The 53,571-nt window shown below is 64.4% G+C and carries 58 protein-coding genes (2 of these 58 only partly in view); 37 read left to right on the top strand and 21 right to left on the bottom strand.

The window, feature by feature from the left end; translation table 11 throughout:
- The 8 genes from ACGYLO_RS06750 to ACGYLO_RS06715 all read left to right on the top strand — a co-directional run.
- Positions 1 to 547 carry the 3' portion of an ABC transporter permease gene (locus ACGYLO_RS06750; RefSeq protein ID WP_271688225.1) on the top strand. The gene continues 215 nt to the left of window position 1, outside the view, so the window shows 547 of its 762 coding nt (coding positions 216–762); its start codon lies beyond the left edge, outside the window; its stop codon occupies positions 545 to 547.
- Between the two features lie 59 nt (positions 548 to 606).
- Positions 607 to 1,404: a S49 family peptidase gene (locus ACGYLO_RS06745; protein ID WP_271689995.1), complete on the top strand. Its 798-nt coding sequence runs from the start codon at positions 607 to 609 to the stop codon at positions 1,402 to 1,404.
- Between the two features lie 167 nt (positions 1,405 to 1,571).
- Positions 1,572 to 2,531, top strand: a complete 960-nt coding sequence (locus ACGYLO_RS06740; RefSeq protein ID WP_276154277.1) for a calcium/sodium antiporter — start codon at positions 1,572 to 1,574, stop codon at positions 2,529 to 2,531.
- A gap of 12 nt (positions 2,532 to 2,543) precedes the next feature.
- Positions 2,544 to 3,323 (top strand): SDR family oxidoreductase, encoded by a 780-nt coding sequence (locus tag ACGYLO_RS06735; RefSeq protein WP_271688222.1) that lies wholly within the window; start codon positions 2,544 to 2,546, stop codon positions 3,321 to 3,323.
- Between the two features lie 285 nt (positions 3,324 to 3,608).
- Positions 3,609 to 5,477, top strand: a complete 1,869-nt coding sequence (uvrC, locus tag ACGYLO_RS06730; protein ID WP_271688221.1) for an excinuclease ABC subunit UvrC — start codon at positions 3,609 to 3,611, stop codon at positions 5,475 to 5,477.
- Between the two features lie 84 nt (positions 5,478 to 5,561).
- Positions 5,562 to 6,227, top strand: coding sequence for a CDP-diacylglycerol--glycerol-3-phosphate 3-phosphatidyltransferase (pgsA, locus tag ACGYLO_RS06725; RefSeq protein WP_271688220.1), 666 nt, complete (start codon positions 5,562 to 5,564; stop codon positions 6,225 to 6,227).
- A complete protein-coding gene (gene moaD / locus ACGYLO_RS06720; protein ID WP_209218317.1) occupies positions 6,227 to 6,472 on the top strand; it encodes a molybdopterin converting factor subunit 1 in 246 nt (81 codons plus the stop codon). Before pgsA ends, moaD begins: the two co-directional genes overlap by 1 nt.
- A gap of 3 nt (positions 6,473 to 6,475) precedes the next feature.
- Positions 6,476 to 6,919, top strand: coding sequence for a molybdenum cofactor biosynthesis protein MoaE (locus ACGYLO_RS06715; protein WP_271688218.1), 444 nt, complete (start codon positions 6,476 to 6,478; stop codon positions 6,917 to 6,919).
- Between the two features lie 9 nt (positions 6,920 to 6,928).
- Here ACGYLO_RS06715 and ACGYLO_RS06710 read toward each other — a convergent pair whose 3' ends face one another.
- Genes ACGYLO_RS06710 through ubiA form a run of 4 tightly spaced genes read right to left on the bottom strand, consistent with a single transcriptional unit; the run spans position 6,929 to position 10,617 of the window.
- Positions 6,929 to 7,324, bottom strand: a complete 396-nt coding sequence (locus tag ACGYLO_RS06710; RefSeq protein WP_271688217.1) for a VOC family protein — start codon at positions 7,322 to 7,324, stop codon at positions 6,929 to 6,931.
- 23 nt (positions 7,325 to 7,347) lie between these two features.
- Complete coding sequence (locus ACGYLO_RS06705) at positions 7,348 to 7,671, bottom strand: hypothetical protein (RefSeq protein ID WP_007118939.1); 324 nt, start codon at positions 7,669 to 7,671, stop codon at positions 7,348 to 7,350.
- Positions 7,658 to 9,583 (bottom strand): OmpA family protein, encoded by a 1,926-nt coding sequence (locus tag ACGYLO_RS06700; RefSeq protein WP_271688215.1) that lies wholly within the window; start codon positions 9,581 to 9,583, stop codon positions 7,658 to 7,660. The genes ACGYLO_RS06705 and ACGYLO_RS06700 overlap by 14 nt, the downstream gene beginning before the upstream one ends.
- Before the next feature lie 59 nt (positions 9,584 to 9,642).
- On the bottom strand, positions 9,643 to 10,617 hold the full coding sequence (ubiA, locus tag ACGYLO_RS06695) for a 4-hydroxybenzoate octaprenyltransferase (protein ID WP_271688214.1): 975 nt from the start codon (positions 10,615 to 10,617) through the stop codon (positions 9,643 to 9,645).
- Between the two features lie 12 nt (positions 10,618 to 10,629).
- On the opposite strand from ubiA, the gene ACGYLO_RS06690 reads away from it, so the two are divergent.
- The 3 genes from ACGYLO_RS06690 (at position 10,630) to ACGYLO_RS06680 (ending at position 13,363) form a co-directional block, all read left to right on the top strand.
- Positions 10,630 to 11,349 (top strand): 16S rRNA (uracil(1498)-N(3))-methyltransferase, encoded by a 720-nt coding sequence (locus ACGYLO_RS06690; RefSeq protein ID WP_271688213.1) that lies wholly within the window; start codon positions 10,630 to 10,632, stop codon positions 11,347 to 11,349.
- Between the two features lie 16 nt (positions 11,350 to 11,365).
- Entirely contained in the window at positions 11,366 to 11,896 is a 531-nt protein-coding gene (locus tag ACGYLO_RS06685; RefSeq protein ID WP_271688212.1) for a hypothetical protein, read from the top strand.
- A gap of 96 nt (positions 11,897 to 11,992) precedes the next feature.
- Positions 11,993 to 13,363 (top strand): glutamate--cysteine ligase, encoded by a 1,371-nt coding sequence (locus ACGYLO_RS06680; RefSeq protein WP_271688211.1) that lies wholly within the window; start codon positions 11,993 to 11,995, stop codon positions 13,361 to 13,363.
- Positions 13,364 to 13,397: 34 nt separating this feature from the next.
- Here ACGYLO_RS06680 and plsY read toward each other — a convergent pair whose 3' ends face one another.
- From plsY to ACGYLO_RS06660, 4 genes are all read right to left on the bottom strand, one after another.
- Positions 13,398 to 14,006 carry a glycerol-3-phosphate 1-O-acyltransferase PlsY gene (plsY, locus tag ACGYLO_RS06675; protein WP_271688210.1) on the bottom strand — a complete coding sequence of 203 codons (609 nt, stop codon included), beginning with the start codon at positions 14,004 to 14,006 and terminating at the stop codon, positions 13,398 to 13,400.
- Entirely contained in the window at positions 14,006 to 15,286 is a 1,281-nt protein-coding gene (gene pyrC, locus ACGYLO_RS06670) for a dihydroorotase (protein ID WP_394376368.1), read from the bottom strand. Before pyrC ends, plsY begins: the two co-directional genes overlap by 1 nt.
- A gap of 252 nt (positions 15,287 to 15,538) precedes the next feature.
- Positions 15,539 to 16,072 carry a hypothetical protein gene (locus ACGYLO_RS06665; protein ID WP_271688208.1) on the bottom strand — a complete coding sequence of 178 codons (534 nt, stop codon included), beginning with the start codon at positions 16,070 to 16,072 and terminating at the stop codon, positions 15,539 to 15,541.
- Between the two features lie 56 nt (positions 16,073 to 16,128).
- Complete coding sequence (locus tag ACGYLO_RS06660) at positions 16,129 to 17,076, bottom strand: aspartate carbamoyltransferase catalytic subunit (RefSeq protein WP_067265620.1); 948 nt, start codon at positions 17,074 to 17,076, stop codon at positions 16,129 to 16,131.
- Between the two features lie 109 nt (positions 17,077 to 17,185).
- Here ACGYLO_RS06660 and ACGYLO_RS06655 point away from each other — a divergent pair, with 109 nt between their 5' ends.
- Genes ACGYLO_RS06655 through moaB form a run of 3 tightly spaced genes read left to right on the top strand, consistent with a single transcriptional unit; the run spans position 17,186 to position 19,096 of the window.
- Positions 17,186 to 17,950, top strand: a complete 765-nt coding sequence (locus ACGYLO_RS06655) for a uracil-DNA glycosylase family protein (protein WP_271688207.1) — start codon at positions 17,186 to 17,188, stop codon at positions 17,948 to 17,950.
- The gene (locus ACGYLO_RS06650; protein ID WP_067265585.1) at positions 17,943 to 18,557 is read left to right on the top strand and encodes a LysE family translocator; all 615 of its coding nucleotides are present in this window, start codon (positions 17,943 to 17,945) and stop codon (positions 18,555 to 18,557) included. Before ACGYLO_RS06655 ends, ACGYLO_RS06650 begins: the two co-directional genes overlap by 8 nt.
- Positions 18,554 to 19,096: a molybdenum cofactor biosynthesis protein B gene (moaB, locus tag ACGYLO_RS06645; protein WP_271688206.1), complete on the top strand. Its 543-nt coding sequence runs from the start codon at positions 18,554 to 18,556 to the stop codon at positions 19,094 to 19,096. Before ACGYLO_RS06650 ends, moaB begins: the two co-directional genes overlap by 4 nt.
- Before the next feature lie 9 nt (positions 19,097 to 19,105).
- Here moaB and ACGYLO_RS06640 read toward each other — a convergent pair whose 3' ends face one another.
- A complete protein-coding gene (locus ACGYLO_RS06640) occupies positions 19,106 to 19,918 on the bottom strand; it encodes a protein-disulfide reductase DsbD domain-containing protein (RefSeq protein ID WP_271688205.1) in 813 nt (270 codons plus the stop codon).
- A 164-nt stretch (positions 19,919 to 20,082) separates the two neighbouring features.
- Between ACGYLO_RS06640 and ACGYLO_RS06635 the strand changes: the two genes are divergently transcribed.
- Positions 20,083 to 20,637 carry a YqgE/AlgH family protein gene (locus ACGYLO_RS06635; protein ID WP_067265595.1) on the top strand — a complete coding sequence of 185 codons (555 nt, stop codon included), beginning with the start codon at positions 20,083 to 20,085 and terminating at the stop codon, positions 20,635 to 20,637.
- Here ACGYLO_RS06635 and ACGYLO_RS06630 read toward each other — a convergent pair.
- Positions 20,634 to 21,575, bottom strand: a complete 942-nt coding sequence (locus ACGYLO_RS06630) for an L-threonylcarbamoyladenylate synthase (protein ID WP_271688204.1) — start codon at positions 21,573 to 21,575, stop codon at positions 20,634 to 20,636. The genes ACGYLO_RS06635 and ACGYLO_RS06630 overlap by 4 nt on opposite strands.
- A gap of 158 nt (positions 21,576 to 21,733) precedes the next feature.
- Between ACGYLO_RS06630 and ACGYLO_RS06625 the strand changes: the two genes are divergently transcribed.
- The 5 genes from ACGYLO_RS06625 to ACGYLO_RS06605 all read left to right on the top strand — a co-directional run bounded on the left by ACGYLO_RS06625 (position 21,734) and on the right by ACGYLO_RS06605 (position 25,932).
- The gene (locus ACGYLO_RS06625) at positions 21,734 to 23,464 is read left to right on the top strand and encodes an acyl-CoA dehydrogenase (protein ID WP_271688203.1); all 1,731 of its coding nucleotides are present in this window, start codon (positions 21,734 to 21,736) and stop codon (positions 23,462 to 23,464) included.
- On the top strand, positions 23,461 to 24,537 hold the full coding sequence (locus tag ACGYLO_RS06620; RefSeq protein WP_271688202.1) for an MBL fold metallo-hydrolase: 1,077 nt from the start codon (positions 23,461 to 23,463) through the stop codon (positions 24,535 to 24,537). The genes ACGYLO_RS06625 and ACGYLO_RS06620 overlap by 4 nt, the downstream gene beginning before the upstream one ends.
- A gap of 3 nt (positions 24,538 to 24,540) precedes the next feature.
- A complete protein-coding gene (locus ACGYLO_RS06615) occupies positions 24,541 to 25,005 on the top strand; it encodes a DUF6173 family protein (RefSeq protein ID WP_271688201.1) in 465 nt (154 codons plus the stop codon).
- 150 nt (positions 25,006 to 25,155) lie between these two features.
- On the top strand, positions 25,156 to 25,290 hold the full coding sequence (locus ACGYLO_RS06610) for an aa3-type cytochrome c oxidase subunit IV (protein WP_067265607.1): 135 nt from the start codon (positions 25,156 to 25,158) through the stop codon (positions 25,288 to 25,290).
- A gap of 33 nt (positions 25,291 to 25,323) precedes the next feature.
- Entirely contained in the window at positions 25,324 to 25,932 is a 609-nt protein-coding gene (locus ACGYLO_RS06605; RefSeq protein ID WP_271688200.1) for a hypothetical protein, read from the top strand.
- Positions 25,933 to 25,941: 9 nt separating this feature from the next.
- Here ACGYLO_RS06605 and ACGYLO_RS06600 read toward each other — a convergent pair whose 3' ends face one another.
- Together ACGYLO_RS06600 and ACGYLO_RS06595 are read right to left on the bottom strand one after the other, a co-directional pair.
- Positions 25,942 to 26,268, bottom strand: a complete 327-nt coding sequence (locus ACGYLO_RS06600) for an AzlD domain-containing protein (RefSeq protein ID WP_067265610.1) — start codon at positions 26,266 to 26,268, stop codon at positions 25,942 to 25,944.
- Positions 26,268 to 26,990 (bottom strand): AzlC family ABC transporter permease, encoded by a 723-nt coding sequence (locus tag ACGYLO_RS06595; RefSeq protein WP_271688199.1) that lies wholly within the window; start codon positions 26,988 to 26,990, stop codon positions 26,268 to 26,270. The genes ACGYLO_RS06600 and ACGYLO_RS06595 overlap by 1 nt, the downstream gene beginning before the upstream one ends.
- Before the next feature lie 49 nt (positions 26,991 to 27,039).
- Here ACGYLO_RS06595 and ACGYLO_RS06590 point away from each other — a divergent pair, with 49 nt between their 5' ends.
- Genes ACGYLO_RS06590 through ACGYLO_RS06580 form a run of 3 tightly spaced genes read left to right on the top strand, consistent with a single transcriptional unit; the run spans position 27,040 to position 30,297 of the window.
- Entirely contained in the window at positions 27,040 to 27,930 is an 891-nt protein-coding gene (locus ACGYLO_RS06590; protein WP_271689994.1) for a formate dehydrogenase accessory sulfurtransferase FdhD, read from the top strand.
- Between the two features lie 4 nt (positions 27,931 to 27,934).
- On the top strand, positions 27,935 to 28,537 hold the full coding sequence (gene mobA / locus ACGYLO_RS06585) for a molybdenum cofactor guanylyltransferase MobA (protein WP_271688198.1): 603 nt from the start codon (positions 27,935 to 27,937) through the stop codon (positions 28,535 to 28,537).
- The gene (locus ACGYLO_RS06580) at positions 28,534 to 30,297 is read left to right on the top strand and encodes a bifunctional molybdopterin-guanine dinucleotide biosynthesis adaptor protein MobB/molybdopterin molybdotransferase MoeA (RefSeq protein ID WP_271688197.1); all 1,764 of its coding nucleotides are present in this window, start codon (positions 28,534 to 28,536) and stop codon (positions 30,295 to 30,297) included. Before mobA ends, ACGYLO_RS06580 begins: the two co-directional genes overlap by 4 nt.
- 9 nt (positions 30,298 to 30,306) lie before the next feature.
- On the opposite strand, the gene ACGYLO_RS06575 is transcribed toward ACGYLO_RS06580, so the two are convergent.
- Both ACGYLO_RS06575 and greA read right to left on the bottom strand, forming a co-directional pair.
- Positions 30,307 to 31,374: a hypothetical protein gene (locus ACGYLO_RS06575; RefSeq protein WP_276154278.1), complete on the bottom strand. Its 1,068-nt coding sequence runs from the start codon at positions 31,372 to 31,374 to the stop codon at positions 30,307 to 30,309.
- Positions 31,375 to 31,388: 14 nt separating this feature from the next.
- Positions 31,389 to 31,859, bottom strand: coding sequence for a transcription elongation factor GreA (gene greA / locus ACGYLO_RS06570; RefSeq protein ID WP_067624274.1), 471 nt, complete (start codon positions 31,857 to 31,859; stop codon positions 31,389 to 31,391).
- A 365-nt stretch (positions 31,860 to 32,224) separates the two neighbouring features.
- On the opposite strand from greA, the gene ACGYLO_RS06565 reads away from it, so the two are divergent.
- The 3 genes from ACGYLO_RS06565 to ACGYLO_RS06555 all read left to right on the top strand — a co-directional run bounded on the left by ACGYLO_RS06565 (position 32,225) and on the right by ACGYLO_RS06555 (position 36,619).
- The gene (locus ACGYLO_RS06565) at positions 32,225 to 33,877 is read left to right on the top strand and encodes an electron transfer flavoprotein-ubiquinone oxidoreductase (protein WP_271688195.1); all 1,653 of its coding nucleotides are present in this window, start codon (positions 32,225 to 32,227) and stop codon (positions 33,875 to 33,877) included.
- A 163-nt stretch (positions 33,878 to 34,040) separates the two neighbouring features.
- On the top strand, positions 34,041 to 35,750 hold the full coding sequence (locus tag ACGYLO_RS06560; protein ID WP_271688194.1) for a tetratricopeptide repeat protein: 1,710 nt from the start codon (positions 34,041 to 34,043) through the stop codon (positions 35,748 to 35,750).
- Positions 35,747 to 36,619 (top strand): 4-(cytidine 5'-diphospho)-2-C-methyl-D-erythritol kinase, encoded by an 873-nt coding sequence (locus tag ACGYLO_RS06555; protein ID WP_271688193.1) that lies wholly within the window; start codon positions 35,747 to 35,749, stop codon positions 36,617 to 36,619. The genes ACGYLO_RS06560 and ACGYLO_RS06555 overlap by 4 nt, the downstream gene beginning before the upstream one ends.
- On the opposite strand, the gene ACGYLO_RS06550 is transcribed toward ACGYLO_RS06555, so the two are convergent.
- Positions 36,616 to 37,620, bottom strand: coding sequence for a polyprenyl synthetase family protein (locus ACGYLO_RS06550; RefSeq protein ID WP_394374271.1), 1,005 nt, complete (start codon positions 37,618 to 37,620; stop codon positions 36,616 to 36,618). The two genes, ACGYLO_RS06555 and ACGYLO_RS06550, sit on opposite strands and share 4 nt — an antisense overlap.
- Before the next feature lie 49 nt (positions 37,621 to 37,669).
- On the opposite strand from ACGYLO_RS06550, the gene ACGYLO_RS06545 reads away from it, so the two are divergent.
- The 3 genes from ACGYLO_RS06545 to ACGYLO_RS06535 all read left to right on the top strand — a co-directional run bounded on the left by ACGYLO_RS06545 (position 37,670) and on the right by ACGYLO_RS06535 (position 38,914).
- Positions 37,670 to 37,885, top strand: coding sequence for a DUF2007 domain-containing protein (locus ACGYLO_RS06545; RefSeq protein WP_040700850.1), 216 nt, complete (start codon positions 37,670 to 37,672; stop codon positions 37,883 to 37,885).
- Positions 37,882 to 38,649 (top strand): tRNA1(Val) (adenine(37)-N6)-methyltransferase, encoded by a 768-nt coding sequence (locus ACGYLO_RS06540; RefSeq protein WP_276154279.1) that lies wholly within the window; start codon positions 37,882 to 37,884, stop codon positions 38,647 to 38,649. The genes ACGYLO_RS06545 and ACGYLO_RS06540 overlap by 4 nt, the downstream gene beginning before the upstream one ends.
- Before the next feature lie 100 nt (positions 38,650 to 38,749).
- Positions 38,750 to 38,914 (top strand): YdcH family protein, encoded by a 165-nt coding sequence (locus ACGYLO_RS06535; protein ID WP_082852182.1) that lies wholly within the window; start codon positions 38,750 to 38,752, stop codon positions 38,912 to 38,914.
- Between the two features lie 159 nt (positions 38,915 to 39,073).
- Here ACGYLO_RS06535 and phbB read toward each other — a convergent pair whose 3' ends face one another.
- The 3 genes from phbB to ACGYLO_RS06520 all read right to left on the bottom strand — a co-directional run bounded on the left by phbB (position 39,074) and on the right by ACGYLO_RS06520 (position 42,053).
- Positions 39,074 to 39,796 (bottom strand): acetoacetyl-CoA reductase, encoded by a 723-nt coding sequence (gene phbB / locus ACGYLO_RS06530; protein ID WP_209218289.1) that lies wholly within the window; start codon positions 39,794 to 39,796, stop codon positions 39,074 to 39,076.
- Positions 39,797 to 39,871: 75 nt separating this feature from the next.
- Entirely contained in the window at positions 39,872 to 41,047 is a 1,176-nt protein-coding gene (locus tag ACGYLO_RS06525; protein WP_209218288.1) for an acetyl-CoA C-acetyltransferase, read from the bottom strand.
- 163 nt (positions 41,048 to 41,210) lie between these two features.
- The gene (locus ACGYLO_RS06520; protein WP_271688191.1) at positions 41,211 to 42,053 is read right to left on the bottom strand and encodes an EAL domain-containing protein; all 843 of its coding nucleotides are present in this window, start codon (positions 42,051 to 42,053) and stop codon (positions 41,211 to 41,213) included.
- A 106-nt stretch (positions 42,054 to 42,159) separates the two neighbouring features.
- On the opposite strand from ACGYLO_RS06520, the gene ACGYLO_RS06515 reads away from it, so the two are divergent.
- The 5 genes from ACGYLO_RS06515 (at position 42,160) to ACGYLO_RS06495 (ending at position 46,501) form a co-directional block, all read left to right on the top strand.
- The gene (locus ACGYLO_RS06515) at positions 42,160 to 42,729 is read left to right on the top strand and encodes a DNA-3-methyladenine glycosylase I (protein ID WP_271688190.1); all 570 of its coding nucleotides are present in this window, start codon (positions 42,160 to 42,162) and stop codon (positions 42,727 to 42,729) included.
- Positions 42,730 to 42,899: 170 nt separating this feature from the next.
- Positions 42,900 to 43,520, top strand: a complete 621-nt coding sequence (rpsD, locus tag ACGYLO_RS06510) for a 30S ribosomal protein S4 (protein ID WP_067262232.1) — start codon at positions 42,900 to 42,902, stop codon at positions 43,518 to 43,520.
- A gap of 187 nt (positions 43,521 to 43,707) precedes the next feature.
- Positions 43,708 to 44,790: a histidinol-phosphate transaminase gene (hisC, locus tag ACGYLO_RS06505; RefSeq protein ID WP_067262230.1), complete on the top strand. Its 1,083-nt coding sequence runs from the start codon at positions 43,708 to 43,710 to the stop codon at positions 44,788 to 44,790.
- Entirely contained in the window at positions 44,790 to 45,710 is a 921-nt protein-coding gene (locus tag ACGYLO_RS06500; RefSeq protein WP_271688189.1) for a prephenate/arogenate dehydrogenase family protein, read from the top strand. The genes hisC and ACGYLO_RS06500 overlap by 1 nt, the downstream gene beginning before the upstream one ends.
- A complete protein-coding gene (locus tag ACGYLO_RS06495; RefSeq protein WP_271688188.1) occupies positions 45,707 to 46,501 on the top strand; it encodes an extensin family protein in 795 nt (264 codons plus the stop codon). Before ACGYLO_RS06500 ends, ACGYLO_RS06495 begins: the two co-directional genes overlap by 4 nt.
- Before the next feature lie 7 nt (positions 46,502 to 46,508).
- Here the strand turns inward: ACGYLO_RS06495 and ACGYLO_RS06490 are convergent, their stop codons facing one another.
- A complete protein-coding gene (locus ACGYLO_RS06490) occupies positions 46,509 to 47,516 on the bottom strand; it encodes a DUF2125 domain-containing protein (RefSeq protein ID WP_271688187.1) in 1,008 nt (335 codons plus the stop codon).
- A gap of 66 nt (positions 47,517 to 47,582) precedes the next feature.
- Between ACGYLO_RS06490 and ACGYLO_RS06485 the strand changes: the two genes are divergently transcribed.
- From ACGYLO_RS06485 to ACGYLO_RS06475, 3 genes are all read left to right on the top strand, one after another.
- Positions 47,583 to 48,113 (top strand): gamma-glutamylcyclotransferase, encoded by a 531-nt coding sequence (locus ACGYLO_RS06485; RefSeq protein WP_271688186.1) that lies wholly within the window; start codon positions 47,583 to 47,585, stop codon positions 48,111 to 48,113.
- A 71-nt stretch (positions 48,114 to 48,184) separates the two neighbouring features.
- Entirely contained in the window at positions 48,185 to 49,384 is a 1,200-nt protein-coding gene (locus tag ACGYLO_RS06480) for a biopolymer transporter ExbB (RefSeq protein WP_271688184.1), read from the top strand.
- On the top strand, positions 49,384 to 51,321 hold the full coding sequence (locus ACGYLO_RS06475; RefSeq protein ID WP_271688182.1) for a peptidoglycan -binding protein: 1,938 nt from the start codon (positions 49,384 to 49,386) through the stop codon (positions 51,319 to 51,321). Before ACGYLO_RS06480 ends, ACGYLO_RS06475 begins: the two co-directional genes overlap by 1 nt.
- Positions 51,322 to 51,336: 15 nt before the next feature.
- Here ACGYLO_RS06475 and ACGYLO_RS06470 read toward each other — a convergent pair whose 3' ends face one another.
- Both ACGYLO_RS06470 and clpA read right to left on the bottom strand, forming a co-directional pair.
- Positions 51,337 to 52,290 carry a M23 family metallopeptidase gene (locus ACGYLO_RS06470; RefSeq protein ID WP_271688180.1) on the bottom strand — a complete coding sequence of 318 codons (954 nt, stop codon included), beginning with the start codon at positions 52,288 to 52,290 and terminating at the stop codon, positions 51,337 to 51,339.
- On the bottom strand, positions 52,287 to 53,571 hold the 3' portion of the coding sequence (gene clpA, locus ACGYLO_RS06465) for an ATP-dependent Clp protease ATP-binding subunit ClpA (RefSeq protein ID WP_067262217.1). Its footprint extends 1,037 nt past the window's final position; 1,285 of the gene's 2,322 nt are visible here — the last part of the coding sequence; the start codon falls outside the window, past its right edge; it ends in the stop codon at positions 52,287 to 52,289. Before clpA ends, ACGYLO_RS06470 begins: the two co-directional genes overlap by 4 nt.

Below are 53,571 nucleotides of genomic sequence, written 5' to 3'. Positions count from 1 at the left end.
GATCTCCAACGCCTCTTTCGGGATTTATTTCCCGAAGTTCATCGGCACGGTTTACGAGTTGCTTTCGGCGCCGATCAACTTCTTCGAGATCGTCATCGGCTATGTCGGCGCGGCGGCGACCAAGGCGCTCTTTATCGGCACGATCATCCTGATCACGGCCTTCTTCTTTGTCGACATCACGATCCAGCACCCCATCGCCATGGTGGCCTTGCTGATCCTGACTTGCATCAGCTTTGCGCTGATGGGCTTTATCATCGGCATCTGGGCGGGCAATTTCGAGCAGTTGCAACTGGTGCCGCTGTTGATCGTCACGCCGTTGGTCTTCCTTGGCGGGTCTTTCTACTCGATCTCGATGCTGCCGCCGGTCTGGCAGGTGATCTCGCATTTCAACCCGGTGGTCTATCTGATCTCGGGCTTTCGCTGGGCGTTTTTCGGCGCGGCGGATGTGCCGATCATCACCAGCCTTGCCGCCATCGCGCTGTTTACGGCGCTTTGCCTCGGCGTGATCTGGTGGATTTTCCGCACCGGCTGGCGTCTGCGGGCCTGAGCCTACGAAACTTGGGCGTCCGCCTTGTTTGCGCGGGGTGGGCGTTCTACATGAAGGGCATGAGAATTCGGCTGCCCTTCCTGAAATCCCCGCCCAGCGTTTCCGTAATCCGGCTTTCCGGCATGATCGGCGCGCAGGGCCGCGCGGTGTTGAACGATGCCACCATGGGTCCGGTCATCGAAAAGGCTTTTGCCAAGGGCAAGCCCGCCGCTGTCGCCTTGGAAATCAACTCCCCCGGTGGCAGCCCGGTGCAATCGTCGTTGATCGGCGCGCGCATCCGGCGCCTGTCCGAAGAAAAGAACATTCCCGTCATCGCCTTCGTCGAAGATGTGGCCGCCTCGGGCGGCTATTGGCTGGCGGCGGCAGCAGACGAGATCTACGCGGACCCAAGCTCAGTCGTCGGCTCCATCGGGGTGATCTCGGCCTCCTTCGGGGTGCATGAGTTCATCCGCGAGCATGGGGTCGAGCGGCGCGTTTATACGGCAGGGCAGAGCAAATCGATGCTCGACCCGTTCCGCCCGGAAAATCCTGAGGATGTCGCGCGGCTGAAGGTGCTTCTCGAAGACATCCATGAGAATTTCATCGACCATGTGAAGACCCGCCGCGCGGGCAAGCTGCCCGAGGGGCAAGACCTCTTCACCGGGGAAATCTGGCTGGCGAAACGCGCTGCCGAACTGGGGTTGATCGACGGGATCGGCCATCTGAAACCACTGCTGAAAGACCGCTTTGGCGACAAGGTCAGGATGCGCCGCTATGGCGTGAAACGCGGGCTGTTGTCGCGTTTTGGCGTGCAGATGATGCAGGACGCGGTGCAGGGCATAGAGGAACGCGCGGCCTTCGCGCGGTTTGGACTCTAGCCCATGGTTTTCAAGATCGTTTTGCTGTTTCTGGTGGCCATGGGCCTCATGGCTTGGTTTGGAAAAATGCATTGGCTGGGGGGCAAACGTCTGTCCCGGTCTAAATGCAGTGACTGCGGACGTTACCGCATTGGCAAAGGCGATTGTGCCTGTAAGGGAGGGCGTTGATGCTGATGCCATGGCTACTTTCGGGGCTTGGCCTCGTGATCCTGCTGTTTGCGGGGGATGCGCTGGTGAAAGGGGCGGTGAACCTGTCGCTGCGCCTTGGCGTGCCTGCGTTGATCGTCAGCCTGACCATCGTGGCCTTTGGCACTTCGGCGCCGGAGTTGCTGATCTCGGTCAAGGCGATTTTGGACGGGGTGCCGGGGCTGGCGCTTGGTAATGTCGTGGGGTCGAATACGGCCAATATCCTGATGGTGCTGGGCATTCCGGCGCTTTTGGCGACGATGCACACCTCGGAATGCAGCACCCGCAAGACCTATAACCAGATGATTGCGGCCTCGCTGTTGTTCATCGCACTGGCCTTCCGCGGCGTCTTTGACTGGATCGCCGGGCTGATCCTGCTCGCCGGTCTGGTCTATATGCTTTACGACGCTTTCCGCGATGCAAAGGATCACCGCCACGCCTGCCGCAGCGGTGCGGCAGAGGAAGAGGAGGAGCCCGAAGGCGCGGACCCCGATATGGCGGGCTGGCAGATTGCGATGTTCCTGATCCTCGGGCTGATCGGCCTGCCCTTGGGGGCGAGCCTTTTGGTGGATAACGCCACGATTATCGCCCAGACCTATGGGGTCAGTGACACGGTGATCGGCCTGACGCTGGTGGCCGTGGGCACGTCGCTGCCTGAGCTTGCGACCACGGTGATGGCGGCACTGCGCCGTCAGGCGGATGTGGCGCTTGGCAATGTGATCGGCTCCAACATGTTCAACCTGCTGGCGATCATCGGCATTGCGAGCCTTGTCGGTCCGATCTCGGTCGACGAAGCCTTCTTGCGGATCGACCTTTGGGTGATGTTGGGCGCGTCGCTCTTGCTGATCCCCTTCGTCTATCTGGGGCGCGATATCACCCGGCTTTGGGGCGTGGTGCTGAGCGCGCTTTACGGGCTTTATTTGTTTATCATCCTGATCTGAGGAGGGCAGCAGATGCGGCGGGCATTGGTGACCGGAGCCGGGCAACGTCTGGGCCGCGCCATGGCGCTCTACCTCGGGCAGCGCGGCTTTGATGTGGCGGTGCATTTTGCCACCTCGGAAAGCGGAGCCAAGGCGACCGTCGGCGAGATTGCGGCCATGGGCCGCCGCGCCGTGGCCCTGCAAGCTGACCTTCTCGACGACACCGCAGCCGCGGCGCTTTTGCCCCGCGCGGCGGATGCGCTCGGCGGACCGATCACCTGCCTTGTGAACAACGCTTCGATTTTCGAGCAGGACGATATCACCAGCGCCACGCGCGAAAGTTGGGATCGCCATATGGGCAGCAACCTGCGCGCGCCCTTCGTCTTGACGCAGGCGATGGCGGGGCAGGGGCTGACCTCGGATACCGACGCCGGGGGAGAGCCGCGTGCCAGCGGTTTGATCGTCAATATGCTCGACCAGCGGGTGCGCAATCTGACGCCGGAATTCACCACCTATACGATCGCCAAGATGGGCCTATGGGCGATGACGCGCACCAGTGCGCAGGCGCTGGCCCCCGCGATCCGCGTGAATGGCATCGGGCCCGGCCCGACCCTGCAAGGCCCGCATCAAGACCCCGATGACTTTGCCGCGCAGCGCCGCGGCACGGTTCTGGGTCGCGGCGCGAACCCCGAGGATATCACGGCGGCACTGGGGTATTTTATCGATTCGCCGGGGGTCACGGGACAGCTTATCTGCGCAGATGGCGGAGAGCATTTGCAATGGGAAACAAGCCCTAAAAGCCCCCGAAACTGACGCGCATGCGGGAAGTTTTGCACGTCCTTAACCTATGTAACCAAAGTGTTACCGAAACCCTTTTGTTTTCAGGGGCTTGTTTCATGGTAAACAAAAGAATGAGGAAAATCAGGATATTATGGGCGCGCCTAAAAAATAGGCAAATCAGCGAACCATGTTAAAAACAAAGAGAAATCCAAGATGCCCAGAAGTTATCGGCAGAGTTATCCACATGTTTGGTGGACATGTTAAAGCTTGCCCCCATTGCCGTCCTATTGCAGCGAAGCACGAGAATCAGCGCCTGAGATGAACACGCCCAACGACAGCCCTCCGCCGCAAGGCCGCAAGGTGATTCAAGCCTATCTGAAGTCGCTCGATTCCTCGCCGGGCGTCTATCGGATGCTCGATTCGGAAAGCCGCGTGCTTTACGTCGGCAAGGCGCGGAACCTGCGGGCGCGGGTGTCATCCTACGCACGGCCAACGGGGCATTCGGCGCGGATCTCGCGGATGATCGCGAATACCGCCTCGATGATGTTTCTGACGACCAAGACCGAGACCGAGGCGCTGCTGCTCGAACAGAACCTGATCAAGCAGCTCAAGCCCAAGTTCAACGTGCTGCTGCGCGACGACAAAAGCTTTCCCAATATCCTTGTCACCGCCGATCACGACTACCCGCAGATCAAGAAACACCGCGGCGCGAAGAAGGAGAAGGGCAGCTACTACGGCCCCTTCGCCAGCGCGGGCGCGGTGAACCGGACGCTGAACCAGTTGCAACGGGTGTTCCTGTTGCGGGACTGCTCCAACGCGATGTTCGACAGCCGCACGCGGCCCTGTTTGCAGCATCAGATTAAACGCTGCTCCGCCCCCTGCGTCGGCAAAATCTCGGCCGAGGATTATCGCGAGACCGTGCGCGATGCGGAGCGGTTTCTCAGTGGCAAATCGACGGATATTCAGGGCCGTTTGGCGCGGGACATGGAAGAGGCGTCAGAGGCGATGGAGTTCGAACGCGCAGCCGCCCTGCGCGACCGGATCAAGGCGCTGACGCAGGTTCAGACCGCCCAAGGCATCAACCCGCAGGGGGTGAACGAGGCCGACATTATCGCGCTGCATATGGAAAGCGGTCAGGCCTGCGTGCAGGTCTTCTTCATCCGCGCCAACCAGAACTGGGGCAACCACGACTATTACCCCCGGATCGGGAGCGAGATCGACGCCGCCGAGGTGCTAGAGGCCTTCATCGGCCAGTTCTACGACACCCGCGAGCCGCCGCGGCAGTTGATCCTCAGCAATGAGATCGAGGACCCCGATCTGATGGCCGAGGCGCTGAGCGGCAAGCTGGGCCGTAAGGTCGAACTCCTGGTGCCGAAACGGGGTGAGAAGGCCGAACTGGTCGACGGGGCCCTGCGCAATGCGCGCGAAAGCCTTGCCCGCAAGATGGCCGAGACGGCGACCCAGACCAAGCTCTTGCAGGGGCTGGCCGATGCTTTTGACCTGCCCAAGCCGCCCGAGCGGATCGAGGTTTACGACAACTCGCATATCCAAGGCACCAATGCCGTCGGCGCGATGATCGTGGCGGGGCCGGAAGGCATGATGAAAAACCAGTACCGCAAGTTCAACATCCGCGGCGATGACCTGACCCCGGGCGATGACTTCGGCATGATGAAAGAGGTGCTGCACCGCCGCTTCAAACGGCTTATCAAAGAAGACCCGGACCGCAGCCGGGGCCTTTGGCCTGATCTGCTGCTGATCGACGGCGGCGCGGGGCAGGTGAGCGCCGTGGCCTCTATCATGGCGCAGCATGGGGTCGAGGATATCCCCATGGTCGGCGTCGCCAAGGGCATCGACCGCGACGCGGGCAAGGAAGAGTTCCACCGCGTCGGCAAGCGCCCCATGGCGCTGCGCCACAACGATCCGGTGCTCTATTTCGTGCAGCGCCTGCGGGATGAGGCGCACCGTTTCGCCATCGGCACCCACCGTGCCAAACGGGCCAAGGGGGTCAGCGCCACGCCGCTCGACGACGTGCCGGGCGTCGGCGCTGCGCGCAAGCGTGCGCTGCTCGCGCATTTCGGTTCGGCCAAGGCGGTAAGCCGCGCGAACCTTAGCGATCTCAAGGCGGTCGAGGGCGTATCGGATGCGCTGGCTGAGACGATCTACGGCTATTTCCATGAAAAAGGCTAGGGGGGCGGCCCCGTGGTGGCGACGGCTCGCAGGCGGGGCGGTTTCGTCCTTTCAGCCACGAACGGCGCAAGATAGGATAACGTCATGAAATGGAATTTGCCCAATATCCTGACACTGCTCAGGCTGGTCGCGGCCCCCGGTGTGGCGGTCATGTTTCTCTATTTTACGCGCCCCTATGCCGATTGGTTCGCCCTGCTGCTCTTTGTCGGGGCGGCGGTGACGGATTGGTTTGATGGCTACCTTGCCCGCGCTTGGGCGCAGGAAACCAAACTCGGCGCCATGCTCGACCCGATTGCCGACAAGGCGATGGTGGTGATCGCGCTGATGGTGATCGTCGCCTTCTCAAGCTGGTCGCCGTGGTTGGTGTTGCCCGCCACGCTGATCTTGTTTCGCGAGGTCTTTGTCTCGGGCCTGCGGGAGTATCTGGGCGATGTCGCCGGCACGTTGAAGGTGACTCAACTGGCCAAGTGGAAGACGACATTGCAGATGATCGCCATCGCCGTGCTGTTTTCGCAAGGCGTGTTCGAGCATTACCTCGGGATGAGCGTTTTCGGGATGGACCAGCAGATGATCGAAGCGATCCTTGATGGCGAGGTCGAAGATCATCTCGGGCTGGGCTGGAAACTCGCCGGGATGGAATGGGCCGGGCTGCTGGGGCTGGCGCTTTTGTGGGTCGCCGCCGTGCTGACCGCCATCACCGGCTTTGACTATCTGCGCAAGGCGCAGCCGCATCTGAAGGAGCCACGCTAATGGATGTTTTGTATTTCGCATGGGTCCGCGAACGCATCGGCTTGCCCCGTGAACGGGTCGAGAGCCAAGCTGCCACGGTGGCCGAATTGGTCGAAGAATTGCGGGGTCGGGAGGAGCGCTACGAAGTGGCCTTTTCCGACCTTTCCGCGCTGCGGGTTGCCGTGGATCAGGAACTGACCGATTTCGACGCCCCGCTGCAAGGCGCGCGCGAGGTGGCCTTCTTCCCCCCGATGACCGGGGGCTGAGCGATGCGCGTTTTGGTGCAGGAAGCGCCCTTTGATCTGGGTGAGGAAGCCGCGCGCTTTGCCAAGGGCGAGGGGAGCAGCGGCGCGATCGTGACCTTTACAGGCGTGGTGCGCGACAATGATGCGGGCACGTTGAGCGCGATGGAAATCGAGCATTACCCCGGGATGACCGAAAAGGCCCTGCGCGAGATTGCCGAGCAGGCGATGGCACGGTTCGATCTGCAGGATGCGCTGGTGATCCACCGCTATGGGCGTCTGGTGCCGGGGGAGCAGATCATGATGGTCGCCACCGCCGCGCGGCACCGCCGGCATGCGTTTGAGGCGGCGGAGTTCCTGATGGATTACCTCAAATCCCGTGCGCCCTTTTGGAAGCGCGAGATCACGGCAGAGGGGGACACTTGGGTCGCCGCGAAAGACGAAGACGAGGCGGCGTTGAAGCGTTGGTGAGCCTTCGGCTCAGGCGAAACGCCCGCCTTTTTCGATGACTTCGATCTGGTAGCCATCGGGGTCTGCCACGAAAAAGAACTTCGCCACGGTCTCTCCGGCGGGGCGGAAGTCAACGATCTCGCGTGGGGTAGCACCGCCCTTGATCGCGGTCTCGCGCGCCGCTTCGAGGTCGTCGACCACGAAGGCCAGATGGCCATAGCCGTCGCCCAGATCGTAAGCGGTCTCGCGGTCCTTGTTGACGGTCAATTCCAGCTCGAATGCGCCCGTGGCGTCGCGCAGGTAGATCAGGGTGAAACTGTCGAAATCCAGACGGTCCGCGATTTTCAGCCCGAACACGTCTTCGTAGAATTTCACCGATGCCGCCTCATCAAAGACACGGATCATGGAGTGGGCGAGATTGGCCATGGCAGGGCTCCGAAGGTCTGGGGTTAGGCTTTCTGACGTTCGATATAGGCGCGCATCTCTTCGGCCTCATGGCGGGCGTCGCGCAGCCCGTCCATCGCGGCGCGCAGCTCGGCCTCGGTCTGGGCCAGTTGGTTGGTCAACTCGGCCTCGCGCTGTTGCAGATAGGTGATCGCCTGATCACGGGTTTCCTCGGCCTCGTGCAGCTCTTGGCTCATCCGGTCCAGCTGGGCCACGTCATCGGCGGCCACGCGGGTAAAGCGGTTCAGCAGCCAATTGGCGAACCATCCCATGCAGAAGGCCACGAAAAGAATGATGGCTGTTGCCAGGACAAACTCAGTTCTGCTCATCACCGCTGCCTTCTTCGGTTTCGTCGGATTCCCCGATCTCTTCTGCCGTGGTATCGCCCGTTTCTTCAGCAGATTCCAGCGCTGTTTCGTCCTCGGGGGTCTCGGCCTCGGGCTGGATCAGGCGGAATTCGATGCGGCGGTTGGCTTCGCGGCCCTCTTCGGTCTTGTTGTCTGCGATGGGGTTTTCCTCGCCATAGCCCTTGGCCACGAAGGAGGAAGTCAGCACCCGGCGCGCGCGCAATTCGTTCAGCACCGATTCCGCGCGGCTTTGCGACAGCGACAGGTTCATCGATTCGCGGCCCTGACTGTCGGTGTAGCCCTGAATCTCCAGCCGGATGTCGCCGCAGTTTTTCAGCACCTCGGCGATATCGTCCATCGTCCCAAGCGCGGAGGCGTCAATCGTGGCGCTGCCCGGCTCAAAGGTGATCTTGCCGATTTTCAGGATTTCGCGAATTTCGGCTTCGCATTCTTCCGGTGTCGGCAGGCCCGCGATCGGGTCGAGCTTTTCTTGATAGGTGATGTCGATGCTGTAATCCGCCCCTTCGCCCAGCTTGTCGGCCAAGAGCGAGGCGACGGTGGTGTTGGCCTCCTTGTTGCCGGTATTGCCCATCACCTCAAGCCGGTCAGGCGTGACTTTGACAGAGCCATTGGCGAGGGAGGCCATGGCCTCAAGCCCGGTCAGGACGCGGGTGGCCCAATCGCCCGGCAGGGTCTCGTCCAGCCGCGCGGCGGTATAGACGTTGTCCGAGCCGAAATGCGATTTCGCGTAGCTGTCGGCCAGATCGCGCAGCCCCTCGGTCGAGAGCCGCCCGCGCAGTTGCACCTGCCCCTCGGGCGAGAGGGTCGCGGTAAACTCGGGCGGGCCTGCATCGGGGTCTTCGACTTTCGGCAGTTTCGCGGTTAGGGCGAAAACATCCGGAAGGGCGTTTTCCAACTCCCCCACGACGCGGTCGAATGTGGTGGCCTCGGTGCCCGGCGCGGCCAGCAGGGTGATGTCCGCATCGGCGAAGGAAATGCTGCCTTGGCCTACGCGGCGCAGCGCGTCGATGGTCAGCGCCACGGCGCGGCCCCAGTTCGGGCTGGGCACGCCCAGACCGATGGTGCAATCGGCATTCTCAGGCGCGCCGGCGGTGATGCCCGCTTTCAAGATACGGTCGGCGGCGGCTTCCGTATCGGCAGAGCAGGCATCGAAACGCGCGCCTTCCGCGTCGATCTCAAACCGCAAGGTAAAGGGGGTGATCACCGGGCGCGGGGCCGCGATGTCCAGCCGCAGCCGCAGGCTGGGCGGGGCGGCGCGTTGCAGTTTACGTTCCATCTGCGCCTTGGCGGCGGCGCTGTCGGCGATGGCGGTGATGGTCACCCGCCCCGCATCAACCGAGGCTTTGGCCCGGGGCAGGTCGGCCATCGCCTGCACGGCAAAGCTCAGCGCGTCTTCCCAGCCTTCGGGCGCGGGATAATCCGCGGATTCCAGAAGGTCGGTGACCGAGGCGTCGCCTGCCATGTCGCCAAAGGCGTCGATCACCGCCTCGCGGTCGGTGCTGGTGGGGATCAGGCCGATGATCGAGATGCCCGCGTCATTGCGCAGCACCTCGGCAGAGAAACGGGGCGGGGCGATGCCGGATTGGGCCTCGACCTCCATCTCGTCGATGACGCGGGCGGCGTCGACCACGGTGCCTGCGGTCGACAGGGCGCGAAAGCGCACGGCCTCGGTCGGCGCGATCCCGGCGAGGGTGACCTGCAAGCCATCGGCCTGCACTTCGGCCCATGTCATGCCCTGCGCGTCCAGCGCGTCACGCACGCCGATTTCCGAGGTGTCTTCGATCAGTTGTACCGAAAAGCTCGCCGCCACCAGAGAGACCACCGCTGCGGCTGCAAAGGTCAGGGCGATCGTGAAAATGGCGGAGAGGCGCATGGGCGGACTTCTGATTGTTAAGCTTGCGACTTGATACGCGCGTCCTGCCGGGGGTGCAATCAGGCCAGCAGGCTTGCCGCGAAAAACAACAGCGGGATCATGCCGGTATCGCGGTTGGCCCGGAAGAGCTGCAATAGCTTGGCATTGTCCTTGGTATCCAGCCCGCGCAGCTGCCATGCCATATGCCATCCCATCGCCCAAGGCCCGCCAAGGGCCAGCGCCAGCGCCAGCACCGAGGCTTGGGGCAGCCCGGCATAGATCACGGCAATGCCCATCAGCCCCACCGTGGCCATCAGGAAGCGCCGCAGCCATTTGCCGGAATTCTCACCAAAAAGCCGGGCGGTGGATTTCACGCCGATCAGCGCGTCATCCTCAGCATCCTGATGGGCATAGATCGTGTCATAAAACAGCGTCCAAGCGATGCCCGCGAGGTAGAGCACCACGGCAGGCGCATGCAGCGTGCCCGCATGGGCCGTCCAAGCCAGCATGGCGCCCCAGTTAAAGGCGAGGCCCAGAAAGACCTGCGGCCACCAAGTGAAACGTTTGGCAAAGGGGTAGACCGCCACCGGCAAGAGCGCCAGCACGCCCATGGCGATGGCCGCTTGGTTGAAGGACAGCAGGATCAGCAGTGCCAGCAGCATCTGCCCCACCATCCACGCCAGCGCCTGTTTCACCGAGACCGCACCCGAGGGGATGGGCCGCAGCCGAGTGCGGGCGACCTTGCCGTCGATATGCCGGTCGGTGATGTCGTTCCATGTGCAGCCTGCGCCGCGCATCAGGAAAGCGCCGATGCCGCAGCCCGCGAAGATCCACAGATCCTCCCACCGCGGCGACTGGTCGAAGAGGATCGCAAGGCTCAGCCCCCACCAGCAGGGCAGCAGCAACAGCCATGTGCCGATGGGCCGATCCGCGCGGCTCAGCCGCAGGTAGGGGCGCAGCCCCGCCGGGGCGTGACGGTCGACCCAATTGTCGGCCACCGCATCGGCAACAGGCGCATCGGGCGTAGCATCTGGCGAAGGCGGCTGGTTGTGCATATATCTGGCCCTATGAACGCGAAAATCAGATTGTATGTAGATCAGCCCTTGGGGCAGGGGCAAACGGTTCCTTTGGCGCGCGAGCAGGCGCATTACCTCTTTGGGGTGATGCGGCTCACGGTCGGGGCCGGGGTGCTTTTGTTCAACGGGCGCGATGGCGAATGGCTGGCCGAGGTCGCCGAGGCGGGCAAGCGCGGCGGGGTGCTGACCTGTGTCGAACAGACCCGGCCGTTGCAAATGCCGCCGGACCTGTGGCTGCTCTTTGCCCCGATCAAAAAGACCCGCACCGACTTCATCGTCGAAAAAGCGGCAGAGATGGGGGCCGCGCGGATCGTGCCGGTGATGACCGAATTTACCAATGCAGGCCGCGTGCAGCAGCCGCGCCTACAGGCCCATGCGGTTGAGGCGGCAGAGCAATGCGGCGGCACCTATGTGCCGGAAGTGGCCGAGGCTGAGAAGCTGGGGCGGTTGCTGGATCAGTGGGACAGCAGCCGTCAGATCATGTTCTGCGATGAGGCTTTGGCCGGGGAAAGCGGCGCACTGCCGCCGGATGCGCAGGGGCCATGGGCCATCCTGATCGGCCCCGAGGGCGGCTTTTCCGAGAGCGAGCGCAAACGGCTGCATGGTTTCGATCACGCCCATGCGGTCACGCTCGGCCCGCGCATCCTGCGGGCCGATACGGCGGCCGTGGCGGCGATGACCATGTGGCAGCAGGCTTTGGGAGATTGGTGATGCAAAGGGTGGCCCGATGAGTTTCCTGCGCCAAGGCGCTCGCGATCAGCTTTGGCGCTGGCGCGAGGCGATCGTCGGCGGCGGGCTGATGGCCCTCGGTCTCTGGCTGGTCGCGGGGCCGGGTTTCTTGCTGGCGGTACCGGGCTATGCGGCGCTGGCGGGCGGTGCCGCGCTGATCTGGCTTGGCGTGCAACGCGCGCGTTTTCGCGGGCAGGGCGATGGTGCGGGCGCGGTGCAGGTCGTCGAAGGGCAGATCACCTACTTTGGCCCGCTGACCGGCGGCACGGTCGCCCTGCGCGAGTTGCAGCGGCTGAGCCTCGACCGGCAGATGTTTCCAGCCCATTGGCGGCTTGAGCCGCGCGATGATGAGACGCCCCTGTTGATCCCGGTGAACGCCGCAGGATCCGAGGCGCTGTTTGACGCTTTCGCCGCCCTGCCGGGCCTGCGCACCGAGAGGATGCTCTTTGAGCTACGCAAGACCCGCCATGACGCCGTTGTGATCTGGGAGCGCGCGCCGCTGCGCCCGGCGCATGTCTTGCTGCATTGACAGCCCCGGCAAATCCGCCCATCCCTGCTAGACGCGACGCCACGTCGACAACTTAGAAGACACTCAAGACGACCCTTCAAAACGGAGCCCTCGCATATGTCCATTCCTCAATCCGGCGGCGGCCCGATCGAACATCACGACCAAATGGCGCAGTATCTGGCGGATGGCTGCAAGCCCCGCGAGCAGTGGCGCATCGGCACCGAGCATGAGAAGTTCGGCTATTGCAAGGACACGCTCAAACCGCTCCCCTATGAGGGGGAACGCTCGATCCGGGTGATGCTGGAAGGGCTGCGCGACCGCCACAATTGGTCCCCTGTCGAAGAGGGTGGCAAGCTGATCGGGCTTGAGAAAGACGGGGCCAACATCAGCCTTGAGCCGGGCGGCCAGTTGGAACTCTCGGGCGCCCCTGTCGAGACCATTCACGAGACCTGCGATGAGGTGAACACCCACCTGCGCGAGGTGAAAGACGTGGCGGATGAGATCGGCGTCGGTTTCATCGGTCTGGGGGCCGCGCCCGAGTGGTCGCATGAGCAGATGGATCTGATGCCCAAGGGCCGTTACAAGCTGATGGACGGCTATATGCAAAAGGTCGGCACCATGGGCACCACCATGATGCGCCGCACCTGTACCGTTCAGGTCAACCTCGACTTCGCGAGCGAGGCCGACATGGTGCAGAAGATGCGCGTCGCCGTGGCGATGCAGCCCATCGCCAATGCGCTTTTCGCCAATTCGCCCTTCCTTGACGGCAAGCCCAACGGCGTGAAATCCACCCGCGGTCTGGTCTGGCGGCATCTGGATGACGCGCGTACGGGCATGATCCCCTTCGTTTTCGATGAGGGCTTCGGCTTTGAGGCTTGGGTGCAATACGCGCTCGATGTGCCGATGTATTTCGTCTACCGCGACGGCAAGTATATCGACGCGCTCGGCCAATCCTTCCGCGACTTTTTGAAAGGCGAGTTGCCCGCTCTGCCCGGCGAGAAGCCGACGCTGAGCGATTGGGCCGATCACCTCACCACGCTCTTCCCCGAAGCGCGGGTCAAGAAGTTTATCGAGATGCGCGGCGCTGATGGCGGCCCGTGGCGGCGGCTCTGTGCCCTGCCGGCCTTCTGGGTCGGGTTGATGTATGACCAAAGCGCCTTGGATGGGGCATGGGATTTGGTCAAAGGCTGGGATGCCGAGACACGGGAAGAATTGCGCATCGCCGCCTCCACCCACGGCCTTCAGGCCGAGGTGGGCGGGCTTAAGATGCATGATCTGGCGCGCGAGGCCGTGGCCCTGTCAGAGGCGGGGCTGAAAGCCCGCGCCCGTCCCGGCGCCGGTGGGCTGGTGCCGGATGAGACGCATTTCCTCAACGCCCTGCGCGACAGCATCGAGACGGGCCGCGTGCCTGCCGACGATCTGCTGGCGGATTACCACGGCCCATGGAACGGCGATCTGAGCCGTATCTACGCGGAATATTCCTACTGAACGGGAAAGGGGCTGATGCCGCCCTCGAGCGGTGTCAGCCTTTCTGGCCGATGCGCGATTCCGTGCCTGCGCGGATCCGGCGAATATTGTCGCGGTGCCGCCAAAAGATCAGCAAAGTCAGGGCGATGCCCAACAGCAGCATTTCCCCGTAGCCGAGGAAAATCAGCAAAAAGGTCGAGCTTGCCGCCGCCGCCAGTGCGGACAGCGACGAGATGCGCGAGAGTGCCGCCGTCGCCAGCCAGACCACACAGCAGGCCAGCCCGACAGGCCAAGCCAGCGCCAGCATGAGGCCCAGAAAGGTCGCCACACCCTTGCCGCCGCGAAAGCCCAGCCAGACCGGGTAGCAATGGCCGATCATCGCACCAAGCGCCGCCGCCTGCGCCGCATCTTCGCCCGCAAAGGCACGGGCCAGCAAAACGGCCACGGCCCCTTTGGCCCCGTCCAGCACCAGCGTCAGCGCCGCCGCTTTTTTGTTGCCGGTGCGCAGCACGTTAGTCGCGCCGATGTTGCCCGATCCGATATCGCGCAGGTTGCCCAGCCCCATCAGCCGCGCCAGCAACATGCCAAAGGCGATAGAGCCGATGACATAGCCTGCCAGCGCCCAGAAAAGGATCAATTCAACGGAAGTCTCGATTGGGGGCATCAATTCGCCTCGTAAACGCAGGAACCTGCTACATAAGTTGCCACGACCTTACCCTGCATCCGCATCCCGTCAAAGGGCGTGTTGCGGGATTTCGACCGCAGCGTCGCGCGGTCCAGCACGAAGGGCGCGTCGGGGTTGAACAGCACCATATCCGCAGGCGCCCCCACGGCAATCCGCCCGCCAGGCAGGCCGAGGCGTTTGGCCGGGTTCAGCGACAGCGCGCGCCAGAGCGTGGGCAGGTCCATCATCTCGGCATGGACCAGACGCATCGCGGCGGGCAGCAGCGTCTCCAGCCCTACCGCGCCGCTGGCGGCCTCCTCGAAGGGCAGGCGTTTGCTTTCTTCGTCCTGCGGGGTGTGCATGGAGCAGATGATGTCGATCAGACCGCTGGCCACGGCTTCGACCACGGCAAGGCGGTCTTCCTCATCGCGCAGCGGCGGCTTTACTTTGAAGAAGGTGCGGTAGTCGGCCACGTCGAGCGCGTTCAGCGTCAGGTGGTGAATGCCGACACCAGCGGTGATGTCGAGCCCGTTGCGCTTGGCGCGTTCCAGCGCGGGCAGGGCACGGGCGGTGGTGATCTGGTCGGCGTGGTAGCGCGCGCCGGTCATCTCAATGAGGGCGATATCGCGGTCCAACCCCATCCGCTCGGCCATGGGCGAGACGGCAGGCAAGCCGCGCAATGAGGCGAATTTGCCAGAGGTGACGGTTGCCCCCTTGCTCAGCCCCGGATCCTGCGGGTGGGCGATGACCAGCGCGCCGAGGCTGCGGGCATAAGTGAGCGCGCGGGAGAAGACCTTGGTATCCGTCACCACGCGGTCGCAATCGGTAAAGGCAGCGGCACCTGCGTCCATCAGAAAGCCGATCTCGGTCATCTCGCGCCCCTCGCGGCCCTTGGTCAGCGCGGCCATGGGCACGACGTTCACCGGTGCCGCCTCATTGGCGCGGCGGGTGACGAATTCGAGCGTCTCGGGGCTGTCGATGGCCGGATCGGTGTCGGGGCGCGTGACCATGGTGGTCACCCCGCCCGCCGCCGCGGCAAGGCCCGCGGAGCGGTAGCTTTCCTTGTGCCGCTCGCCCGGTTCGCAAACTTTGACGCCGATGTCGACGATACCGGGGGCGAGAATATGGCCGCCGCAATCGACCAGTTCCGCGCCCTCGGGCGCTGTGGCCCCATCGGCCAGCACCTCGGCAATCACCTTGTTGCGGACCAGAACCGCAGCAGGCTCAAGCGTGCCAGCCTGAGGGTCGAGAAGGCGCAGATTGGTGAGGAACTGAGTCATGGGCGGGCCTTTGGTGCGATAGCGGATGCGCCGCTGTCATGCCCCAAATTGCCCCCCAAACCAAGCGGTCTTTTGGGCGCGGGCGTGGCGCGCGCGCCGCTAGCCGCCAATCCAAATCATCAGCCCGACCACACCAAAGGCCACCAAAAGGGCGACCATGGCGATACGGCCAGACATTTTCGGATCGTGTTCAGGTTCTTGCATAGGCCAGATGTAGCCCGCTGGCCCCAAGGGCGCCAGCGGTTTTCGCGCTTAGGCCAGCAGCCACCAGATGATGAGCAGGATCAGCACGGCCACTGCGACGATCACCATGGTCTTGCCGCCGCCGCCCTTGGCGGGCTCGGACGGGGCGACGCGGGGGATGCCGGTATAGGGCTGGGCGGCTTCGGCCTCCATCGCCTGCACCGGTGTGTCGGGGCCGCCTTCGGTATAGGTGCCGATATGGGTCAGCGCCGGGATCGGAGCCAGTTGCAGCGACTGCCCGGCGAAGGCGCGGGAGTAGACGATCATTACCCAACCGTCGAGCGCGGCAAGCTTGCTGCGGTCCGTCTCAATCTGGTCGGGGTTCACGCCATTGCCGTCGCGCAGATAGCCCGCAAGCCCCAGTTGATCGAGGTCAGCCACCCGGAAGACCTCCGTATAGGCCGCGTCGATCCGATCGACCCCGAGGGCCGCGGCCTGTGCGGTCTCATCATCGCGCATCGCCCGCGCCTCGGCATCCGAGAGCGAGAGGGCATAGACGCGGACCTTGCCAGCTTCTTGGGGGGCGACTTCTGTATGGGGCATGACGGCTTCCTTTGACTGTTCTCAGGAAAACGCCGCTTGGCCCGTCGGGGTTCCGGTCAGGCCGCGCCGGGTTGGGCGGCGATGTGGTTGCGCGCCAGCAGGTCCATCGCGGCCATGCGCACGGCGACGCCCATCTCGACCTGGTCTTGAATGACGGAACGGTTGATGTCGTCGGCCAAGGTGCCGTCGATCTCGACCCCGCGGTTCATCGGGCCGGGGTGCATGACGATGGCGTCGGGGCTGGCATGGGCCAGCTTTTCGGCGTCGAGCCCGTAGCGGTGGTAATACTCGCGCTCCGACGGGATAAAGCCGCCATCCATCCGCTCTTTCTGAAGTCGCAGCATCATCACCACGTCGACACCTTCGAGGCCCTTTTTCATGTCGTCGAAGACCTCGACCCCAAACTGGTCGATCTGGCTGGGCATTAGGGTCGGCGGGCCGACAAGGCGGATGCGGTTTTCCATCTTGCCCAAAAGCAGGATGTTCGACCGTGCCACGCGGCTGTGAGCGATGTCACCGCAGATCGCGATGCTGAGCCGGTGCAGCCGCCCCTTGGCGCGGCGGATCGTCAGTGCGTCCAAGAGCGCCTGCGTGGGGTGCTCGTGCCGCCCGTCGCCCGCGTTCAGCACGGCGCAGTTCACCTTTTGGGCCAGCAGGTCCACCGCGCCCGATTGCGGGTGGCGCACGACCAGCAGATCGGGGTGCATGGCATTCAGCGTCATCGCCGTGTCGATCAGCGTCTCACCCTTTTTGATCGAACTGGCCTGCATCGCCATATTCATCACATCCGCGCCAAGGCGTTTGCCCGCGATCTCGAAACTCGCCTGCGTGCGGGTGGAGTTCTCAAAGAACATGTTGATCTGGGTCAGCCCGCGCAGCGCGTCGGAATGTTTGTTCGGCTGGCGGTTCCGGTCGGCATAGGTGTCGGCCAAGTCCAGAAGGGTGGTAATGTCGGATTGCGAGAGCTGCTCGATGCCAAGCAGGTGGCGATGGGCGAATGACATGGTGGCGATCCCTTCTGCTGTTGCCGCCTTATAGGCGCGGGGGGCTTGGCGCGTAAAGCGCGGCGATAGGGCATTTCGCCCCCCGTCCTCAGGGCGTAAGCTGCGGGTCATGGAATCATTCGATTATCATCAGGCGGCAGAGATGCTGGCGTGGCAGGTCGAGCTTGGCGCGACCGAGGCGATCTGCGACGCGCCGGTCAACCGCTATGAAGTGCCCGCAAGCCCGCCCAAGGCCAGCGCCAAGCTGGCCAAAGGGCCGCAGCCCCTGCAAGCCTCTGAGCAACCCGACCCGGTGGCACTGGCCCGCCGCGCCGCGCAGTCCGCGCAGACATTGGAAGAGCTGCGCGCCGCGATCCAAGGGTTCGAGCATTGCGAGCTGCACAAGGGCGCGCGCAATCTGGTTTTCGCCGATGGGGTGCCCGGCGCGCCATTGATGATCTTGGGCGAATCCCCCGACCGGGACGAAGACCGCGCGGGCAAGCCCTTCGTGGGGCGGGCGGGTCAGATGCTCGATCGGATGCTGGCGGCGATCGACATGGGGCGGGACCGCAATGTCTATCTGTCGAACATCTTGCCGTGGCGCACGCCGCAGGGGCGCGACCCGAAGCCAGATGAGATCGCGATGATGCGCCCCTTTGTGCAGCGTCATATCGAATTGGCCAAGCCCAAGGTGCTGGTGCTCTTTGGCAATTGGTCTTGCCAATCGCTTTTGGAGAAACGCAGCATCATGCGCCTGCGCGGCAATTGGACCAAGGCCGCTGATCTTTCTTGCATGCCGATGGTGCATCCCGGCTACCTGCTGCGCAATCCCGAGGCCAAGCGCGAGGCTTGGGCCGATCTGCTCAGCGTTCAGGCAAAGCTGCGCGATGGTTGATGCGCTGACCCTTCTGGCCTTCGTGCCCGCCGCCTTGGCGCTGAACCTCACGCCGGGGGCGGATATGATGTTCTGCCTTGGGCAGGGGCTGCGCTCGGGCCCGCGGGCTGCATTGGCGGCGAGCGCGGGGATTTCGGCGGGCGTGCTGGTGCATGTGGCTTTGGCCGGGTTGGGGCTGGGCGCGGTCGTCGCGGCGCTGCCTTGGGCGCTGGACATGATCCGCTGGCTCGGCGTGGCCTATCTGCTCTGGCTTGCGGTGCAAACGCTGCGGCAGGCTGGAAAGCCGCGCGATACGACGCCCGGCATGGGCGGTTGGCGCGCTTTCAACACCGGTTTCGCCGTCAATCTGACAAACCCCAAGGTGATTCTTTTCGTGCTGGCCTTCTTGCCGCAATTCGTGGTGCCCGAGGCCGGGCCGGTCTTGGCGCAGTTCCTGACCTTTGGTGCGGTGCTGGCACTGGGCGGTTTCGTCATCAACGGCGCGGTGGGGGTCTTTGCCGCCGGGATCGGGCGACGACTGGCCGGGGGCGGACGGCTGCTGGGCTGGATCAGCAGCGGTATTTTCGTGGCTTTGGCCGCGCGTTTGGCAATGATGGAGCGGACATGAGCAGGATCGACGACAGCCGGGCGTTCATCCCCGTAAGAATTGCTGTGCTGACCGTCTCGGACAGCCGCAGCTTGGCCGAGGATCGGTCGGGCGACGTGTTGGTCGCGCGGATCGAAGCGGCGGGCCATGTGCTGGCCGCGCGCAAGATCGTGACCGACGACCGCCCCGCCATCGCGGCGCTTCTGCGCGACTGGTGCGCGGACCCTGAGATTGACGTGGTAATCAGCACCGGCGGCACTGGCCTCACGGGGCGCGACGTGACGGTCGAGGCGCACCGCGATGTCTATGAGAAAGAGATTGACGCCTTCGGCACGGTCTTCACCATGATCTCAATGGAGAAGATCGGCACCAGCGCGGTGCAAAGCCGTGCGACGGGCGGCGTGGCGCAGGGGACATATCTATTTGCGCTGCCGGGCAGCCCGGGGGCATGTAAAGACGCATGGGATGGCATCTTGCTCAAACAGTTGGACTACCGCCACATGCCCTGCAACTTCGTTGAGATCATGCCGCGGCTGGACGAGCATCAGCGCCGCAAGTAGCGCGCGGGTTTAGCCCGTGGTGCAGCCCGTCACCTCCACCGCGTGGTTCTTGCCGATCACCGTGATCCGAATGGCGGAACGGTCGAGCGCCAGTGCGGTGCCATTCTCGGCGATCATCTCGCCGCTGGCGACAAGCGTATTTCCCGACCGCTGGCCCACGGTCTCGCTCATCCACATGTTGGGATTGCCGGGTTCGATCACCACGGTCTCCTTACCCCCGGCAGAGGGCAGGGCCAGCCGGGTTTCGATCTCCAGCCCCCGCGCGGTGGGGCGCAGGCTGCATTGGGCGCTTTTCAAACCGGCCTCAGCGCCGGAATAGGGCCGCGCGGCAAAGGCGGCGGCGATGGCCGGGGTGGGCTTGCTGTCGCGGGTGTCAAGCAGGGCGCGCAGGTGGATGGTCTGTGGCAGGCAGATGTCGCTGCACACGCCAAGGTCGATGCTGGTGTCCAATGTGACCGGCGCACCGGGGCGGTGCGGGGTGATGGTCAGCGGCAGGATCACCTCGCGGGCATAGCCGATGGAGTTCACCCCGCCTTGGTCAAAGACCTTGGGCGCGGGCCATGTGATCTGCACGTCGCGCAGGTTGTCCGAGCCGGACCAGTCGAACTCCGGCGGGATGCCTGCATCGCCGGGGCTGCGCCAATAGGTCTTCCAACCCGGTGCCATGCGCAGCCGGATCGCCGCCACGCGCCGCCCGTCAGACTGTTGCCAACCAGTGAGCAGATCGCCCTGCAAAGGCGTGCCGACAGCATCCTGCGCCGCGGCGGGCAGGGCGAGGGTGAGACAGGAGAGAAGGGCGGAAAAGAAGCGCGATATGGTCATGCGGACTTGATGCGGTATCCTTCCGCGCCTGCCAAGTCACATTTGCATCATCCATGTTTCGCTGATGCGGCGAGCGGTGGGGCGCCTCTCTTGTTTTGTGGGGCGCAAGCGGCCATGTTCAAAGAAAGGTTACCTTCAGGAGGTGGGCGTTGACGGGGCAGACGATGGAACTGACGGGCAAGCTGCTGGTCGCGATGCCGGGCATGGGCGATCCGCGTTTCGCGCATTCGGTGATCTACCTTTCCGCGCATTCCGAACAGGGGGCGATGGGGTTGATCGTCAACAAACCCGCCCCGGAACTGCGCCTGTCGGATGTGCTGGATCAACTGGTCGAAGACACGCCGCCGCAGGCCAAATCGCTGGCCGTGCATTTCGGCGGGCCGGTCGAGACCGGGCGCGGCTTTGTGTTGCATTCCGACGAATACCGCTCGGCCATTGAGACGCTGCGCGTGGGCGATGGCATCGCCCTGACCACCACCCGCGACATCCTCGAAGACATCGCCACCGGCAAGGGCCCGGCGCAGGCGCAGTTGATGCTGGGCTATGCAGGCTGGGGGCCGGGGCAGTTGGAGGGTGAGATCGCCCAGAACGGATGGCTGACCTGCGAAGCCTCGCCCGAGGTGATTTTCGATCTGCCGGATCCCGAGAAATGGGGCGCGGCGCTCAAGACGCTGGGGATCGATCCCTTGGGGCTGTCGGCCTCAGCCGGGCACGCCTAACGCGGTGCTGCTGCGCGGGCCAATCGGTCGTTGATCGCGCGGCCCAGCCCGTGATCGGGGATCGGCGCCACGGCGATGGTCTGACCGGTGGCGTCCAACTGGTGCAGGTGGTCGAACAGTTTCGCCGCAGCCTCGGTCAGATCGCCGGAGGGGGAGAGGTTGAGATCGCAGATCATCTCGCCAAACCCAAGCAGCACTTCACCCGGCCCCGCCGTTCGCGCATTCAGCCGCACCGCCGCGCCGGGCGCGTAATGCGAGGCGAGCTGCCCCGGCGCGATGATCTCGGCCCCATCGACAACCTCCAGCCCTTGGCCAAGCGCGGCCTCAATCGCCTCGCTCGGCAGACCGCCTGCGCGCAGCAGGGCGGGGCGGGGGCCGGTCAGGCCGATGATCGTGCTTTCCAACCCAACGGGGCAGGCGCCGTCGTCCAGCACCGCTGCGATCTTACCGTCGAGGCCCGCCAGCACATGATCCGCCGTGGTCGCGCTGATCTTGCCCGAGGGGTTGGCCGAGGGCGCGGCGACCGGCCCACCGAGCGTCTGTAAGACCTGCCGCATGGCGGGATGGGCGGGCACCCGCACCGCAAGGCTCGGCAGTCCCGCCGTGACCAGCGACGACAGCCCGCTGTCGGGCTTCAGCGGCAGGACCAGCGTGAGCGCGCCGGGCCAGAAGGCCTGCGCCAGCCGGTCGGCCTCCTCGGTCCAGTCGACATAGCGTTTGGCGGTGTCGATATCCGGCAGATGCACAATCAGCGGGTTGAAACTGGGCCGGCCCTTGGCGGCGTAAATACCCGCGACAGCCTCACCATTACGGGCATCTGCGCCCAGGCCGTAAACCGTCTCCGTCGGCAAGGCGACCAGCGCGCCGTCTTGCAGCAGGCGTGCCGCGCGGGCGATCCCTTGGGGCGTGGCGGTCAGGGTCTCGGTCGGCTGGGTCATCGGGTGTTTCGGCCTGTCGGATCATGCAGCATCCCGTGACGCCGCGTTTGGGTTGCGGGGGGCGGCCGGGCATTTCATGCTGGCGGCAACATAAACCAGCCTTTATCAGGGCCATGTCAGGCTTGCCAGAACAAGCGCGCCTTTCAGGAGGATATGATATGCCGTACCGCGCCGCCGTGGATGACTACCGTTTTCTGATCGAGGACGTGTTGGATTTCGCAACGCTTCGCAGCACCGACCGTTTCGCTGAGGCCAGTGAAGACGTCACCGGCGCGATCCTGTCAGAGGCCGGACGGCTTTGCGATGACGTGCTGGCGCCGCTGCAACGGGGCGGGGATTTGCACCCTGCCAAGCTGGAAAACGGCGTCGTGCGCACTTCTCCCGGATTTGCCGAAGGTTTCGCCGCGATTGCCGAGGGCGGCTGGATCGGCATGTCGGCGGACCCGGAGTTTGGCGGCATGGGCTTGCCGATGACCCTGACCAGCGCGGTCAACGAGATGATGAGCGGCGCTTGCCTGTCGCTGCAACTCGCCCCCCTGATGAGCCAAGGGCAGATCGAAGCATTGGAGCACCACGCGAGCGACGCGATCAAGGAATTGTACCTGCCCAAGCTGATCTCGGGCGAATGGACCGGCACGATGAACCTGACCGAGCCGCAGGCAGGGTCGGACGTGGGCGCGCTGAGCAGCCGGGCCGAAGACAATGGCGACGGGACCTATGCCGTCTCTGGTCAGAAGATCTACATCTCTTGGGGTGACAATGATTTCGCAGGCAATGTCTGCCATCTGGTTCTTGCGCGCCTGCCGGGGGCACCGGCGGGGACCAAGGGGATCAGCCTTTTTCTCGTGCCGAAGTTCATCCCCGATGAGAATGGTGCGCCGGGCCAGCGCAATGGCGTGAATGTGGTCAGCCTTGAGCATAAAATGGGCCTGCACGGCTCGCCCACCGCGGTGATGCAATATGACAAGGCCACCGGCTGGCTGGTGGGCCGCGAGGGCGGCGGCATGGCGGCGATGTTCACCATGATGAACAACGCACGGCTTGGTGTCGGCGAACAGGGCATCGGCGCGGCCGAAGGGGCCTATCAACTGGCGCTGGACTATGCGTTGGAGCGCAAGCAGGGCCGTTCCCCCGTCGAAGGCGGCACCGGTACCATCGTGGATCACGCCGACGTGCGCCGGATGCTCTTGAGCATGAAGGCCGATATCTTTGCCTCTCGCGCCATCGCGCTGAGCTGTGCCTATGCCAGTGACATGGCGCGCGCCGGGCAGGGGGATGAATGGGCCGCCCGGGCCGCGTTCCTCACCCCGATCACCAAGGCATTCGGCACCGATGTGGGCATCAGCGTTGCTGAAATGGGCGTGCAGGTGCATGGCGGCATGGGCTTTATCGAAGAAACCGGCGCGGCGCAGTTCAGCCGCGATGTGCGCGTGACCGCGATCTACGAGGGCACCAACGGCATTCAGGCGATGGACCTTGTGGGCCGCAAGATGATGGATGGCGGCGAGGCGGCGAACCGGCTCTTGGATGAGATCGAAGCCCATGCCGAATCCGCACGCGGCCCTTTCCCGCGCATGGCCGATGCGGTCTGGCAGGCCAGCGAGACCCTGCGCGAGGCGACCGAGTGGATGACCGCGCAGAAGGACATGAACGCCCGTTTCGCCGGTGCCGTCCCCTATCTGCGCGCCTTCGCCCGCGTGATGGGCGGGCATCTGCATCTGCAAGCCGCCATGGCCGAGAAGGCCGCCGGCGCAGGCGATGCGCGGGCCAAGCTGGCGCGGTTCTATATCCAACGTCTCTTGCCCGAGCATCAGGGCCTGTTGGCCCATGCGCAGGCCGGGGCGGAAGACCTCTATGCGCTTGATGTTGAAGACCTGAAAAGCAGATGACAGAGCAGGCCACCCTCTCCGCCGCCGAGCCGAAAACGCCCAAGGGGCTGCGCTATCCTTGGGAGGTGCCGCCCGCCGAGGGGGAGGCGATCGAGGTGGCGCCGGGGGTGCTTTGGTTCCGCCTGCCGCTGCCGATGAAGCTCGATCACGTCAACGTCTATGCCTTGGACGAGGGCGATAGCTGGACGGTGATCGACACGGGCTTTGCCTCGCGCCGGGCCAAGGAAATTTGGCGCGGGCTGATGGCAGGGCCGCTTGGCGGCAAGCCGATCTCGCGTGTGGTCGTCACCCATCATCACCCCGATCACATCGGCCTTGCCGGATGGTTGCAGAGCGAGTTCGGGGCGGAACTGGTCACCACGCGCACCGCATGGTTGACCGCGCGGATGCTGACGCTGGATGTCCAAGAGGTGCCGGTCGCCGAAGCCCTTGCGTTCTACCGCAAGGCGGGGATGGCGTCGGCGCTCTATGACAAACGCGCCAATGAGCGGCCCTTCAATTTCGCCGATGTGGTGGCCCCGCTGCCGCTGGGGTTCACTCGCATCCGGCAGGGCGATGTGATCCGCATGGGTGGCCGCGATTGGGAAGTGCATATCGGCAATGGCCACGCCCCCGAACACGCGACCTTTTGGAGCCGGGACGACAATCTGGTGATCGCGGGGGATCAGATTCTGCCCTCCATCAGCCCCAACATCGGCGTCTACCCGACTGAGCCGATGGCCGACCCCATCGGCGAATGGTTGGAGGCTTGTGAGCATTTCGTCCCCTTGGCGCGGGAGGATCATCTAGTGCTTGGCGGGCACAAGCTGCCCTTCACCGGCCTGCCGACGCGGCTGAAGCAGTTGATTGAGAACCACCACAGCGCCCTGCGCCGCCTGCTGGCTTATATCGACACGCCGAAATCGGCCTCGGAATGTTTCGCGCCGCTGTTCAAACGCAACATCGGTGAGGCGGAATATGGCCTCGCGCTGGTTGAAGCCGTCGCCCATCTGAGCCACCTTTACCAAGCCGGAGAGGCCACGCGCAGCTTGCGCGCGGCGGATGGCGCATGGGTGTATCAGCGCAAGGGGTGAGCGATGGGCGATGAGGTGAAAACGGCAGCCGAGGCCTATGAGGCTGCGGCATTACCGCGCATGCATGAGGTGCATACGGGCACCGATCAGCCCAAGTCGGGCGATCAACCCCTGCCCAAATCCGTCACCGACAAGCCGGTGAAGCAGAAATCCCCCGCCCAATGGGCCTATGAGCGGGTGGTGCTTTATCTCAAGAATTTCGAGGAAAAGCTCGACAACGATCATGAGGCGGCGATCGGCTTTGCCGGGGGCGACGCCGGGGTGCTGCGGATCGAAGGTATGGGGTATTTCGACCCCGATATCATCACCTTTTACGGCGTCGATCCCGCAGGGGCGCGGGCGCAATTGGTGCAGCATGTGGGGCAGTTGAACGTGATGCTGCGGGCCTTGCCAAAAAAGGTGCCCGATGCCGCCCCGCAACGGATCGGCTTTCGACTGGTTGCCGATCTGGAAGACGACGAAACCTGAAAGAGTCTATAACGTGCGGGGAAGTGTAAGATTCCCCTATAGCGCGTGGTTCTGCGCAAAGCTAGTATGGTTTTCTGCGCATCATCCCCCCGTGACAGGGTGATGCGAATAGGTTAATCAGCGCCAACAAATTGTCTTAGGGAGACGAAAATGGCTGAACATGAACACGGCAGCATGAATTACGAAGAGCAGCAAAAGACCTTTGACGGATTCATGTCCTTCGTGACACGCGGCACCGTCGTCATCCTTGTGATTCTTGTTCTGCTGGCGATCTTTGCCGGTTGATCACGTCCTATCCCTAGGCGCGAGGGTAACGGTTTGAGAACTCTCTTAGCGTCGATTGCACTTGTTGGCGTTCTGGCAGGCTGTTCGGTGGATCAAAGCCCCGATAGCCCGCCCGACGTTGTGGCGCGTGCAGCCTACCGCGCGCCCGAGCCGCCCTCCCTGACATTGATGACCATGGTGAACAACCGCACCGGCAGCGGCGGCCATAGCGCGCTGATGGTGAATGGCTCGCAACGGGTGATCTTTGACCCCGCGGGGTCGTTTCGGGATGCGCGGATGGCCGAGCGGGGCGATGTGCTCTACGGGGTGACGCCCGCGTGGTTGCAGGCCTATAAATCGGCCCATGCGCGCAGCACCTTTCATGTGGTCAGCCAGGAAATCCCCGTCAGCCCCGAGGTGGCCGAACGCGCGCTTGAACTGGTGACTGCGAATGGCGCGGTGCCCGGTGCCTTTTGCGCCAATGCCACCAGCGGCATTCTCAGCCAGTTGCCGGGGTTTCGAAGCGTCGGGTCGACCTACTATCCCGTCAAGTTGCAAGAGCGGTTCGAGGCCCTGCCGGGTGTCACCACGACGAAATATTACGAAGACGATGAGGGCGATGTGATCGACGCCCTGCGCGCGGCGCAACTGGCCCAGCAGTAGCGCCCGCGCTTACCCCACCAGATAGAGCATCCCATAAAGCGCCGCGGCCCCCGACAGGATCGCGGCGAGGACGTTCTTGGTCACCAGCCCCACGCCCAATGTCACCGCCGCCGCGGTGACGCGCGGCAGGTCGAATTGCCCCCCGGTGGCCGAGGGCCAGATCACCTGCGGGGCCACCAGCGCGGGCAGAATCGCCACGGCGGTATAGCGCAGATGCCGCAACAGCCACGCGGGCATCTGTTTGTTGCCGACCAATCCGGTAAAGACAAAGCGCAGGAAAAAGCTGCCCAGCCCGAGGCCGATGATCACGACCCAAAGTGCGGTTCTATCGATCATCATGCCGTGCTCCTCGGTTTGCGCCGTTCCATCCATGCCTCGACCTGTGCGCCGGTGATCATGCCCGCGAGCCCTGCGATGATCAGCCCAAGCGCATAGGGCACCTCGACGGCGAAAAGGCTCACGACCACCGCAACGACCGCCGCCGCCACATGGGCCAGCGTGCGGAACATCGGCGCGATCATGGCCAGAAAGGTGATCGGAATGGCGAAGTCCAGCGCCCAGCTATCCGGCACGCTGGAGCCGACCATCGCGCCGATCAGCGTGAAGATATACCAAAGCGGCACCACCGGCGTCACGGTCCCAAAGAAATAGGCCATGCGCTGCGGCACCGTCATCTCAGGGTCGCGCTCATATTGCGTCATGGCGGCGACATAGGATTGATCGACCGTCATATAGGCCGCCAGCGCCCGCTGCCACAGCGGCGCGCCGCCGATCCACGGGGTGAGAGAGGCCGAATACATCGCCATACGCAGGTTCACCGCCAGTGCAGAGGCGAGGATGATCGCCGTGGGTACGTCTTCTTGCAGCAGTTGCAGCGCCGTGAACTGCGCGGCCCCGGCGATCACCACGATCGAAAAGGTCAGCGTTTCGAACACGTTCAGCCCGGCCTCGGTCGCCAATAGGCCAAAGAGCGAGGCGAAGGGGATGATCACCAGCACGAAGGGCAGTGCGTCGACGATCCCTTTGCGATAGGCGGATTTGGTGGTGGTGATGGCCATGGCGAACTCTTAAATATAATGTCAAAGGCTTAGACCTAACCGCAGGGGGATACAATTGGCCCGAGACAATGAACTTAGCAATTATCTGATCGCCCCGGATCCGACTGCTGTTCGGCTGACGCGCAGCGTCTCTGGCGTGGATCACACCGGGGCCGAGGTGGCGATCAATGTGGTCGAAGAGCGCCCCCTGACAATATTCCTCAACCGGCAAGAGATCGTGACCGCCATGACCATTGGCGATTACCCAGCCTATCTGGCGCTTGGGTTTCTGCGCAATCAGGGGATGCTGCGCCCAGACGAAGAGATCACCGGTGTCGATTACGACGAAGAGCTTGAGACTGTCGTCGTCCGCACCAAACGGGCCACCGATTACGAAGACAAGATGCAGCGCAAGACCCGCACCAGCGGCTGCGCCGTGGGCACGGTCTTTGGCGATATGATGGAGGGGCTGGCGGAGGTGAGCCTACCCGAGACGTCGGTGCGCACATCCGACCTCTATGCGCTGGCGGCCAAGATCAACCGCACGCCGAGCCTCTATCTGGAGGCCGGTGCGATCCACGGCACAGTGCTTTGCCAAGGCGATCGGCCATTGGTCTATATGGAGGATGTGGGCCGCCACAACGCGGTCGACAAGATCGCGGGTTGGATGCTTTCCGAAGGGGTCGGGGCCGAGGATAAGGTGCTCTATACCACCGGGCGGCTGACCTCTGAGATGGTGATCAAGACGGCGATGATGGGCATTCCGGTGCTGGCGTCCCGCTCGGGCTTTACCGCTTGGGGGGTGGAGATCGCGCAGCAGGTGAACCTGACCCTGATTGGGCGGATGCGCGGGCAGCGCTTTACCTGTCTGGCCGGGGAGGGGCGGCTCATCCGCGATGCGGATCCGGCCAGCGTGGCCGAAGAGCCGCGCAAAAGCGGGCGCAAGGGCGCGAAGGATTGACCACATGAAACAACCACTTGGCGTCATTCTGGCGGGTGGGCAGGCGACCCGTATGGGCGGCGGCGACAAGGGGCTGCTGCCGCTGGGGCAGGGCACGCTTCTGTCCTCGGTGATCGACCGGCTGGAGCCGCAGGTTGCGGGGCTGGCGCTCAACGCCAACGGCGATGCGGCGCGGTTTGCCGACCTAGGCCTCCCGGTGCTGGCCGATAGTATCGAAGGCTTCGCCGGGCCGCTGGCGGGGGTGCTTGCTGGGCTCGACTGGGCCGCCGAACAGGGGGCCGAGAGCATTGTGACCGCTGCCGCCGATACGCCTTTCTTCCCCTGCGATCTGGTGCCGCGTCTGCTGCTGGCTGCCGATGGCATGGCCCATCCGCTGGCCCTCGCCGCCACGCCGGACGCCAAACGCGGCACGGCGCGGCATCCGACCTTTGGCCTCTGGCCCGTGGCGCTGCGCGACGATCTGCGCAGCGCTTTGGCGGGCGGGCTGCGCAAGGTGGTGCTCTGGACGGAGCACCACGACGGGCGCGAGGCGCTCTTCCCCGATGAGGCGGCCTTCTTCAACGTGAACACGCCCGAAGATCTGGCGAAAGCAGAGGCGATGGTATGAGGGTTTACGGCGTTGTCGGTTGGAAAAACGCAGGTAAGACCGGGCTTATGGAGCGGCTGGTGGCCGAGATCACGGGCCGCGGCTTCACCGTCTCAACCGTCAAGCACGCGCATCACACGTTTGACGTGGACCACCCCGGCAAAGACAGCCACCGCCACCGCATCGCGGGTGCGCGGGAGGTGCTTTTGGCCTCGGGCGCGCGTTTCGCTTTGATGCATGAGTTGCGCGGGGCCGATGAGCCGCCGTTGGAGGCGCATCTGGCGCGGCTCTCGCCGGTCGATCTGGTGCTGATCGAAGGCTACAAACGCGACGGCCATCCGAAGGTCGAAGCCCATCGGGCCGAGACCGGAAACCCATTGATCGCGCCGGATGATCCGACGGTGCGGGCGCTGGCCAGCGATGTGCCGCTTGAGGTGGATCGGCCCGTTTTCGATCTGAACGACACCGCCGCCATTGCCGATTTCATCCTGCGCGACGTGGGGCTGATCGCCACCCCGGCGGCCGCCGCCACGAGCGCGGCGCCGCCCCTGCGCAACGACTGTTTCGCCTTGCCGCCGGGCGTGCATTGGACCCCGGTGAATGAGGCGCTGGACCTGCTGCGCGCGCGGCTTCACGCGGTGACAGAGGCCGAGACGCGGGCCGCCGCCGATGCCGGGGGACGCATCTTGGCCGAAGATGTGACCGCCATCCGCGCCAATCCGCCGCTGCCCAATACGGCGGTCGATGGCTATGGCTTTGCCGGAGGACGGGGCGAGGGGCTGCACGAGATGCCGCTGGTGCCGGGCCGCGCGGCGGCGGGCGACCGCCCCGGAGCCGTGCCAGCGGGGCAAGCGATCCGCGTGCTGACCGGTGCGGCACTGCCCGAAGGTGTCGATACCGTCATTTTGCAAGAGGATGTGACCGCTGAGGGCGGCGTGCTGCGCTTTCACGGGCCGGTCAAACAGGGGGCCAACACCCGCAAGGCCGGGGAGGATGTGCAGGCGGGCGACGTGATCCTCGCCGCGGGCACGCGCATCGGCCCGGCGGAACTGGCGCTTCTGGCCGCCGCCGGTGTGGCGGAGGTGTCTTTGCGCAAAATGCTCAAGGTCGGCGTGATCTCAACCGGTGACGAATTGGTCGAGATGGGCGGGGCGGCGCGCGACGGACAGATCTACGACGCAAACCGCCCGATGCTGCTGCAACTCGCGGCGGACTTCGGCCATGAGCCGGTCGATCTGGGCCGCGTGGCCGACGACCGCGCCGCGTTGCGTGCGCGACTGGATGCGGCGGCGGGGCAGGTCGATGTGATCCTCACCAGCGGCGGCGCCTCGGCGGGGGACGAAGACCACGTCTCGGCCCTGCTGACCGAAGCGGGGGCGATGCAGCTTTGGCGGATCGCGGTGAAACCGGGGCGGCCCTTGGCGCTTGGGATGTGGCAGGGGGTGCCGGTCTTTGGGCTGCCGGGCAACCCGGTGGCGGCGATGGTGTGCTCGTTGATTTTCGCGCGGCCCGCCATGGCGCTTTTGGCCGGGGGCGGCTGGCAAGAGCCGCAGGGTTTCGACGTGCCTGCCGCCTTCGAGAAGCGCAAAAAGGCCGGGCGGCGGGAGTACCTGCGCGCGCGGATGCGCGATGGCCGGGCCGAGGTCTTTGCCTCCGAAGGGTCGGGGCGCATCAGCGGGCTCAGTTGGGCCGAAGGGCTGGTCGAATTGGACGAGGCCGCCCGCGACATCATGCCGGGCGATACCGTCCGTTTCATCCCCTACGGCAGTTTTACCGGCTAGACCCGCGCGTCAATCGAAGGTGCCTGCGCAGCGGCCCAGCAGCATGAAGGCGCGGGCGGTGCGGGTGTCGGCCAGCATCGAGATTTCCTCATCCGTGGCCTGTTTTTCGAACTCGGCAAAGGTCCGGTCAAAGCGGCGCAGGAAGTGATGCGCGGCGTCGCGGAAGATCGGGTCTTGCCGCATCCGCGCATTGGCCAGCGCCAGCGAGGAGCGATCCCGAATGCCGCCCAATGGCGCGATGGTCCGGCCCCGCGCGCCGCTGGCGAATTGCCGCCAGACTTCGGGGCGCGCGCGGTCGGGGCGCAGGTCGTCCATATAGATGCCGTCTTGGCTTAGCAGAGTCAGCACATCCTGCGCGGCCTGTACAAGCTGCGCGGCGGACCGGTCTTTCAATGCGCGGCGCAGGGCGTCGAAACCGGCCTGATCCTCCGCCGTCTCGGGGAAGTTGAGGGCGCGGGTGAAATCCTCGGCAGAGAGCGGCTGTGCGCTGTCGCTCGCCTGCGTGCCAAGGGCCAGCGTCGGCTGGTCTTCGGCGGCGGGCGGTGTGGGCGCGGGGGCCGGATCGACGGGGCGCGACGGCGCATCGCGGCCCTGAAGCCCAGCGAGCGCGATTTCGGTTTTGCGGACGCTGTCGGCGAGTTCATCGAGCTTGCGGGCAATGCTGCCCTCGCCCGCCGGTTTGTTGCCCTGCTGTTGCGAGATATAGGAATGCCGGATCGCGTCGATCGCGGCTTGCAGACGCTGGCTCTCCTCACGCATGACCCGCCCGGCGCGGGCGGCGGTGGCCAGGGCCCAGATCATCGCGACGGGCATGATCACCACCAGCAGGATCAACAGCCCGCGCAGCCCGCTGTCGGGCGTGCCCTCGGGCACCTCGGCGGCGATGAAGGTGAAATAGATCGCCGTACCAAGCAGCCAAAGCGCCGAAATCGCGCCTGCAATGATCTCGATCTCGGTGATGCTATTGGCCTTGGGCCGGTCGTAGATGCCCATCGGTGTGGGCCGTGCCGTACCATTCCCACCGCGCGGGGCGCGGGGGGCTTGCTCAGGGGATGCGGAAGCGTCGGGCTCTGCCATGTCAGCCTTCCCGTTCAAGCGTAGACGATCTTGAGAACCTCATAGGATTTCTGCCCGCCGGGGGTGCGCACCTCGACGGAATCACCCTCGTCCTTGCCGATCAGCGCCCGCGCGATGGGGGATTTGATGTTCAAAAGACCCTTTTCGATATTGGCCTCATATTCGCCAACGATCTGATAGGTTTTCTCTTCGTCCGTGTCCTCATCGACCAGCGTCACCGTGGCGCCGAATTTGATCGAGCCCGACAGTTTTTTGGGGTCGATCACATCGGCGAGCGAGATCACGCCCTCAAGCTCTTTGATGCGGCCTTCGATGAAAGACTGCTTTTCCTTGGCCGAGTGATATTCGGCGTTTTCCGACAGGTCACCATGTTCACGCGCCTCAGCGATGGCCTTGATGATAGCGGGCCGTTCAACCGATTTGAGCTGCTTGAGTTCGACTTCGAGCGCGGTGTGACCGTCGCGGGTCATCGGGATTTTTTCCATGGCGGTGTGCCTACATAATGAGGGCCGCACCCGGGTTTTCGCCGGGGGGCGGCCAATTGCGTGTTAACTTGGCAGATACCTGACCCAAACTGCCCGCCAATTGCAAGGGGCTAACGGCCCCGAGATCGGCGGTTGGCTGCCGTCAATCCGATCCCGTTTTCGCTGAATGAGCTTTGCAGGCCGGGTGGTGAAAGGCGCCGCAGTCGCACTATCTGAAAGGGGAAGAACCGGCGGCCCGCAAGGTCGTGCGTCATGTTATGTCGCGGGGCCCACGTTTTGCGCAATAAACGCAGGGTCGCGATTGCATTGCGCGCGGCGGTGGTTTAGCCAAATCCAAACCGAATTTGCCGTGAGGGAGCACCAAAATGGCCGAGATTGAACGCGAAGCGATGGAATATGACGTTGTGATCGTCGGCGCCGGGCCTGCTGGCCTGTCGGCTGCGATCCGGCTCAAGCAATTGGATGCCGATTGCAATGTTGTGGTGCTTGAGAAGGGCTCGGAAGTGGGCGCGCATATCCTGTCGGGCGCGGTGCTCGACCCCTGCGGGCTGGACGCGCTGATCCCCGATTGGAAGGAAAAAGGCGCACCGCTGAACGTGCCGGTGAAGGAAGACAACTTTTACCTGCTGGGCGAGGCGGGCAAGCTGCGCATCCCCGAATTCCCCATGCCCCCGCTGATGAAAAACCACGGCAACTACATCGTCTCGATGGGCAATGTTTGCCGCTGGATGGCCGAACAGGCCGAAGAACTGGGCGTCGAAGTCTTCCCCGGCATGGCCTGTTCTGAGCTGGTCTTTGGCGAGAATGGCGAAGTCAAAGGCGTCGTCGCCGGTGAGATGGGCAAGAACGCCGATGGCACCCCCGGCCCAAGCTATGAGCCGGGCATGGAGCTGCACGGCAAATATGTCTTCCTCTCCGAAGGCGTGCGCGGCAGCCTGAGCAAGCAGGTGATCGCGAGATACGGTCTGGACGAAGGCAAGGAGCCGCAGAAATACGGTCTTGGCATGAAAGAGATCTGGGAGATCGACCCCGCCAAGCACCGCGAGGGCACCGTCACCCACACGATGGGCTGGCCGCTGAACAGCAATGCGGGCGGCGGGTCGTTCATCTACCACCTTGAGAACAATCAGGTATACGTCGGCTTCGTCGTCCACCTCGGCTACAAGAACCCGCATGTCTTCCCATACATGGAATTCCAGCGGTTCAAGCATCACCCGATGGTGGCCGAACTGCTCAAGGGCGGCAAACGCGTGGCCTATGGCGCGCGGGCGATCACCGAGGGCGGCTATCAGTCGATGCCCAAGATGGTGGCCCCCGGCGTGGCGCTGCTGGGCTGTTCGGTGGGCATGGTCAACGTGCCGCGCATCAAGGGCAACCACAACGCCATGCTCTCGGGCAAGGCAGCGGCTGAGGCCGCCTATGCCGCGATCCAAGCGGGCCGTGGCGGTGATGAGCTGACCGAATATGAGACCGATGTTCGTGAAGGGCCGATCGCGACGGACCTTAAGAAGGTGCGCAACGTGAAACCGCTGTGGTCGAAATACGGGCTCACCGCGTCGCTGGCGCTTGGTGGCTTTGACATGTGGACCAACACGCTCGGCTTCTCGCTCTTGGGCACGCTGAGCCATGGCAAATCCGACGCCGAGGCGACCGAGCCTGCGGATAAGCACAAGAAGATCGACTACCCCAAACCCGATGGCAAGCTCAGCTTTGACCGTCTGACCAATGTGGCCTTCTCCTTTACCAATCACGAGGAGAGCCAGCCTGCGCATCTCAAGCTGAAAGACCCGAGCATTCCGGTCGAGGTGAACCTGCCGAAATACGCGGGCCCCTCGGCCCGCTATTGCCCGGCGGGGGTTTACGAGTTCGTCGAGGATGACAAAACCGGCGAGACGCGGTTCCAGATCAACTTCCAGAACTGCGTGCATTGCAAGACCTGCGACATCAAGGACCCGACGCAGAACATCGTCTGGACCACTCCGCAGGGCGGCGACGGGCCGAACTACCCGAATATGTGAGCCATCGCCAAAGGCACAGTTAAAGGACCGGCACGCGCAGGCGTGCCGGTCTTTTTCGTCTTTTCGGCGAAATCCTGTCTGCCCCGGGCGACATCACCGCCCCGCCATTGCGCCCCGGCACGAAGATGATAGCCTGCGTGCAAAGCGATATGAGGCGGTTTGCATGTTTCGGAATGTCCTAGGTTTCACCAGCGTTGCGGCGCTTTGCATCGGCCTGTCGGCGCCGCTGATGGCGCAATCGGTCGCAGGCCCCTATCTGGCGGGGCGTCATGCCGCCGTGAACAGCGACTACCCCGAGGCCGCGCGGTACTACACCGAAGCGCTGGCGCGGGACCCGAAGAACATCGAATTGATGGAAAGCGCGGTGCTGTCCTATCTCTCGCTCGGGCGGGTGGACAAGGCGCTGCCGCTGGCACGCAATATGATCACCCTCGGCACCAAGAGCCAGGTGGCCGAGATGACCCTTGTGGCCGCCTTGGCGAAAGAGGGCGATTACATGGCCCTGCTTGAACGCGATACCTCGGCCATCGGCCCTTGGGTCGGCGGGCTGGTGCAGGCTTGGGCGCATATGGGGGCGGGCGATGTCACCGCCGCGATGGCCGCCTTCGATAGTCTCAGCGAAGAGGCCGGGATGCAGGGCTTCGTGATGTATCATAAGGCCCTCGCGCTGGCGAGCGTGGGCGACTTCGAAGGGGCGGAGGCGATCTTTGCCAGTGGTGAGGCAGGGGCCGCAGGCCAGACCCGGCGCGGCGTGATGGCCCATGCCGAGATCCTTGGCCAATTGGGGCGCAGCGAGGATGCGCTGGCGGTGCTCTCTGACGGTTTCGGCGCGGATAGCGACCCCGAAATCGCGCGGCTGATCGAAGGTTTGCAGCAGGAAACGCCCGCGCCCTTCAGCCATATGCCCGACGCCCAAGCGGGCATGGCCGAGGTGTTTTTCACCTTCGCCGCTGTGCTGCGCAATGAGGCGGCGGGGGACTACTACGTTTTGCTCTATTCGCGCATCGCGCGTTATCTGCGCCCGGAGCATGTCGATGCGCTTTTGCTGACGGCAAGCCTTTTGGAGAACCTTGGCGAGCATGATCTGGCGATTGCCGAATATAAATCCCTGCCTGCTGACAGCCCGGCCTATCACGCCGCCGAACTGGGCCGCGCCGACGCGCTGCGCCGCTCGGGCAAGACCGCGCAGGCCATCGAAGTGCTGGAGCAATTGGCGCGTAGCCACGGCGATCTGCCGGTCGTGCATTCCACGCTGGGCGACATGCTGCGCGCCGAAGAGGAATACGAGGCGGCCATCGACTCCTACGACCAAGCGCTCGCGCTGACGCCCGAAACCGCCCGTGCCCGTTGGGTGCTGTTCTACGCCCGCGCCATCGCAAAGGAGCGCAGCGGCGATTGGGAAGGCTCCGAAGCCGATTTCCGCGCCGCGCTTGAGTTGAACCCCGAACAGCCGCAGGTGCTGAACTACCTCGGCTATTCGCTGGTCGAACAGCAGCGCAACTTGGACGAGGCGCTGGAGATGATCGAACGCGCCGTCGCGGCCAGCCCCGACAGCGGCTATATCGTCGATTCGCTGGGCTGGGTCTTCTACCGGCTGGACCGCTACGAAGAAGCGGTTGAGCAGATGGAACGGGCGGTCGAGCTGGAGCCGGTCGATCCGGTGGTGAACGATCACCTCGGGGATGTTTATTGGGCCGTGGGCCGCAAGCGCGAGGCCGAATTCCAGTGGCGTCGAGCGCTCTCTTTCGTTGACCTGACGGATGCGGATTCGGAGGCCGACCCCGAGCGGATGCGCCGCAAGCTGGAAGTCGGGCTCGATGCCGTGCTGGCCGAAGAGGGCGCGGCCCCGCTCAAGGTTGCTGCGGACGAATGAGCCTTTCAAACGATGGGGCGCCCGCCGACCCCGGCGCTGCGGCGTCGCGAATGGCTTGGGCCAAGGTGAACCTGACCCTGCATTGCACCGGCCAGCGGGCCGACGGCTATCACCTGCTGGATTCGCTGGTGGTGCGGGCCGGTGTGGGCGATCGGCTGGATATGGCTGCCGCGGATGATCTGACCCTGACGGTCAGCGGCCCGCGGGCCGAAGGGGTGCCGACCGATGCCCGCAACCTTGTCCTGCGCGCGGCAGAGATGCTGGACGCAGGCGCGGGCCGTGGCGCCGCACTGCATCTTGAGAAACACTTGCCCGCAGCGGCGGGGATCGGGGGCGGCTCTGCCGATGCGGCGGCGGCCTTGGAGCTGCTTGCGGCGCATTGGGGCGTTCCGCTGCCCATAGACACCGCGCAGCTCGGGGCGGATGTGCCGGTCTGTCTGACCCGCGGCCCGCAGCGGATGCAGGGGGTGGGGGAGATCCTCACGCCGCTTTCCGCGCTGCCGCCTTGCCATATGGTGCTGGCGAACCCCGGCGTCGATGTGCCGACGCCCGCTGTCTTCTCGGCGCTCAGCGACAAGAACCAGCCGCCGATGCCCGAGGTGATCCCGAGCTTCGCGCGCTTTTCCGACTTCATCGATTTTCTGAGCGCACAGCGCAACGACCTTGCCGCGCCCGCCATCGCGCGGGAGCCGGTCATCGGGGGCTGTCTGGAGGCGCTGAGCGATGCGGCGCTGGCGCGGATGTCCGGCTCGGGCGCGACCTGTTTCGGCCTCTACGCCACGGCGGCGCAGGCCGAGGCCGCGGCCCATCGTATTGCCAGCGCGGCGCCGCGATGGTGGGTCGCCGCCGCGCCGATCTTGGCCGCTTAGCTGATCCGGGCGACGACGTAGTCGGCCAGATCGATCAGCATGTCTTTCAACTCATGGTCGGGCAGGGGGGCGAGCGCCGCTTTGGCCTTCTCCGCCCAGTCACAGGCATCGCGCTGCGTCGCGGTGAGCGTGTCGTGTTTGTCCAAAAGCATCAGCGCATGGTCGAGGTCGCCCTCTTCCTGTTTGCCCTTCTCGATGGTGCGGGTCCAAAAGGCGCGCTCATCCTCGTCGGCCTTGGCCACGGCTTTGATCACCGGCAGGGTCAGCTTGCGCTCGCGGAAATCGTCGCCGACGTTCTTGCCCGTGGCCCCTGTATCACCCTGATAATCCAGCAGATCGTCGACGATCTGAAAGGCGATGCCAAGGGCGTCACCATAGTCATAGAGCGCCGTGACCTGATCCTCCGGAGCATCGGCGATCACGCCGCCCACCTCGGTCGCGGCTGAGAAGAGCGCCGCCGTCTTGCCGCGCACGACTTGCAGATAGACCTGTTCATCCGTGGCCAGATTCTGCGCCGCGGTCAGTTGCAGCACCTCGCCCTCCGCGATGGTCGCGGCGGCGTTCGACAGGATGCGCATGACGGGCATCGAGCCCGGCTCGGTCATCAACTGAAAGCTGCGGGCAAAGAGGTAGTCCCCGACCAGCACCGACGACTGGTTGTCCCACAAAAGGTTCGCCGTAGGCCGCCCTCGCCGTTGGGCGCTTTCGTCCACCACATCGTCGTGCAGCAGGGTCGCGGTGTGAATGAACTCAACCGTGGCGGCCAGATGGACGTGATAGGGCCCGTCATAGCCGCACATCCGGGCCGCGGCCAGCGTCAGCATCGGGCGCAGGCGCTTGCCGCCCGCCTCGACCAGATGGGCGGTGACCTCGGGGATGCGGGGCGCGTGTTTCGACGCCATCCGCTCACGGATCAGCGCGCTGACCGCCGCCATATCATCGCTTAGATAGGCCGCCATGCGGTCGTGCGGTTTGCCCGTTGCATCACTTTTAATCATCATTTCCCGCGTCCCGCTCGACATGCCGGTGATCCGGCTCTACATCTTTGATATGAAGGAACTTTTGCGCAGCACCGACATGACCATCATCGCCTTTGCCACCGCCCTTCTCAGGGGGGAGGATATAGACTGCTTTGAAATGGACGTAAACATGAGCGTGCTCGAAGGGGGCATTGGGATTTTCCCGCGCCGCCTGATGGTGCATCCTGATGACCATGACGCCGCCCTGCGGGTGATGCGCGACAATGAGATTCCGCTGGGGCTGTGACCCGTTTCACCGAAGACGACCTGACCTGCGACGCTTTTCTCGGCGGCAAGCTGCACCTCTGGCAGCCGCGCCGGGGGCGGGGCTATCGTGCCGGGGTGGACCCGGTTTTGCTGGCCGCGAGCATAGAGGCCAAGGCAGGGCAGAGCGTGCTGGAGCTTGGCTGCGGGGCCGGTGCGGCGGTGCTTTGTCTGGGGGCACGGGTGCCGGGACTGACGCTGACGGGCTGTGAGCTGCAACCCGCCTATGCCGAACTGGCGCAGCGCAATGGGGGCGCGGCGCTGGAGGTGGTGGAGGCCGATCTGACCGAGATGCCCCTGCATCTGCGCCAGCGACAATTTGACCACGTTCTTGCCAATCCGCCCTATTTCGACCGGGCCGCCTCGGTCCAGTCCCGCGATCCCGGGCGCGAGACGGCCTTGGGTGAGGCGACGCCCCTGCGACAATGGGTCCGCACCGCCGCGCGGCGGCTAAAGCCCAAAGGGCAGGCGCATTTTATCCATCGCGCCGAACGGCTGCCCGAGATTCTGGCGGCGCTGCCGCATGAGATGGGATCGGTCGAGGTGCTGCCGCTCGCCTCGCGCGCGGGAAGGATGCCGGAGTTGATTCTCTTGCGTGCGCGCAAGAACGGACGCGGTGCTTTTCGGCTCTATCATAGCTTTGTCATGCACCGTGGCGCGCGGCATGAGGGGGACGGCGATAGCTATGTGCCGGAAATCGAAGCGGTCCTGCGCCGGGGGGCGCCGCTGGTCTATCCTACTTCTTAAGCGTTTCTTTACCAACTTCACCCCTATGCTGCGGTGCCGCGTGACTTGTGGGTCGCGCTGTGGTCCACTGAAATTCCACACACCAATCATGGAGGATTGTATGGCTTTGAACGCACATCTGGACACCCTGAAGCGCAAGCATCAGGCGATGAGTGAGGCGGTGGAAACCGCGCAACGCGCCCCCGGTATGGACGATTTGAAAGTGGCTTCCATGAAGAAGGAAAAACTGCGTTTGAAAGAGGAGATTAGCCGCCTGTCGAGCTGACCCTCGCCGCGCAATGCGGCGTTTTGATCGCTGTCGTTCCGCTTTGGCGGGGCGGCAGGCTGGATGGCTAGTAAAGGACGCAGTCGGGTTCTGTTTTCCCATTAAAAAGGCCAGTCTTTGTAAAAGACTGGCCCATTAAATTTCCAGAACATCGGCCCGTCAGACGACGAATTGCGCCCCATTGGCCGAGATGGTCGAGCCGTTGATGAAACCCGCATCGTCGGAGACGAGGAAGGCCACCGCGCGGGCGATTTCTTCGGGCTCTCCCAAACGTCCGGCGGGGATCTGCGCGATGATGCTTTCGCGGACCTTTTCGGGCACGGCCATGACCATATCGGTCGCGATATAGCCGGGGCAGATGGCGTTGGCGGTGATGCCCGCGCGCGCGCCTTCTTGGGCCAGTGACTTCACGATGCCCAGATCACCCGCCTTGGTCGCGGCATAGTTCACCTGTGCGAACTGCCCCTTTTGCCCGTTGATTGAAGAGATCACGACAACGCGACCGAACTTGCGTTCGCGCATGCCGGGCCAGACCGGGTGGATCGTGTTGAAGACGCCGGTCAGATTGGTGGCGATGACTTCATTCCACTGGTCGGGGGTCATCTTGTGAAAGGGCGCGTCGCGGGTGATGCCCGCATTGGCGACCACCACCTCGATGGGTCCAAGCTCGGCTTCGACTTGTTCGATCCCCGCTTTGGAGGCGTCGTAATCTGCCACGTTCCATTTATAGGTCTTGATGCCGGTCTCTTCGGTGAATTTCGCGGCGGCTTCGTCATTGCCGGCATAGGTGGCGGCGACGGTATAGCCTTTGTCCTTCAGCGTGGTCGAAATGGCCGCGCCAATCCCGCGACTTCCCCCGGTGACCAAAGCGATGCGTGACATGTAATCCCTCCCTCAAGGTAATGTTCTTGCAAATGCATGTTTCGGCGCGCAAGAAAGTTGCGCGCCGATTTAGTCTTAGGGGCGCTCTAGGCACATGGCAACACCCATACCGCCGCCGATACACAGCGTCGCCAAACCTTTCTTGGCGTCACGGCGCTGCATTTCGAACAGCAGGGTGTTGAGCACGCGCGCGCCGGAGGCACCGATCGGGTGGCCGATGGCGATGGCGCCGCCGTTGACGTTCACGATTTCCGGATCCCAGCCCATCTCCTTGTTCACGGCGCAGGCCTGCGCGGCGAAGGCTTCGTTGGCTTCCACCAGATCAAGGTCCTCGGGCGACCAACCGGCTTTCTCCAGCGCCTTGCGCGATGCATAGACGGGGCCGACGCCCATGATCGACGGGTCGAGACCGGCGGTGGCATAGGAGGCGATCCGCGCCAGCGGCTGAATGCCCCGCTTTTCGGCCTCATCCGCGCTCATCAGGAGCGCACCCGCCGCACCGTCGTTGATGCCCGAGGCATTGGCCGCGGTGACGGAGCCGTCTTTAGTAAAGGCCGGGCGCAGCTTCTGCATCGCTTCGATATTGGCGCCGTGGCGGATGTATTCGTCCTGATCGACAACCGTCTCGCCCTTGCGGGTCTTGATGGTGAAGGGAACGATCTCATCGGCGAATTTGCCAGCCTTCTGCGCGGCTTCGGCCTTGTTTTGCGAGGCGACGGCGAATTCGTCTTGCTGGTCGCGGGAGATCTGCCATTTCTCGGCCACGTTCTCGGCGGTTTGGCCCATGTGGTAGCCGTTGAATGCATCCCAGAGACCGTCGCGGATCATCGTGTCGATGAACTGCAAATCGCCCATTTTCTGGCCCGCGCGGAGGTTTTGCGCATGGGGGCTGAGGGTCATGTTCTCTTGCCCGCCAGCGGCCACGATGTTCGCGTCACCGAGCTGGATGTGCTGAGCCGCCAGCGCCACGGCGCGCAGGCCCGAGCCGCAGACCTGGTTGATGCCCCAAGCCGCGCTCTCTTTCGGCAGACCTGCGTTGATATGCGCCTGACGCGCCGGGTTCTGACCTTGGGCGGCGGTCAGCACCTGCCCCAGAATGGTCTCGGAGACTTCGGACGGGTCCACCCCGGCGCGGGCCACCAGTTCTTTCAGAACGGCGGCACCAAGGTCATGGGCGGGCGTATTGGCGAACGCCCCGCCGAAACTGCCCACGGCGGTCCGGGCGGCGGATGCGATGACGACATTGGTCATGATGTGACTTTCCTCTACCTTGTTGGGCGGGGGCACACCGACACGCGCCATCGTCGGGCGTGGGCGCTCCCGTCCCTCTGAGGTAGTGATAGCGGATGCGCTGCAATGCGGCAACTGAGCAGGCAGCCCGCCGCCGCAGCCCCGGCGGCCTGTCGGCGCTGGCTTAGCCGGTGGCGCGCACCCGGTCGAATTTCAGCCACGGGGGCCGGGTGGTTGGCGCGGCGAAGTGGTAGCCTTGCAGGCAATCGACGCCCATCTCGACCAGCACCGCCGCATCGGCGGCGTTCTCGACGCATTCGGCCACGGTCAGCATGTCGAAATGTGTGGCGATGGACATCAGCGCGGCGGTCAGGGCGCGGTTGTCGGGGTTGGTGGCGATGCCGCGAATGAACTGCCCGTCAAGCTTCAGGACATCAAAGTAGAAATCCTTGAAATAGCGGATCGCCGTTTGCCCCGCCCCGAAATCATCCATGGCAAAGCAGATGCCGTGGGGCTGCAACTGGTTCATGAAGCTTGTCACCAGTTCCGGCACCATCATGGCCGAGCTTTCCGTGATCTCAAGGATCAGCCGTTCGCCCAAGGTCGCGTCGCGGGCCAGCCAGTGGCGCAAGACGCGGGTCCATTCCTGATACCCGATGGAGCGGGCGGACATATTGATTGACAGCCGCAGCCCGGGATGGTGGTGCAGCGCGTTCAGCCCAAGACGCAGGGCCAGAACATCCACCTGCCGCCCGGTATCCGTGTCCTCGATTGCGGGCATGAAATCCTTGGCCGGAATCACGCGACCCGTGGGATCAAGCAGGCGGATCAGCCCCTCGTGAAAGGCCACATTTGTCGGATCGCTGGCCAGCATGACGGGCTGGAACGCCAGCAGCGTTTGGCGATGGGCCACGGCCTCGCGCACCATTTCAAGCGTCGCGGCATCGCGCTGCATCACCGCATGGTTCAGCGGGCTGTCCCCACCGGGGGGAACGTCGGCGAAAGGGCGTTGGAATCGACGGGGCACGGCGGTACTCTCTTGCTGTCCTGTGATTGGTATGGGCGCAAAGGTGATAATACGGTCTTAATCGGCGGCGATTTCCGCGGTGGATCGCGCAGGGGGAGAGCCGAAGATGCAGCGCTGTGACTGGGCCGGGGATGACCCGATTTACCGAGACTACCACGACACCGAATGGGGCGTGCCCGAATATGACAGCCGCGCGCTTTGGGAAAAGCTGATCCTTGACGGGTTTCAGGCGGGGCTAAGCTGGATCACGATCCTTAAAAAGCGCGATAATTTCCGTGCGGCCTTTGCCGGGTTCGACCCGCATCAGATCGCCGAATGGGGCGAGGCGGATGTGCTGCGCCTGCTGGGTGATCCGGGCATCATCCGCCACAGGGGCAAGATCGAGGCCGCCATCACCAACGCGCGCGCATGGCAGGAGGTGGAGGCGCGCGAGGGGTTCGACGCCTTCATGTGGCGCTATGTTGATGGCAAACCGCTGCAAAACCGCTTTGCCACACAGGCCGAGGTGCCGCCGAAGACCGCCTTGTCCGAGCAGGTGAGCAAAGACTTGAAGAAAGCCGGTTTCAAGTTCTGCGGGCCGACGATCACCTATGCTTGGATGGAGGCCTGCGGGCTGGTGAATGATCATATCCTGACCTGTCACCGCCACGCGCCCTGCGCTGCGATGGCACGGTAGGGGCGGGGCGTATTAAAATCGCCGAAAATCCCCCGTTGACTCCCCGCCATGGCCCCGTATAAGCGCCCCTTCATTGGTGTTGGTGGACCCCGCAAGGGGAAGCCTGTCGGGCTTCGGCCAAAGGACAACGCCCTTTACCGCCCCTCGGGGCCTTATAAAGGAGATCAGCCGTGACAAAACGCACAGCTGCCAAGCACAAACTAGACCGCCGTATGGGCGAAAACATCTGGGGTCGTCCGAAGTCCCCGGTGAACCGTCGTGAATACGGCCCCGGCCAGCACGGCCAGCGCCGCAAGGGCAAAATGTCGGATTTCGGCATCCAGCTGCGTGCCAAGCAGAAGCTCAAAGGCTACTACGGCGACCTGACTGAGAAGCAGTTCCGTCGCATCTTCGGCGAAGCCGAGCGTGTTAAAGGCGACACCGGTGAAAACCTGATCGGCCTGCTGGAGCGCCGTCTGGACGCCGTTGTTTACCGCGCCAAATTCGTGCCGACCGTTTTCGCCGCACGCCAGTTCGTGAACCACGGCCACGTCAAAGTGAACGGCCGCAAGGTCAACATCCCCTCCTACCGCGTGAAAGAGGGTGACGTGATCGAAGTGCGTGACCGTTCCAAGCAGCTGACCTCGGTTCTCGAAGCCGTGCAACTGCCCGAGCGTGACGTGCCCGACTACCTTGAGTGCGACCACTCCAAAATGACCGCGACTTTCGTGCGCACACCGAGCCTCGGCGACGTGCCGTATCCGGTCGTCATGGAGCCGAACCTCGTCGTGGAATTCTACGCGAAGAACTAAGCTTCTTCGCCTGTCGAATACCAAAGGCCGCGTGGTGCAGACCACGCGGCCTTTTTCGTTGCGCGCGAGGGGGAGGGGGCGCAGCAATGCAACAGCCCGTCCGCGGGCGCCGCGGATGCAGAATGATTCTGGCATCACCGCGACACCCCCGATAGAAGGGCGGCAGTAGCGTGAGGATGAGAGCGAGATGACACAGATCGCACCGCAACCGGGCATTATGGAGATCGACCTTTATCAAGGGGGTGCGGCGCATGTCGCGGGCCTTGAGAATGTGGTCAAGCTCAGCTCGAACGAGAACCCGCTGGGCCCCAGCCCCGCCGCCGTCGAAGCCTATCGCCGCGCGGCCTATGACCTGCATCGCTACCCGTCCTCCGACCATAGCGCCCTGCGCGCCGCCATTGCCGAGGTTCTGGACCTCGATGCCGAGCGGATCATCTGCGGCGCGGGTTCGGATGAGATCATCGCCTTCCTCTGCCAAGCCTATGCCGGACCGGGGACCGAGGTGGTGCATACCGAGCACGGCTTTGCCATGTACCGCATCTCGGCGCTGGCCGCAGGTGCGACGCCCGTTGAAGTCCCCGAGCGTGAGCGGGTGACCGATGTCGATGCCATCCTCGCCGCCTGCACCGAGGCGACGCGGCTGGTGTTCATCGCCAACCCCAACAACCCCACCGGCACGATGATCGGTCTGGCCGAGCTTGAACGGCTGGCCGAGGCACTGCCGCCGCAGGCGCTTCTGGTGCTCGACGGGGCCTATGCCGAATATGTTGAGGGCTATGACGGGGGTGCCGCCTTGGTGGACCGCCGCGACAACGTGGTGATGACGCGCACCTTCTCCAAGCTCTATGGGCTGGGCGGGCTGCGCATCGGCTGGGGCTATGGGCCGGGCCATGTGATCGACGTGCTGAACCGGGTGCGCGGGCCGTTCAACCTGTCGCAGGCCGCGCTTAACGCCGCCGAGGCGGCGATGCGCGACCGCGCCTATACCGACCATTGCCGCGCCGAGAACGCCCGCTGGCGCACCTGGCTCGCCGATGCGCTGGCCGAGATCGGCGTGCCCTCAGACGTCTCGCTCGCCAATTTCGTGCTGGCTCGTTTCGCCAACCAGGCCGAGGCCGAGGCTTGTGACGACTACCTCAAGACCCAAGGGCTGATCGTGCGCCGGGTGGCGGGCTACAACCTGCCCAACTGCCTGCGCATCACCGTGGGCGATGAGAGCGCCTGCCGCCGCGTCGTCCATGCGGTGCGGCAGTTCAAGGGGGGCAACTGATGGCGCAGATCTATGACAGGGTCGCCCTGATCGGGTTGGGGCTGATCGCCTCCTCGCTGTTCTGGGCGATGAAGCGCGGCGGTCTGGCGGGCGAAGTCACCGGCTATGCCCGCAGCGACGAGACCCGCGCCACGGCGCGCGAGATCGGCCTCTGCGACCGGGTCTGCGACAGTGCCGCCGAGGCTGTCGCGGGCGCCGATCTGGTGGTGCTCTGCGTGCCGGTGGGTGTCATGGGCGCCGTGGCCGCCGAGATCGCGCCGCATTTTGCGCCGGGTGCCACGGTGACGGATGTGGGTTCGGTCAAGGCCGACGTGATCGCGCAGGTCGGGCCGCATCTGCCCGATGGCGTGCATTTTATCCCCGGCCACCCGCTGGCGGGGACCGAGCATTCCGGCCCGCGCAGCGGCTTTGCCGAGCTCTTCGACAACCGCTGGTGCCTTCTGGTCCCGGTGGAAGGCACCGACAAGGACGCCATCGCGCGGCTGCGCGCGCTCTGGGAAGGGGCGGGTGCCAATGTGGAGGAGATGGACGCCGAGCATCACGATCTGGTGCTGGCTGTCACCTCGCACGCGCCGCACCTCATCGCCTATACGATGGTGGGCGTGGCCGACGACCTGCGCCGGGTGACCGACAGCGAGGTGATCAAGTATTCCGCCGCCGGTTTCCGCGACTTCACCCGGATCGCGGCGAGTGATCCCACGATGTGGCGCGATGTCTTTCTGACCAACAAGGATGCGACGCTGGAAATCCTTGGCCGTTTCACCGAGGAGCTTTTCGCCCTGCAACGCGCCATTCGGACCGGCGACGGCGAGCATCTGCACGCCTATTTCACTCGTACGCGCGCGATCCGGCGCGGCATTATCGAGGCGGGGCAGGATACCGACGCGCCCGATTTTGGCCGGGGCGCGCCCAAGTCATGAAGGGCTGGGCTGTCCTGCCGCTGATCATGCTGGGGCAAATCGCCTTGGCTGCGGGGCCGGACAGTTCTGAGCGCCCCGTGGCGCGTCAGCAGGGGGATAGCTTGCCGGTCAGCGTCGCCCCCGGCGGCGCGATCGCCCCGCCCGAACGTGACCCCGCCGCCCGTGCCGCCGCCGAGGGCGGGCAGGGGATGAAAGCATCGCTCCGTCCCACCCTGCGCAGCGCCAAGGTCGAACAGGCCGCCCGTGCGCGGCAGCGGATGTTGGCCAAGGGCGCGGTCTGCGGCGATCTGGCGATACAGGGCAGCCGGGTGGGCCGGGTGCCGGGCCGGATCAGCGGTTGCGGGGTTGAGAATGCGGTCAAGATACGCTCGGTCTCGGGCATCCGGCTTGGCACCGCGGCGGTGATGGATTGCACCACGGCCAAGGCGCTGAACACATGGGTGCGCCAATCGGCGGTGCCCGCCTTGGCGGCGCAGGGCGGGGGGCTGAGGGAGCTCAAGGTCGCCGCGCATTACGCCTGCCGGACGCGGAACAACCGCAAGGGCGGTAAGATCTCCGAACATGGCAAGGGCCGCGCGATCGACATTTCCGGGTTTGCTCTCGCGGACGGCAGCACGATCAGCCTGTTGAAGGGCTGGCGCGCGCGGCGCAGCAGCGCGGCTTTGCGACGGATGCACCGGGGCGCCTGCGGGCCGTTTGGCACGGTGCTGGGGCCAGAGGCAGACCGCTTTCACCAAGACCACTTTCACTTCGACACGGCGCGCTATCGCAGTGGCAGCTACTGCCGCTAAGCGGCCGTTAGGGCTGAACCAACCGCGGCGCGGGGCCAAGCGGAATCCCTGCCAGCATCATCTGACCGTCCGTAAAGATCAGGTCGAGGTCCAATCCGCCCGGCGTGCCGCCCCGCGCTTCCAACAGCCGCAGCATGGTGTCGACCTGCCCGCGCATCGACGGCGGCAGAAAGCCCGCGCGTTCGCCCGCGTCCAGCAGTTTGGTCCAATTAGTGACCCGCAGGCTCAGCACCCCATCGGGAATGCCCGCGGCGTCAAAGGTCAGCGCCCCCTCGGCGCCCAAAGCCACCTCGCCCCAAGCGGCATCCACATTCTCAACCGTCAGCGCGTCGATCTGCGGCAGGGTGCCCGCCATCGCGCTGTGCCGGTCCAGCGGGCGGGCAAAGGTCACGGCCATCCGCGCCGAGAGGATCGGCTGCCCGCCGGGCTGGCCCGCGCCATCGCCCAAGACCTTGCGCAGCAAGGGGCCGGGGTTGATGCCGCCGAGCAGCAGCGCGATGTCATAGTCCCGCGCCGCACTGCCCGATTGCGCGATCCGCATCCGCGGCTCTTCGGCCTTCAGCAGCAGCCCGTCGGGGCCGTCGACCTCCAGATGCGTGCTGCGAAGCTCCATCGCCTCCAGCTGAAGCGAGGTGCCGGGATGCAGTTCCAGATCGGCGCGCAGGTCGCGCATCTTCAGCGTCAGGGGCAATGCGCCTGCGGGCAGGTCGGCCGCCGCAACGGGCGCGCGGGCGGAGAGATCACCGGGCCACCAGACCGGGGCGGAGAGATCAAGCTGCGGGGCTTCGAATGCCAGACCGCGGGCCGGGTCTGCCACGGCAAACCCGCTCAGCCGGTTTTGCAAGGACAGGGGAAAGCCCGCTTTGTCGATGTCTTTGAGCGTCACCTCCCAACCCGCCGCGCGGCGGGTGTCGAGCAGGCGGGTCAGGGTGCTTTGCATCTGCGTCGTGGCGGCAGCCCACCACGCGCCCCAAAGTGCGGCGAGCACAATCAGCAGCCAAACCCATTTCCGCATTTCGATAGCCCTTCAAATCGTGCTTCAGATGCGGTTTACCGAAGGCCAGCAGAAAGGACCAGCAGGATGACAATGTGGGTATTTGGCTATGGCAGCCTCTTGTGGAACCCCGGTTTCGAGGTAGCGGAAAGCGTGATCGCCACGCTGCCGGGCTATGCGCGATCGTTCTGCATGCGCTCGATCCATCACCGGGGCACGGTCGAACAGCCGGGGCTGGTGCTGGCGCTTGACGAATCCGTCCGCTCGGCCTGCGAAGGCATGGCGATGCGGGTGACTGCGGGGCAGGAGGCGCAGACGTTGGAGTACCTGCGCGAGCGTGAGCTGATCTCTTCGGCCTATGTCGAGAAAAACCTCACCGTGCATCTGACCGATGGCCGCGACGTGGAGGCGGTGACCTATGTGATCGACGCGGCGCATGAGCAATATTGCGGCGGCCTGCCCTTGGAAGAACAGGCGCAGATCATTGCCCGCGCCGTAGGCGGACGCGGGCCAAATACCGAGTATTTGATCAACACCGCCGTGCATCTATCCGAAGTGGGCTTGCATGACCCCGCGTTGGAGTGGTTGCATGATCGGGTGAAGGCGTTGACCTCATAAAAACTTGGCAACTCTTTGCCGTTTCAGTGTAAGCTGCGGCAAGAGCAGAACAAAGGGTCAGGAAAGGCCGCATGGCACAGCCAGACCGCAAGGCAAAACCGCAGTTTTCACAACCGGTGCGTCAGATTTCTCTGATGCTGATCGCGCTCGGCCTCACGGGGACCGGGGTCTTTCTGGCGCTGCCACGGGTGCTGCCGATCTTTGCCGCGAACCCATGGCTGAATGGGGTCATCATCTTTGTCTTCATCGTCGGTGTGCTGGCCTGTTTCTATCAGGTGATGCAGCTTATCGGCTCGGTCCGCTGGATCGAGGATTTCGCCGCTGGCAATGCCGAACCCGATGCCAAGCCGCCGCAATTGCTGGCGCCTTTGGCGTCGCTTCTGCGCCAGCGCGGCGCGCGGATGCAGGTCAGCACGACCTCCACCCGGTCGATCCTCGATTCCGTCGCCTCGCGCATCGACGAAGTGCGCGAAATCACGCGCTATATCGTTAATATGTTGATTTTCCTCGGTCTTTTGGGGACATTCTACGGGCTGGCCACGACCGTTCCGGCTGTGGTCGACACGATCCGCTCCCTCGCCCCCGGTGAGGGGGAGGCGGGCGTCAATGTCTTTGGCCGTCTGATGACCGGTCTTGAGGCGCAGTTGGGCGGCATGGGCGTGGCCTTTGGCTCCTCGCTTCTGGGGCTTGCGGGCTCTCTCGTCGTGGGGTTGTTGGAGCTTTTCGCAGGCCACGGGCAGAACCGCTTTTATCAAGAGTTGGAAGATTGGCTGAGTTCCATCACGCGGGTCGGGCTGACCTCGGGCGATGATGTGAGTGACCAGAACATCATGGCCAGCGTGATGGATCAGATGGTCGAACAGATGGCCGAGATGCAGCAGATGTTCACCCAATCCGACGTCAGCCGCGCCATGGTCGACGACAAGCTGGGCAAGCTGGCCGATGCCGTGGACCGGATGACCACGCGGATGGAGCATGACACCACCACCAACAGCGCGCTGGAGCGGGTGGCCGATGGGCAAGACCGATTGATCGCCACGCTCGAAGGTCAGGTCGCGGGCGAAGGGATCGACGCGGAAAGCCGGATGCGCCTGCGCTCCATCGACGTGCAGATGCTGCGTATCTTGGAAGAGATTTCTGCCGGGCGGCAGGAAACCATGGCCGAATTGCGCAAGGATATCTCTTTGCTGGCCAAGGCGCTTTCCGGGCAACGCGCCCCTGAGGCCCGCCGCCTGCGGGCCAGCGATATCCCCGGTGGCGGGGACCAGTAATGGCACTTTCCCGGCGGACAGGCGCACGGTTTCAGGGCTCCATCTGGCCGGGGTTCGTCGATGCGATGACCGGGCTTTTGCTGGTTCTGATGTTCGTGCTGACTATCTTCATGGTGGTGCAATTCGTCCTGACCGAGCGGATTAGCGGGCAGGAAAGCGAGCTTAACGAATTGGCCGGAGAGGTCGCGGCCCTTGCCCAAGCGCTTGGCGTCGAAGAACGCACCACCGCGCGTTTGGAGGCTCGGCTCGGCGCGCTGAATGCCTCACTGAACGACGCGCGTGATGAGGTGTCGCGGCAAGAGGCGGTGATCGCCGGGCTGACTTCTGAACGCGACGCGCAAGCGGCTGCCTTGCAGGCGGCGGAGGCCGAGATCACCGGCTTTGAGGCACGGGTGGCCGCGCTCTTGGCGTCGCAGGCGGAAGATCAGGCGCGCATCGGTGACTTGGAAGACCGCGAAGCCGCGCTGTTGGATGAGCAAGAGGCGCTGAACCTCGCGCTTAGCACCGCGCGGGACGAGATCGATGCGCAGGCGGAAACGGCCCGGCTTGCCGCCGCGAAACGTGAGGCGCTGGATGCGCTGGTGGCCGATCTGCGGGCGCAAAACGCCGAAGCCGAGGCCGAAGTCGCCGCCCTCAATGCCGAGGTGGCGGAGGCCGAAGAGGCGCTCAGCGCCGAGGAAGCCGCCCGTCTGGCCGAAGCCGCAGCGGCGCAGGCCCTGCGCGACCGGCTGGAGGATGCGGATGCGGAATTGACGGCCATGACCCTCTCGCTTGAGACGCAGCGCAAGAAGGCCGAAGAGACGCTGACCCTTTTGGCCGCCGCCCGCGCGGCGCGCAGCGACCTCGACAGTGAGCTTGCCGCAGCGCTGCTGCGGATGGAGCGGCTGGAGGAGAGCGGCGCGGGTCTGGAGGCCGAGCGCGCCGCGCTCACCGAAGAGTTGGAAGCCGCGGAAGGCACCGAAGAGGAACTGCGCGCGCGGTTGGCGCAGGCCGAGGCGACCGAGCAGGCCTTGAACGCCCGTCTGGCCGAGGCGCTGGCCCGTGTGCAATCCCTTGAGGAAGAGGGCGAAGCGCTGAGCGGCACGCAGTCGGACCTGCGCGAACGTCTGGCGCAGACGCTGGCGGCAAAACTCGCGGCGGAGACTTTGGCCGAGGATAAGACCACCGCCGCCGAACGCCGCGCCGCCCTTTTGGCGCAGGCCGAAGAGACGCTGGCCGAGGAGAAAGCCGTGAGCGCCGCGGCGCAGCGGCAGACCGAATTGCTGAACCAGCAGGTCGCGGAACTGCGCGCGCAGTTGGGGAACCTACAGGCGCTGCTCGATGACGCGGTGGCGCGGGATGCGGCGAAATCGGTGGAATTGCAATCGCTTGGCTCCGAGTTGAACACCGCGTTGGCGCGGGTCGCGGCGGAGGAACGCCGCCGCGCCGAATTGGAGACGGCAGAGCGCAAGCGGCTTGAGGAAGAGAGCAAGAACCTCGCCCAGTACCGCTCAGAATTCTTTGGGCGGTTGCGTGATCTGCTGGGCAATCAGGAGGGTGTGCGGATCGAAGGCGACCGTTTTGTCTTCTCCTCCGAGGTGCTTTTCGCGCCGGGCAGTGCGGTGCTGAGCCAAGACGGGCAGGGTGAGATTGCCAAGGTGGCGGGCATTCTGCGCAGCGTGGTGGATGACATCCCGCCCGAGATCGATTGGGTGATCCGCGTCGATGGTCATACCGACAATGTGCCGCTTTCCGGCTTTGGGGAGTTTGCGGACAACTGGGAACTCAGCCAAGCGCGGGCGCTGTCGGTGGTCAAATATATGGTCAATTTCCTCGGCATCGCGCCGGATCGTTTGGCCGCCAATGGCTTTGGCCAGTATCAGCCCGTGGCCGAGGGCAATACCGAAGCCGCGCGGGCGCAGAACAGGCGGATCGAGTTGAAGTTTACTGAGAAGTAGGCAGGCAGTCCCGGCCTATCGCAGGGTCAGAACGCCGGTCTTTTTGTCGATCACACGGCCCTCGCGCAGCAGTGTGACCCTGCCCGTATAGCGCCCGGCTGGCCATGGCGCAGAAGCCGCGCGTTTGCCGATGGCGCGAAAGGCTTGCGCCTGCGGCTTCTCCATCACCACATCCCTCTCGATGACCGTGCCTTTTGGCCCCGCGAGGCTGAGGCGCAGCACGTCATCCTTTTGCGTGCCATAGCTGTAGCCGTAGATAACCAAGGCAGGCGCCTCTTTGGGCAGGCTGTCGCGATTGGCTTCGCCCGCCTTGATCTCATCATAGCTGGGCACGCGGTCGGCAAAGCCAAGCGCAATCAGCCCGCCGGGGCGGTAGGGCGGGGTGTCTTGCCAGAGGGTTTTGCGCGGTTCGACGTCACAACTATGGCCTTCGGGGGCAAATGGATCGACGGGCTGGCCGTGATGGCGCAGCGACAGGTGCAGATGCGGAAAGGCCGCTTTGCCAGACTGGCCAACGAGCCCGAGAGCGTCGCCAACTGCCACCCCTTGCCCTTCCTGCACGCGGAGCGAGCCGTGTTTCAGGTGGCAGTATTGCGTCTCCCATCCCTGGCCGAGGTCGATCACCACGCCATTGCCGCATTCGCGCCCTTGGACCTCCGAGAGCGGCGCACCATCTGGCATCCCGTCTCGCAGCCCTTTGACCACCCCCGCCGCTGCGGCGCGCACGGTCACGCCCGCGGCCATCGCCGCGCGGTCGGGCAGGGCGAAATCCGTACCCTTGTGGCCGTCATAGGTTAGGCCGGAACAGCGGTAGTCCTCTGCGCCGCCGCTCGGGTCGCGGTCCATATATTGTTGGATGTGGCAGTCCTGCCCAAGGGTGCAATCCAGCGGGAAGGCCAATTGCAAATCCTCCGCCAGCGCAGGGCTGGCGGAGGAGAAGATCAGGGCCAGTGCGGCCCGATAGATCATTCCGCGGTGAGCAGCGGGGGCCGATCACCGGAAAGACGCTTGCTTTCGCTGCCCAAGACTTTGAGCGTCAACTCATCATCCTTGACGCCGACCTTGACGACACCGCCCTTGGCCAGCTTGCCAAAGAGCAGCTCCTCGGCCAGCGGCTTCTTGATGTGCTCTTGGATCACACGGCCCAAGGGACGCGCGCCCATCTTGTCGTCGTAGCCCTTGTCGGCAAGCCATTCGGCGGCCTTCTTGGAGAGCTCGATGGTCACGTTGCGGTCCATCAGCTGCGCTTCGAGTTGCAGCACGAACTTCTCGACCACCCGCAGGATCACCGACTTCGGCAGCGGCGCGAAGGAGATCACGGCGTCCAGACGGTTGCGGAACTCCGGCGTGAAGGTCCGCTCGATGGCGGCGGTATCCTCGCCCTCGCGGCGGTCGCGGCCAAAGCCCACTGCCGCTTTGGCCTGTTCGGAGGCGCCCGCGTTGGAGGTCATGATCAGCACCACATTGCGGAAATCCACCGTGCGGCCATTGTGATCGGTCAGCTTGCCGTGGTCCATCACCTGCAACAGGATGTTGTAGACGTCAGGGTGCGCTTTCTCCATCTCGTCGAGCAGCAGCACGCAATGCGGATGCTGGTCCACGCCATCGGTGAGCATGCCGCCTTGGTCAAAGCCGACATAGCCCGGAGGCGCGCCGATCAGACGGCTGACCGCGTGTTTCTCCATATATTCCGACATGTCGAAACGCAGCAGTTCCACGCCAAGGGTGTCGGCCAATTGCTTGGCGACCTCGGTTTTACCCACGCCAGTGGGACCAGCGAAGAGGTAGTTGCCGATGGGCTTGTCCGGCTCGCGCAGGCCTGCGCGGGACAGTTTGATCGCCGAAGACAGCGCCACGATGGCGTCGTCCTGACCAAAGACCACCCGCTTGAGCGAGCTTTCCAGATCCTTCAGCACCACCACGTCGTCCTTGGAGACATTCTTCGGCGGAATGCGGGCGATCTTGGCCACCACGGCCTCGACCTCCTTGGTGCCGATGGTCTTGCGGCGCTTGGAGGCGGCGACGAGGTGCTGGGCGGCACCGGCTTCGTCGATCACGTCAATCGCGCTGTCCGGCAGCTTGCGGTCATTGATGTAGCGATGTGCCAGTTCCACGGAGGTCTTAATCGCATCGGAGGTGTATTTGACGCTGTGATGCTCTTCGAAATAGGGCTTGAGCCCCTTCAGGATCTTGGTGGCGTCTTCGACCGAAGGCTCGCTCACGTCGATCTTTTGGAACCGGCGGCTCAGC

The sequence above is a fragment of the Sulfitobacter sp. 1A13353 genome (genome assembly GCF_043557255.1).
Lineage (GTDB): Bacteria > Pseudomonadota > Alphaproteobacteria > Rhodobacterales > Rhodobacteraceae > Sulfitobacter > Sulfitobacter faviae.
The sequence above is the reverse complement of the archived record's forward strand: the minus strand, read 5'-3'. Positions and strand labels throughout refer to the sequence as shown.

Bases quoted from the DNA above. Each gene is read 5' to 3' on its own strand.
- ACGYLO_RS06555 (WP_271688193.1), top strand. From the start codon at position 35,747: ATGAGCCTTTCAAACGATGGGGCGCCCGCCGACCCCGGCGCTGCGGCG.
- moaD (WP_209218317.1), top strand. From the start codon at position 6,227: ATGGATGTTTTGTATTTCGCATGGGTCCGCGAACGCATCGGCTTGCCC.
- ACGYLO_RS06665 (WP_271688208.1), bottom strand. From the start codon at position 16,072: ATGCCCCATACAGAAGTCGCCCCCCAAGAAGCTGGCAAGGTCCGCGTC.
- ACGYLO_RS06700 (WP_271688215.1), bottom strand. From the start codon at position 9,583: ATGCGCCTCTCCGCCATTTTCACGATCGCCCTGACCTTTGCAGCCGCA.
- ACGYLO_RS06705 (WP_007118939.1), bottom strand. From the start codon at position 7,671: ATGAGCAGAACTGAGTTTGTCCTGGCAACAGCCATCATTCTTTTCGTG.
- ACGYLO_RS06475 (WP_271688182.1), top strand. From the start codon at position 49,384: ATGGCACTTTCCCGGCGGACAGGCGCACGGTTTCAGGGCTCCATCTGG.
- ACGYLO_RS06685 (WP_271688212.1), top strand. From the start codon at position 11,366: ATGAGTTTCCTGCGCCAAGGCGCTCGCGATCAGCTTTGGCGCTGGCGC.
- ACGYLO_RS06560 (WP_271688194.1), top strand. From the start codon at position 34,041: ATGTTTCGGAATGTCCTAGGTTTCACCAGCGTTGCGGCGCTTTGCATC.
- ubiA (WP_271688214.1), bottom strand. From the start codon at position 10,617: ATGCACAACCAGCCGCCTTCGCCAGATGCTACGCCCGATGCGCCTGTT.
- ACGYLO_RS06515 (WP_271688190.1), top strand. From the start codon at position 42,160: ATGCAGCGCTGTGACTGGGCCGGGGATGACCCGATTTACCGAGACTAC.
- ACGYLO_RS06600 (WP_067265610.1), bottom strand. From the start codon at position 26,268: ATGATCGATAGAACCGCACTTTGGGTCGTGATCATCGGCCTCGGGCTG.
- pyrC (WP_394376368.1), bottom strand. From the start codon at position 15,286: ATGACTCAGTTCCTCACCAATCTGCGCCTTCTCGACCCTCAGGCTGGC.
- ACGYLO_RS06525 (WP_209218288.1), bottom strand. From the start codon at position 41,047: ATGACCAATGTCGTCATCGCATCCGCCGCCCGGACCGCCGTGGGCAGT.
- ACGYLO_RS06715 (WP_271688218.1), top strand. From the start codon at position 6,476: ATGCGCGTTTTGGTGCAGGAAGCGCCCTTTGATCTGGGTGAGGAAGCC.
- ACGYLO_RS06495 (WP_271688188.1), top strand. From the start codon at position 45,707: ATGAAGGGCTGGGCTGTCCTGCCGCTGATCATGCTGGGGCAAATCGCC.
- moaB (WP_271688206.1), top strand. From the start codon at position 18,554: ATGAGCAGGATCGACGACAGCCGGGCGTTCATCCCCGTAAGAATTGCT.
- ACGYLO_RS06480 (WP_271688184.1), top strand. From the start codon at position 48,185: ATGGCACAGCCAGACCGCAAGGCAAAACCGCAGTTTTCACAACCGGTG.
- ACGYLO_RS06565 (WP_271688195.1), top strand. From the start codon at position 32,225: ATGGCCGAGATTGAACGCGAAGCGATGGAATATGACGTTGTGATCGTC.
- ACGYLO_RS06745 (WP_271689995.1), top strand. From the start codon at position 607: ATGAGAATTCGGCTGCCCTTCCTGAAATCCCCGCCCAGCGTTTCCGTA.
- ACGYLO_RS06625 (WP_271688203.1), top strand. From the start codon at position 21,734: ATGCCGTACCGCGCCGCCGTGGATGACTACCGTTTTCTGATCGAGGAC.
- ACGYLO_RS06580 (WP_271688197.1), top strand. From the start codon at position 28,534: ATGAGGGTTTACGGCGTTGTCGGTTGGAAAAACGCAGGTAAGACCGGG.
- ACGYLO_RS06550 (WP_394374271.1), bottom strand. From the start codon at position 37,620: ATGATGATTAAAAGTGATGCAACGGGCAAACCGCACGACCGCATGGCG.
- ACGYLO_RS06635 (WP_067265595.1), top strand. From the start codon at position 20,083: ATGGAACTGACGGGCAAGCTGCTGGTCGCGATGCCGGGCATGGGCGAT.
- uvrC (WP_271688221.1), top strand. From the start codon at position 3,609: ATGAACACGCCCAACGACAGCCCTCCGCCGCAAGGCCGCAAGGTGATT.
- ACGYLO_RS06690 (WP_271688213.1), top strand. From the start codon at position 10,630: ATGAACGCGAAAATCAGATTGTATGTAGATCAGCCCTTGGGGCAGGGG.
- hisC (WP_067262230.1), top strand. From the start codon at position 43,708: ATGACACAGATCGCACCGCAACCGGGCATTATGGAGATCGACCTTTAT.
- ACGYLO_RS06610 (WP_067265607.1), top strand. From the start codon at position 25,156: ATGGCTGAACATGAACACGGCAGCATGAATTACGAAGAGCAGCAAAAG.
- ACGYLO_RS06655 (WP_271688207.1), top strand. From the start codon at position 17,186: ATGGAATCATTCGATTATCATCAGGCGGCAGAGATGCTGGCGTGGCAG.
- mobA (WP_271688198.1), top strand. From the start codon at position 27,935: ATGAAACAACCACTTGGCGTCATTCTGGCGGGTGGGCAGGCGACCCGT.
- ACGYLO_RS06650 (WP_067265585.1), top strand. From the start codon at position 17,943: ATGGTTGATGCGCTGACCCTTCTGGCCTTCGTGCCCGCCGCCTTGGCG.
- ACGYLO_RS06615 (WP_271688201.1), top strand. From the start codon at position 24,541: ATGGGCGATGAGGTGAAAACGGCAGCCGAGGCCTATGAGGCTGCGGCA.
- ACGYLO_RS06660 (WP_067265620.1), bottom strand. From the start codon at position 17,076: ATGTCATTCGCCCATCGCCACCTGCTTGGCATCGAGCAGCTCTCGCAA.
- ACGYLO_RS06680 (WP_271688211.1), top strand. From the start codon at position 11,993: ATGTCCATTCCTCAATCCGGCGGCGGCCCGATCGAACATCACGACCAA.
- greA (WP_067624274.1), bottom strand. From the start codon at position 31,859: ATGGAAAAAATCCCGATGACCCGCGACGGTCACACCGCGCTCGAAGTC.
- ACGYLO_RS06535 (WP_082852182.1), top strand. From the start codon at position 38,750: ATGGCTTTGAACGCACATCTGGACACCCTGAAGCGCAAGCATCAGGCG.
- ACGYLO_RS06630 (WP_271688204.1), bottom strand. From the start codon at position 21,575: ATGACCCAGCCGACCGAGACCCTGACCGCCACGCCCCAAGGGATCGCC.
- pgsA (WP_271688220.1), top strand. From the start codon at position 5,562: ATGAAATGGAATTTGCCCAATATCCTGACACTGCTCAGGCTGGTCGCG.
- ACGYLO_RS06545 (WP_040700850.1), top strand. From the start codon at position 37,670: ATGAAGGAACTTTTGCGCAGCACCGACATGACCATCATCGCCTTTGCC.
- ACGYLO_RS06575 (WP_276154278.1), bottom strand. From the start codon at position 31,374: ATGGCAGAGCCCGACGCTTCCGCATCCCCTGAGCAAGCCCCCCGCGCC.
- phbB (WP_209218289.1), bottom strand. From the start codon at position 39,796: ATGTCACGCATCGCTTTGGTCACCGGGGGAAGTCGCGGGATTGGCGCG.
- ACGYLO_RS06735 (WP_271688222.1), top strand. From the start codon at position 2,544: ATGCGGCGGGCATTGGTGACCGGAGCCGGGCAACGTCTGGGCCGCGCC.
- ACGYLO_RS06490 (WP_271688187.1), bottom strand. From the start codon at position 47,516: ATGCGGAAATGGGTTTGGCTGCTGATTGTGCTCGCCGCACTTTGGGGC.
- plsY (WP_271688210.1), bottom strand. From the start codon at position 14,006: ATGCCCCCAATCGAGACTTCCGTTGAATTGATCCTTTTCTGGGCGCTG.
- ACGYLO_RS06740 (WP_276154277.1), top strand. From the start codon at position 1,572: ATGCTGATGCCATGGCTACTTTCGGGGCTTGGCCTCGTGATCCTGCTG.
- ACGYLO_RS06485 (WP_271688186.1), top strand. From the start codon at position 47,583: ATGACAATGTGGGTATTTGGCTATGGCAGCCTCTTGTGGAACCCCGGT.
- ACGYLO_RS06500 (WP_271688189.1), top strand. From the start codon at position 44,790: ATGGCGCAGATCTATGACAGGGTCGCCCTGATCGGGTTGGGGCTGATC.
- ACGYLO_RS06620 (WP_271688202.1), top strand. From the start codon at position 23,461: ATGACAGAGCAGGCCACCCTCTCCGCCGCCGAGCCGAAAACGCCCAAG.
- ACGYLO_RS06595 (WP_271688199.1), bottom strand. From the start codon at position 26,990: ATGGCCATCACCACCACCAAATCCGCCTATCGCAAAGGGATCGTCGAC.
- ACGYLO_RS06640 (WP_271688205.1), bottom strand. From the start codon at position 19,918: ATGACCATATCGCGCTTCTTTTCCGCCCTTCTCTCCTGTCTCACCCTC.
- ACGYLO_RS06470 (WP_271688180.1), bottom strand. From the start codon at position 52,290: ATGATCTATCGGGCCGCACTGGCCCTGATCTTCTCCTCCGCCAGCCCT.
- ACGYLO_RS06710 (WP_271688217.1), bottom strand. From the start codon at position 7,324: ATGGCCAATCTCGCCCACTCCATGATCCGTGTCTTTGATGAGGCGGCA.